Below are 57,671 nucleotides of genomic sequence, written 5' to 3' on the forward strand. Positions count from 1 at the left end.
AGAAGTTGGTAGGTCACGGATATGCCCCACGCTCGATTTAACGATGAATTCTTTGCCAAGATATTTATTAATAGTCTTAGCTTTGGCCGGTGATTCGACAATAACTAGCGATTTACCCATAGTTTGATTTGCGCCAAAAAATCTCAAGAAGGTGGAAATTGGCTCCATATATAGAGGGTTGCATTGAGAGTTTCAAGCTAATCCCTCTTTTATATGTACCAGCGAGTCACTTTTTAATCAAAGTTGAAAAAATGTAAAAAAATAATATTGCGTAATTAAAAACTAATATTTCATTATTTGCCAGCAAGCAAGAAATAGTTATGCATTTATCGCGAAAAAGTCGCTTTGAGCACAAAACCGTGCGCTTGTGCCCACAAAAACCTTCAGTATACTGGGTCGCCTCAGGGACCATTTGAATAAATAATAACCTTCCCTATCACAAGGATAAGCAATGAAGCACTTTGAAGCGAATTTCGACGGACTCGTTGGGCCAACCCACAATTATGCCGGTTTGTCTTTTGGCAATGTGGCCTCACTCAACAACGCCGCTTTAGTCTCAAATCCTAAAGCCGCCGCTAAACAAGGTTTGCAAAAAGCCAAAGCACTCGCTGATTTAGGGATGATCCAAGGCATGTTAGCGCCACAAGAGCGCCCAGATCTTAATACACTGCGCCGAATTGGTTTTTCTGGCAGTGATGCCCAAGTTTTACAACAAGCCGCTAAAACCGCGCCTGCGCTGCTTAATGCCTGTTGCAGTGCTTCGAGTATGTGGACGGCAAATGCTGCAACCGTGTCTCCCAGTGCCGACACCCGTGACGGTAAACTGCATTTTACCCCTGCCAACTTAGTAGATAAGTTACATCGCAGCATCGAGCCCATCACAACGGGGCGCATCTTAACAGCAACTTTCAACGATCCCCACTATTTTCATCATCATAACCATTTACCTGAGCATAATAGCTTCGGTGATGAGGGCGCGGCGAACCATACTCGCCTGTGCCAAGAATATGGTCATGCTGGGGTCGAGCTGTTTGTTTACGGCCAAGAAGCCACCAATCCTAATGCGCCAAGACCGCAAAAATATCCCGCGAGACAAACCCTCGAAGCGTCGATGGCGATAGCAAGATTGCATCAACTCGAGGAAGATAACTGTGTCTTTATTCAACAAAATCCCGATGTCATTGACCAAGGGGTATTTCACAATGATGTGATCGCCGTGGGTAACCAAAATGTGCTGTTTTACCATGAGCAGGCATTCTTAAATACACAGGCTAAATTGGATGAAATAAGACGAAAACTCGATACCGAATTATTCTTTATCGAGGTTCCAACGGCCAAAGTAGCGATTAACGATGCGGTAAAGAGCTATCTATTCAATACCCAGATAATCACCCTTCCCTCAGGCGAAATGGCCATCATTGCCCCAACGGACTGCCAAGAAAACCCGGCTGTTTATGCGTATTTAAATGAGCTACTCACGTTAAATACACCAATCAAACAAGTGCTGTATTTCGATGTAAAACAAAGTATGCAAAATGGTGGCGGCCCCGCTTGTTTACGTTTACGTGTAGCCATGAATGAGCGAGAAGTCGCCGCCGTGAATCAACACACTTTACTTAACGATGCTTTATTCGCGCGTTTAAACACTTGGGTGGATAAACACTATCGCGACCGTTTATCGACACAAGATTTAGCCGATCCGCAATTAGTGATTGAATCACGTACCGCATTAGATGAGCTGACCCAAATCATGAAATTGGGAAGTGTATATCCATTCCAACGCTAATGTGATTTGAGCCTAAAATGTGCAGGTAAAAAATAAGGTGCCATTGGCACCTTATTTTTTTAGTTGAAACCTACTTAACAACAATAGGAATATTCAACACTTCAGAGGTTGTCCCCTCGAGTCCGACATCACTTAATCCCGGAGTCGTGACCGTCACAATCAAGTTACCAGAATCCGCCTGATCGCCACCTTTTAAACTCACAACAAACTGTCTGCCACCGTTATAGTTGGTGCTTGGCCAAGTATAACTTGTAGAGCTCGTTACTGTTGCTCCTGAAGCTTTAAAGTTAACCACAGAACCTGCTGGCATTTGCTGGTTATTAATATCTGCAATAGTAAACATTACAGATGCAGTACCTTTAATACCAAGATCAATTTGGTTGTTACCAGCAACGTTATCATTAATCACAACGTTTCCAAGTGTCGTTGCATAGGCTTCGCTACTAGACATCACCAGTACCAGTGAACGTCGTACAGAGATTGATGCCTGCGGACTACATTTCACGCCAGAAACTGAAGCATCACAAAGTACACCACTATACTCGCCATCCGCTAAGTTGAACTCACCTTGTCCTGTTGGATTGACTGGATCAATAAAGTCTGTAAAGGTCTCACGTGCACCAGAGGTATCAGTGGTACTTGCCGTCATGTATTTCGGTGTATAAATACCATCTTCGTTATGATCGACGTAAGCTTCACTTAAATCATAACAGTCACCGCTATTGTCACGACCGCAGTTAGTTGCACTACCCACAAATAAGTTAAATTCACTAGCAGTATCGAGAATATTGTTGCTGTTCAGATCTGGGAAAGACTCTTCGCCAATCGCAGTCGCGGTAATCGTCACGCGTCCGCCATAGGGCTGACCGTAATAATTGCCATAATAACTTCCTCCAGCAAGATTCACTTCTTGCTTTAAGAAAGCGGTAGGCTCCTGCACTCGGTTACCATTACTATCGAAGAAGGGGCCATTTCCATCAATTCCCACTGGACGAGGTAACTGGCTGGTCCAAACAACAGAACAAACACCATCTTTAGTTTGGCATGAACTTTCAATTGAACCACCTTCGGCCGTAAATACCACTGCGGTGCCATCGGGTACAGGGTTGTTAAAGGCGTCGGCTAAACGAGCGGTGACCGTAACTTTAGCACCATCATAGTTCCAACCTTCAACGTTTAATACTGAAGCAGAGAGTGAAAAACTGTCTTGGTCAGGCTTACCCGTTGACACCACTAATACATTGGATTGACTTGAAATACTCGAACCGTCTGTGCCAAGCGTTGTTGCAGTCACTCGAACAGTCGTTGCCACAGTGCCAGAATTCACAACCGTTTGTACATAACCTTGATTGTTAGATGTCGCAGTTGCAGGCGTTAAACTCAATCCAGCTGAATCATTATTAAGCTTAAAATCAACAGACTTGTTAGCTACAGCATTGCCGTTAGTGTCTAGCACTCTAAAGCGCAAGGTTGAAGACTCGGCGGTTCCTGTACCTTTGATACCAATATTTTCAGGCGTTGCGTCAACAAAAACGATACTACCGACATTTGCCGATAACACTTTAATTGTGCCCGTTGCAGAAAGATTCTTGCCACCTACGTCGGCAGTAACAGTGATATTGTCATCTCCAACACAACCTTTCGCGAGATAGGTACTGGTTGCTTGTCCACCAACAGCGGTGACCGGGCTGCTAAGTACAGCTTCTGGGGATGCCTTATTAGAACAAGTCGACGCGAATTTAACATCGACTGGCTCAGTAAATGGATTGCCGTCACTGTCTTGCAGCAGAATAGAAACGGTTGCAGTGCCACCTGCAGATAAAGTCGTAGCACTCACATCAGCCTTACCTGATACAAAAGGTGAACCACTGCCCATTAGGACATTGGTTGCTCCCACAACAAACACTTGCTCACCAAATTCACCTGTGTTTAGTGATGCTTTGGCGGTACCTGCACCTGGAGTACTTCCTGCGTACAAATTGACGCTCGCTTTACCGTTAGCATCGGTAATTGCTGTTTTTACAGGAAGATCGCCAATAGTAGTATCAAAAGTCACAATAGCCGCTTTAGATAATCCAGTGACAGTGGCAGTTAAAATACCAGGCGTAGTCGACGTAATACTATCAATCGCATTACCAGCAGAGTCTGTTAGTTTTAGAGTAACTTGAGCTCCGCCACCGGCTTGACCGCCGTCACCCGCCATCACAAAACCTATTTTGCCGGATTCACCACTATCAATCTTTGCACTCACAGTGCCAGCACCTGCAATAGTGGCCGTATTTAAAATAATAGAGGCAACACCTTCACTATTTGTTAATGCAGTTGCTGCGGCAGGGAAAAAAGACCCCATGTTTGAATTACTCAAACTAAAGGTCACCAATTCACCCGCTAACGCGCCAACTTTCGAATCGACTACCTTAGCTGTAACAGTGGCAGGCGCATTCGCGGATATATTTGTATTAGAAATCCCCATTGTAATGGTAATTACACTTGGGGTTGGGGTGGTGCCAGTGCCATCGTCGGAGATATTGCCTCCGCCGCCACATGCGACCAAGAAAAGTGAACATATTCCTGCGAGAAAAACCTTATACGCTGACTTCATTGTCAGGCTCCCTGTTACTCTGATGATAATACTAAGATTGACGCTTTTAACTTATAGGCTAACATTACACAATTTTCACGTAACTTTTCCAATACTCTCTTATTTTATTTCTCATATTTTGCGCTTAGTTTAACATCGGAACTCATTTAAACTTCTGCATTTTCTTGCTAGGCTTGTCGTCGCCAATATTAGAATGTATAAAAAACACACAGGAATCCCCATGGCAACCTCATCACAAAAGAAATTCGGCCTTACAAGTAAAATTCTGTTCGGTATGGCAACAGGTATTGCTTTAGGTCTCATACTCCGCAATGCCTTTCCAGAAAGCGATATCGTAAAAGACTACATTACAGAAGGTTTCTTACATGTTATCGGCACTATCTTTATCTCAAGTTTGAAAATGCTAGTGGTTCCACTGGTATTTATTTCATTAGTTTGTGGCACTTGCTCACTGAGTGAACCTTCAAAATTAGGTCGTTTAGGCGGCAAAACATTAGCCTTTTATTTATTCACAACGGCGATGGCTTTAATTCTGGCCATTGTCAGCGCGGTATTAGTTCATCCAGGTAATGCTTCACTCGCTTCCGAAAAAATGGAATACACAGCCAAAGAAGCGCCTAGTCTTTCAAGTGTCCTAATCAATATAGTACCAACGAATCCGATGCAGGCCATGAGCGAAGGCAATATGCTGCAGATTATTATCTTTGCGGTGATTTTTGGCTTTGCGATTGCGCATATTGGCGAGCGTGGCAAACGTGTTGCCGCGTTATTTGAAGATTTAAATGAAGTGATCATGCGAGTCGTTACGTTGATCATGCAGCTTGCGCCTTACGGGGTGTTTGCACTGATGGCAAAACTGGCTTTAACGCTAGGTTTGGGAACATTCGAGAGTGTGGTCAAGTATTTCTTTGTCGTGTTGGTGGTGTTATTGATCCACGCCTTTATCGTCTACCCGACCCTGCTTAAGTTATTCTCAGGCTTAAATCCGCTGATCTTTATTCGTAAGATGCGCGATGTGCAGTTGTTTGCCTTTTCAACCGCAAGCTCTAACGCCACCTTACCGATTACGATTGAGGCGTCTGAGCACAGACTCGGTGTTGATAACAAAATTGCCTCTTTCACCCTGCCATTAGGTGCCACCATTAACATGGATGGCACGGCCATTATGCAAGGTGTCGCCACGGTATTTATCGCCCAAGTCTTTGGTATTGAATTAACCATTACCGATTATGCTGCCGTTGTTGTCACCGCGACCTTAGCTTCAATCGGTACTGCTGGGGTTCCAGGTGTAGGGTTAATCATGCTAGCTATGGTGCTTAACCAAGTCGGCCTGCCCGTAGAAGGGATTGCTCTTATTATTGGGGTTGACCGACTCCTAGATATGGTGCGAACTGCCGTGAACGTGACGGGCGATTGCGTCGCGACAGTGGTCATTGCCAAATCTGAAGGCGAATTTAACGAAACCGTATTCAACAATACTCAAGCCGGTAAAGTCGCCAGTAACTTCGATGAGCAAGTGCATAAGGTCGAGTAATACTGACGTTAAAATGCCTTTGTCTCCGCTAAAAAGCCCAACTTAGTTGGGCTTTTTTTATTGTCTTATCCTGATTTTGTGAACAAGCAAATAGAATAGTCCTTTAAATACCGTTACATTAGACCTCGTCAATATAGAACGAGGAGAAAGCTATGTGGTGGAGAGTGAGTTGGATTATTGCCGCCTTTTGGCTGTTAAGTGCGCATTTTCTACGCTATGACCAGCTTCTATTAACTGGCCTATTTGCATTCGCGCCTCTTGGTTTACTCATCAAACATCCAGTCGTCATTCGACTACTGCAAGCGATACTGTGCATCAGTGTGGTTATCGTTTGGGGTACAACCGCAATCGATGCGGTGCAAATGCGTCTTGCTCACGGCGCGCCTTGGATAAGACTCGCTGTAATAATGGGCGGTGTGATGCTTTTTAGCCTAGGAGCCGCATGGAGCGCTAATGACATTTGGCGCAAAACCACGCAATCAGGCCAAGATGCAATAAAATGATCTTCAACCTCAAGGCAGAGGGATAAATCAGACAATCTCTTTAAAGACAATTAATTAGTACTTATTTTCGCCACTCTATCGGCTCGGTCAGCCAAGGTTAAGTTGTTATTCGTTATGATAAGACAATATTTGGCTCCAACGTATATTTTGCGTACACTGAGCCCAGTCGACTTTAAGGCATGAGTATTATGAGAATTTTGGTTGTTGAAGATGATCTTATTTTATCCCACCATCTAAAAGTGCAATTAAGCGATTTGGGCAACCAAGTCCAAGTCGCTCTCACCGCCAAGGAAGGGTTCTTCCAAGCGACTAACTACCCCATCGATGTGGCCATTGTCGATTTAGGTTTACCCGATCAAGACGGCATTAGCCTTATCCAACAATTACGTGAAGAAGGCGTTAAAGCGCCTATCTTAATTCTAACGGCCCGAGTTAACTGGCAAGATAAAGTCGAGGGCCTCAACGCCGGTGCCGATGACTATTTAGTCAAACCCTTCCAAAAAGAAGAGTTAGTCGCAAGACTCGACGCCTTAGTTAGACGTAGCGCAGGCTTTGTTAAACCCGTCATCACCAGTGGTGAGCTAAAGCTGGATCTTGCCGCCAAGCAAGTGACCCTCGGCAACGAGATTATGGAAGTTACCGCCTTTGAATACCTCATTCTGGAATATCTAATGCGCCATTGTCATGAGGTCGTCGCCAAACAGCGACTCTTAGATGTGATTTATGGTGACAAGGAAGGCGATCCAAACACCATTGAAGTGATGGTGAGCCGTCTGCGCAAAAAACTCACCCGTGATGGCATAGACAACCCGATAGCGACCATTCGTGGCCAAGGTTACAAATTCAATCTGCCATGCAATTAAGACTAAAAATGAAGAAACGTCTGCTGACGCGGATGTTTCTCACCTCATTATCAATCATCACCTTAGTCGGATTTGGCCTCGCTTGGATGGTCAATATTCTGCATGCGCAAAATAGCTACAACGAGGAAACCGCGCAGCTTATCGCCGAAATCCCCCAAGTCGCCGCAGAGCTGAGGGAGCACGATTTAATTCCCGACACCAGCGCTTGGTTAGAGGAAAACAACAAGCAAGAACGCTATGTGATGGCGAGCTGCGATGAAAAATTTAAACAGGTATGGACATCCTCCCTCGCCGTTGACCGGGGCCTGTTTGATACCTGCGAGCGTTTCAATGAAATCCGTAATGATTCTCCGCCCTACTACCTGACCATGGCCGACGACAGAGGTTACTTCGTGTATTTGCTCGCGGTCGAAATCGCGGGAGTACACTATAATCTGCTGGTCATGAAGGATGCGGCGAAGCTTGAGCAGGAATACAGTAAATTTAGTAAACGCACTTATATCCGTTTAGCCATGGTGCTCGCCCTCGCACTGATTCTGCTGGTCAGTGCGGCATATTGGGGGATGCGTCCACTGGTGCGGATGCAAAACGAATTGCAATCAATTAACCAAGGTAAGACAAAATCACTATCAGAGGGTTATCCCGTTGAGCTTGAAGGCGTAACTCAAGCCCTTAACCAGCTATTGCAACAATCGAGCGCCCAACAGCAACGTTATCAAAACGCGATGAACGATCTGGCCCACAGCCTAAAAACCCGTCTTGCGGCCGTTCACGCCATTACCGATGACACGACGCTGACGAAGCAATCCGCCAATGAAAAAATCATGGAGCAGATTAGCCAAATGGATCAACTCGTTAAATATCAACTTAAGCGTGCCATGTTAGGCCGCCAAGGCTTAAAGCAGGAGCACACCGCCATCGCCCCGCTGGTCGATCAACTGGCGCAAATGTTATTTAAGATTTATCGCGATAAGCAGGTGCAATTTAAGGCCAACATCCCCACAAACCTGCAGTTCCCTGGCAATAAGGGCGACTTAATGGAGCTATGCGGCAACTTAATGGAAAATGCCTTCCGTTTGTGTATTAGCCAAGTTCAGGTCAGCGCCCGCTTTACGGATCAAGGTGATTTTGAATTAATTGTCGAAGACGATGGGCCCGGGGTTGAAGAAAAGCTGCGCCAAAAAATTATTCAACGGGGCGTGAGAGCCGACACCCAATCCCCAGGACAAGGCATTGGGCTGGCTGTGTGTGATGAGATTGTCAGCAGCTACGGCGGCTATTTGAGTATTGAGGAAAGCCATTTAGAAGGCGCCAAGTTTAGAATTACTATCCCAGCTTAACCGCCTTCTTCACGCGCCGTTAGCTATATACCGCGTATAACTGTTCGGCGCGGTTAAACATCACCCATGACGTGGCAATATATTTATCATTGCTGATAGGCATATTGCCGCGATGGGAATGGGTAAAACCTGCTGGCGCAATCACCATAGTGCCTTTCTTTGGTGAAATCTTACGCTGCTGATAATAAAACTCCGTTTCTCCGCCCTCTTCCACATCATTGAGATAGAACATATACAACACGACGCGATGCAGTGCCTCATTGTGGTTTAGCTGGGGAAACTGCTCCGAATGCCAGTGGGGATATCCACCTTTATTCTTTTGATATTTTTGAATATTAATACTGCCACTGCGGTACAAGTATTTAACTAATGCCTCGGCTCTTGGCTGACCTAAGCGCTCAAAATTATTCGGGGTTAAGGTTACCGCTTGACCTTGCTCGTCACTCACAGACACTGATACCGCGCCCATTAACGCCATGGAATATTGAGTAAAATAGTCGGCGGCGCCCTTTAGGGTATAGGATAACAGCTCATTTTTGAGGGGCTGTAAATCGGCAAAATTATCTAAGGTAAGATCGCGGCTGATCTTCTTTTCGAGGTCGACCCCATTACCCGTTTGCCCATCAACCACACCTGAATGTTGCTCAAATGCAAGAATGAGACGATCACATAGGTCATCGGGGATAGCATTAGGGTATACTTCGATAAAATCCATATTGGCTCAGTGTTTCGGCTATTTTGTACTCTTACTATGCTGACACGTTAGTTAAGTAATTGTAAAGCTGCATCATTGATATAAAATAACTCCATTGGCTTCACGATAACAAGAATATGAAAAAAAGCTGTAAAGTCTCAGTTCATCAATTACAGGTGGGTAATTTTGTGCGTTTACCCGTGGCCTGGAAAGATCATCCTTTTTTATTCAGTAGCTTTCATATCAAGCAAGCTGCGCAAATTGAGTTAATTAAAAACCTTGGTATTGAATACGTTATTGTCGATTTAGAGCGTAGCGAAACCACGCCTTTGGCCGCTGAGGCCGTCAATCCCATTAAAATTCCCCCTAGCGCAGATATCCATAGTTTAAAAAATGATATGGATATCTATAAAGCCGAGCAAATTGAAGTACAAAAAAAGCTGCGCCGCGATATTCACAAAACCGAGCAAAACTTTACCCGCTCGGTTGCTATGATGCGCAGCCTTATCGCCAAACTTCGTAATCGCCCGCTCAACGCCGTGGATGATGCCAAGGATTTAGTGCATACCATAGTCGAGCAACTACTGAACTCCGATAACCTCGTCCTGCACTTAATGAGCGATGCTAAGCAAGATGAGAGCATTTACTACCACTCGCTAAACGTGGCGATACTCTCAATGCTTATCGCCAAAGAAATGGAGTGGGACCGTAGTGAAATCGAATTGGTGGGCTTAAGTGCACTGTTTCACGATGTCGGTAAACTCAAAGTGCCACCGCAGATTTTGAAAAAGACCACACCTTGGTCCGCGCCAGAGCTAAATTTTATCAAACAACATCCGCTGCTGGGGATTGAACTGCTTAAGCTCGCCGAGAATTTCCCCGAGGCGGCGCTCGCTCCTATCACCAATCACCATGAGTATCTCGATGGCACAGGTTACCCCAAGGGATTAAAGGAAGCAGAACTGGATAAAATCTCCCAGCTGCTCGCTGTCGTGAACGAGTACGACTCGCTTTGTTATCCGAGTAATCAGGGCAAGGCGCGCATGCCCTACGCTGCCTTAGGCTATTTATATAAACAATATAAAACCAAATTAAATCAGGAATATATTGGCAAGATGATCAAAATGCTGGGCATTTATCCACCGGGAAGTGTGGTGGAGTTGTCGAGCGGTCAATATGCCATGGTGATGTCGGTCAATCTGCAAAAGCTACTGTGCCCGAAAATCCTTGTGTACGATGCGCTCGTGCCTAAAGATCAGGCGCCAATTGTCGATCTAGAAGTCGAAGGGATCAGTATTGTCCGTTGCCTGCCACCCGCAGCACTCCCCGAAAAAGTGCATGAATACCTCAATCCACGTGAACGCGTGAGTTACTACTTTGGTGGCGATAGCCGTAAATAAACCAACGGGATTCATTCGCCCAATAAAAAGCCGGAGTACTCCGGCTTTTTTGCATCCACGTTAATACTCGCGATTAAAGCCAGTGTTTGCGTTTAAAGAAGAAATAGGTCCCCGCAGCACTTGCGAGCATCATCAATATCGCCATCGGATACCCATATTGCCAACCTAACTCAGGCATTCCATGGAAGTTCATTCCGTAGCTGCTGGCAATCAGCGTGGGCGGTAGAAACACCACAGCCGCAACCGAGAAGATTTTAATGATCTTATTCTGCTGTAACCCACTGAACCCCATGGCGGCGTCGAGCAAAAAGTTTAACTTATCGAAGATAAACTGACTGTGTGGCATTAACGACTCGATATCCGAAAGCATTTCGCGTAAATCTTTTAAATGTTCATCGGACAATTGCCCGCGGTAGTACCGCTGCATATAACGAAGCGAGCGCTGGGTATCGAGCAAACTTAAACGAATTTTACCGTTCGAGTCTTCCTGCAAGGTGATGAGTTTGAACACATCATCCAGCTCATCATTATCAAACACTTGCTCACCCACATTTTCAAGAACCGTATACACGTCCTCAATCAAGTCGGAGAGATAATCCACTTTCAGATTAAAGAGTTCGAGGAACAATTCCTGCGGGGTTGAGACTTCTAACCGACCAAGGCGTAAGTAGTTACGCAACAAACGGATCAGGCCGACATCCTCTTCACGTATGGTCAACAGAAAATTCGTCCGCAGGTTAAAGGAAACGTTCACCCCACGTACGTCTTGCCCCACTCGCTGGGGGAATAACGAATTGATATGTAAGCCGTCGCTGTTTTGATAAAAACGCGCTGAGGCCTCAATCTCGTTGATATCTTCTTCGTCGGGCACTTCTTCAACGGAAAAACGACTTAACCATTCTCGCTCTGCATCATCAGGTTTATAGAGATCCAACCATATGGTCGACGCCGGAATACTGTCTTGTGTGTTAATCTCAGTGACCGTCAGTTGACGGTTTTCGTAGACATAGGCAGTAATCATGTGTCCTCCTGAAAAAAACTTAAGCAAAAAGTCCACTTAAGTGCAGGCTAAAAAATTGTCGCTAGTTTAACGCATAACTTAGTAATGAAAAGGCGGGAGCGAAAAATTCATAAAATAAATCTGTGTTAGTCTTCGAGAATTTCTAACCGCTCCGCATTAGAAAAGCGAATGTGTACGCCCTCAATCGTCACCATTTTGGCCTCCGAAATATCCCCTTTGCGCGCTTTGTACACGCCGGATAACACACCAGCTGAAGACACTATCGTTACAGTCACGACTTTATGTTGATCGTACCAGTACCACACACTGTAGCTTAAAAGGCTCAGCCCCAGCAGTAAAAATGCTGCCCGCATGCCATAACGACGCCACAGACTCGGCATCGGCAGAAGATTTACCGAAGTGGCAGACGCCTGCTTAGGCCGCCGATTGGCCAGCAGTAAAATCGCCATAATGATAACGGCTAAGGTGAGCAGCAGTTTTGTTAACAAGGGACACTCCAAAGGGCGGGACTTAACCGATTATAATCGACATTGAAATGCGAAACTGTCATTAAGATCAAGCTTATGCAACACAATATTGCGGCGATATAGCCGCATAATTCAATATCAGACTAACAGCAGAAGATGACAAGTTAACATCTAACCGAGAAAATCGAGTCGATTGAAAGCCTAGTCATTCAAAGTGGTGACACGCTAAACGCCAGCTACATGCGATACAGAGGCGCCTAGAATGCCTCAAACTGCGCTGCCATACGCCGTATTTGACTTAGCGGCACACCATGACGATTACGCTCGGCGCACAGTTGTTGATGCGCGCGCGCTGAAGGCTCCCCCACTAGTACGATACGCACTTGATAACCTAAGGCTTTCGCAGCTGCCTCATAGGCCATGTATTCCCAGCGGCAAAGATTAGTGTTATCACAAATTACGATAGACTGAGCGCTACTGAGCGCGTGAATAAACGCGGTTAAATTACGTTGATGGTATTCGGAGAGTTTTTTCGCATCGAATCGATACTCCTCTCCCTCGTAGAAAAAACTATCGGTCGAAAAAATGCCGCCTTGGCGAACGCGAATCGCCTCTTCTAACGGTAGATTAGCCACAAACTGCTCGACCCAATGGGATTTACCGCTGCCCGGTAATCCCCGCATAATAATCGCCAGTTTTTGCGTCATGGGCTCGTTGCTCATTCTTTTACATCAGACTCGGCTAAATCTGAGCCAATCACTTTGCCTGCGAGTATGATATCGACCAATTTAGGCACCAAATCCCCTGCCTTACCGGTTAAATGATATTGGAACTGACTGTGTCTATCAGGTGTGACTAAATTAACTTCCACCGTTTGCGCGCCATGATGATTGGCCGTATCGACAAACCCTGCCGCCGGATACACAGTGCCCGACGTACCAATGGCAATGAATAAATCGCAGTTATCGAGCGCATCGTGAATTCTATCCATCCCCAGCGGCATTTCGCCAAACCACACCACATGGGGGCGTAATCGTTGCGCAGGAATACAACAGGTACAACAGTTACTGGGCCCGAAGGGTTCCCTTAATAAGAAAGTTTGACGAGAGCGAGGGCAGCGACCTTTGGATAATTCGCCATGCATATGCAACAAGCGCCGAGAACCCGCACGTTCGTGTAGATCATCAATGTTTTGGGTCACAATCAATAATTGCCCGGCAAATTCCGCCTCTAGCTTAGCCAACGCCAGATGCGCCGCATTAGGCATCACAGTGCCACTGTGCAATTGCTCCCAACGGCTGTTATAAAATCGCTCAACCAGTTCGGTATCGCGGGCATAACCTTCGGGAGTAGCCACGTCTTCAATATGATGCTCTTCCCATAGACCATCTTGATCGCGAAAGGTACGTAATCCCGATTCGGCAGAAATGCCCGCGCCAGTTAACACCACAATATGCTGGTACATACCGCTTCCTTTTATTGTAATTATTCTGTCCATTGTCCCGACATTTGCGCGTCGTGAACATTATTCCTTGGTATAACCTTACAAAAACTATGCTTGAATTGCCGCAATTTATTGCAATTTCGCGCTAAGTGACACAATTTATCTGCATATAGACCCATAAAGCTAGAACAAAGGTTTAAGTTTTTAATTTGACCCCCTATAATGGCATTCACTATCCACGGATGAACCTATTGGTTCTGCAATCAAGAGATTAGCAATGACAGATGGAAATCAAGCGCTAAAAAAAGCCGGTTTGAAAATCACCCTGCCACGAGTCAAGATCCTAGAACTGATGCAAGGACCTGAAAACCAACATATCAGTGCAGAAGACTTATATAAGAAACTGCTCGATTTAGGTGAAGAAATTGGTCTAGCAACAGTTTACCGTGTATTAAACCAGTTTGATGATGCCGGTATCGTATCTCGCCACCACTTCGAAAGTGGCAAGGCGGTATTCGAGTTATCGACTCAACACCACCACGATCACTTAGTGTGCCTCTCCTGTGGCAAAGTGATTGAGTTTTCAGATGAAGTAATTGAACGTCGTCAAGACGAAATCGCCAGCAAGTACAACATTAAACTGACTAACCACAGCTTATATTTGTACGGTCATTGCACCAACGATAAGTGCGATCATAACGACGAGTAAGCAGATTTAGCTCAATCTGGATATTAACCATACACACCTAATAAAAAACCAGCCATCTAGGCTGGTTTTTTATTAGAACGCTCATGCACAGTTAGAGCACCTTCGCGTACACATTCACTTTATGTCCCATAAACTCACTTGGTTCACGCCAATGCATGCCTATGCGTTTAGCAACGTTCTCAGAGCCAATGTTACCCTCTAGGATCAATGCAATGATTTGCGTAATGCCAAACTGCGGAAACACGCTGATTGCAGCTTGAGCAGCCTCGGTACCAATCCCCTTGCCCCAATACTCGGGAAAATAACGATAGCCAATTTCGACTTCGTTATATTCGGGAATAAACTTAGGTCCACAAAAACCAATCACCTTCTTATCAGCCTTATGTTCGACGGCCCAGCGGCCGAATCCCCGTTGCTGATAATCCTGCAAAATCACGTTATGGAACAACTCCCGCGCCTGCTCTGGAGCAGTAAACGGCGCAACAGGGATGTATTTAAGCATCTCAGGAATGCTATTCATCAAGTAGAGGGCATCGATATCCTGCTCGGTAAATGGTCTGAGTATTAAACGCTCTGTCTGTATAATCATATTGGCTTCCTTCATATTGCCCTCTAGACACTCACATCAAGTGCTGTGATTAACGGTGGAAGTCACCGCTTCGCTCTGGCTGATACATAATTTCTTCGATACGAACATTGACCATAGTACCGCCGGGTCTTGGCCATTCGATTTCATCCCCTTGGGATAAACCCAATAAAGCACTGCCCACGGGCGCAAGAATGGAAATCGTACCCTCACCTGTCGCATCCTTGGGATAAACTAACCGTAAACAGAAGGTGTCGTCACTGGAGGACACACTAAATTTCACCTCAGAATTCATCGTCACCACATTACTAGGCATCTGCGCGGCGGGCACAATATCGGCTCGGTCAAGTTCCGCCTCCAATGCCGCGCGTCCTGGAAAGGCGTTGGCTGGTAATGACTCCAGTAGACGCTCGAGTCTTTCTAAATCGATTTCTGAAATAATGATCTTTGGTGTTTTCACAGTCTTTCCCTCGTGTAAATAGATGTCCCTTAGGGTTAAACATCTGCTGTGGGCTTATCCTCCCCCAATGGGATAAACCAATAAAAAAATACGCTCGCAGCTAAATGCCGCAATCGCGTGGTAATTAAGTACAAGATGTATTGCTGAACAGCCGTGGTGCCATAAGCGCAGGGCTTAGGGTTGTGGCTCTACTAATGCATTCACACGTCCATCAGGTGATGACGTTTGGTAGAGAAGCCCAATCTAACCCTTTGTAAATAAAAATGCTAGCCTGCGCGATGTTAGCTTTGTCCCATTCTCACACTTTACTGATCGGCACTGGCTAACAGACACGCAATAAAAAAGGCGCCTTAGGCGCCTTTTCGTGTGTTAACGGTTAGATTACCAACCCGTTTTAGCACGCAGCGCTTTGCCGATATCTGCTAACGAGCGGACAGTTGTCACGCCCGCGGCTTCTAATGCCGCAAATTTGTCAGCAGCAGTACCTTTACCGCCAGCAATGATTGCACCCGCGTGACCCATACGCTTACCCGCAGGCGCAGTAACACCCGCGATGTAAGACACAACAGGTTTAGTCACGTTAGCTTTGATGTAAGCAGCCGCTTCTTCTTCAGCAGTACCACCGATTTCACCGATCATCACGATGGCTTCAGTCTGTGGATCGTTTTGGAACATTTCCAATACGTCGATGAAGTTAGTACCTGGGATTGGGTCACCACCAATACCTACGCAAGTAGATTGGCCGAAACCTTCATCAGTCGTTTGCTTAACCGCTTCATAGGTCAGCGTACCAGAACGAGAAACGATACCGACTTTGCCTTTTAAGTGGATGTGACCTGGCATAATACCAATCTTACATTCACCTGGAGTGATAACACCCGGGCAGTTTGGACCGATCATGCGAACGCCAGTTTCTTCTAGCTTCACTTTCACTTCCAGCATATCCAGTGTTGGGATACCTTCAGTGATACAAACGATCAGCTCAATACCACCGTCGATTGCTTCAAGGATGGCATCTTTACAGAAAGGAGCAGGAACGTAGATTACAGAAGCAGTAGCGCCAGTCGCAGCCACAGCATCTTTCACAGTGTTGAACACTGGCAGACCTAAGTGCTCAGTACCGCCTTTACCTGGAGATACACCACCGACCATTTGCGTACCGTAATCGATCGCTTGTTGAGAGTGGAAAGTACCTTGACCACCGGTAAAGCCTTGGCAGATTACCTTGGTATCTTTGTTAATTAATACAGACATTATTTGCCCTCCGCAGCTTTAACTACTTGCTCAGCCGCATCAGTCAGACTGTTAGCTGCAATGATATCAAGACCTGATTTAGCTAATACTTCACGGCCTAATTCAGCGTTAGTACCTTCTAAACGCACTACAACTGGCACTTTAACGCCCACTTCTTTAACAGCGCCAATGATACCTTCTGCGATCATGTCACAACGTACGATACCACCGAAGATGTTAACCAGAACGGCTTTCACATTGCTGTCAGACAGAATGATCTTAAATGCTTCAGCAACACGTTCTTTGGTCGCGCCACCACCTACGTCGAGGAAGTTAGCTGGCTTGCCGCCGTGCAGGTTAACAATGTCCATAGTACCCATCGCCAGACCAGCACCGTTCACCATACAACCCACGTTTCCGTCCAGCGCAACATAGTTCAGTTCGAACATTGCAGCGTGAGCTTCACGGGCGTCATCCTGTGATGGATCGTGCATTGCTTTGATTTTTGGTTGACGGAACAGTGCGTTACCATCGATACCAATTTTACCGTCTAAGCAGTGCAGGTTACCTTCAGTGGTGATAACCAGTGGGTTGATTTCCAGCAGTGCGAAATCGTGATCAACGAACATAGTCGCCAGACCCATGAAGATCTTGGTGAATTGCTTCATTTGAGTTGGGTTTAAGCCCAGTTTGAAGCCAAGATCACGTGCTTGGTATGGTTGAGGACCTGTCAGTGGATCGATGATCGCTTTGTGAATGAGTTCTGGCGTTTCTTCGGCCACTTTCTCAATCTCAACACCACCTTCGGTAGAAGCCATGAACACCACGCGACGGGTAGCACGGTCAACTACTGCACCTAAGTACAGTTCGTTAGCGATGTCGGTGCAGCTTTCTACTAAAATTTTAGCAACCGGCTGACCTTTCTCATCTGTTTGATAAGTCACCAGATTTTTGCCTAACCAGTGTTCGGCAAAGGCTCTGATTTCTTCTTTATCGCCAGTGACTTTAACACCACCCGCTTTACCGCGGCCGCCTGCGTGTACTTGACACTTAACAACCCATAAATTTCCGCCAATACGGCCTGCCGCTTCTACAGCTTCTTGGGCTGTATCACATGCAAAACCTTCTGACACTGGTAAACCATATTCGGCAAATAGGGATTTTGCCTGATACTCATGCAAATTCATGATGATCTATCCGTATACTTCTAATCAAATCCAACTGGCCCCACGGGGCCAGTCACGAGGGTATGTCTGACTCTTGTCTTTAACTAACAGGTTAAACGTGATCGTTTAGCGCGTTAAATTATAGGTCAAGTAGCAGACGAGTTGGGTCTTCCAAGAAGTCTTTAATGGCGACTAAGAAGCCAACTGACTCACGGCCATCGACAATACGATGGTCATATGAGAGAGCTAGGTACATCATGGGCAGGATTTCAACCTGACCATTCACTGCCATTGGGCGGTCTTTAATAGCATGCATGCCTAAAATCGCGCTTTGTGGCAGGTTTAAAATTGGGGTAGACATTAACGAGCCGAATACACCACCGTTAGTCACAGTGAAGTTACCGCCAGTCATATCAGCCACAGTCAGCTTGCCATCACGGCCTTTGATCGCCAGATCGCGTACTGCTTTTTCGATATCAGCCAGGCTCATGGTATCGGTATCACGCAATACTGGGGTGACCAGACCACGTGGAGTCGATACAGCGATGCTGACGTCGAAGTAGTTGTGGTAAACGATATCGTCACCGTCGATTGACGCGTTCACTTCTGGGAAGCGTTTCAGCGCTTCAGTCACCGCTTTCACGTAGAAAGACATGAAACCTAAACGGATACCGTGGCGCTTTTCAAAGATATCTTGGTACTGCTTACGGATATCCATGATTGGCTTCATGTTCACTTCGTTAAACGTCGTGAGCATCGCGGTAGAGTTTTTCGCTTCTAATAAACGGTTAGCGATAGTCTTACGTAAACGAGTCATTGGAACACGCTTCTCGCTACGACCTGCCGCTAAAGGTTGTACCGCTGGAGCCGCAGGGGCAGCAGCCGCTTTAGGCGCAGACTTGATAAAGGCTTCAACGTCTTCTTTAGTGATACGGCCACCGACACCAGTGCCCTTCACTTTGCTCGCATCAACATTGTGCTCAGCCAGTAAACGACGTACTGATGGGCTTAATGCATCGTTAGACTCTTCAGTCGCAGCAGCGGCAACAGGTGCAGCAGCTTCAGCTTCGGCTTTAGTCACTTCTTGACCAGAAACCGCACCCGCGATGAACTTAGCAATCACTTGCTCGCCCAGAACGGTGTCACCTTCTTGGAACAGGAACTCACCGATGTGACCATCTTCTGGTGCAACCACTTCCAGTACGACTTTGTCAGTTTCAATATCAACCAGATTTTGATCACGAGAAACTTGCTCACCCACTTTTACGTGCCAAGTGGCGATAGTTGCGTCGGCAACAGATTCTGGCAGTACGGGTACCTTGATTTCGATACTCATGAAAAACGATCCTTTTTTATAAAATGTCTATTACTACAGTCTTAGCTATTACAGCTTTAGGGCACTGTTCACTAAAGATTCTTGTTGGTGAGCATGCAGCTCTGGGTAACCACAGGCTGGTGCAGCAGACGCTTCACGGCCAGCGTAGGTCAGTTTTGCACCCGCAGGGATAGCAGCCCAGAAGTGATGTTGGCTAGAGTACCAAGCACCCTGGTTTTGCGGCTCTTCCTGACACCATACAAAATCCTTCACATGTTGGTAATCAGCTAAAGCTGCAACCATTTCTTCATGTGGGAACGGATATAACTGTTCGACACGGATTATTGCGATGTTATTGATGTTTTCTTTACGGCGTTTTTCCAGCAGCTCGAAGTATACCTTACCGCTACAGAACACGACGCGATCGACCTTGCTCGCTTCTAACGTATCGATTTCACCGATCACGTTTTGGAAGCTGCCATTAGCCAATTCTTCCATGCTAGAAACCGCTAATGGGTGACGTAGCAATGACTTAGGTGACATCACCACCAGTGGACGACGCATTGGGCGCACCACTTGGCGACGCAGCATATGGTAAACCTGTGCTGGCGTTGATGGCACACAAACTTGCATGTTGTGGTTAGCACATAGCTGCAAGAAACGCTCTAAACGGGCGCTTGAGTGTTCTGGACCTTGACCTTCGTAACCGTGTGGTAACAGCATGGTCAGACCGCATAGACGACCCCACTTCTGCTCACCAGACGACAAGAACTGGTCGATAACTACTTGGGCACAGTTAGCGAAGTCGCCGAATTGGGCTTCCCAAATCGCCAGACCACCAGGTTCCGCAGTCGCATAGCCGTATTCGAAGGCTAATACTGATGCTTCAGACAATACTGAGTCAGTGATGTCGATTGGACCTTGGTCTTCAGACAAGTTACGCAGTGGTAAGTATGTTGTCGCATCGTTTTGGTTGTGCAGAACCGCGTGACGGTGGAAGAAAGTACCACGGCCAGAGTCTTGACCTGTAATGCGAACACGTTGCTTGTCTTCAAGAATCGTGGCGTAAGCTAAGGTTTCAGCAAAGCCCCAGTCGAGTAACTTCTCGCCCTTCGCCATAGCAACGCGATCGCCATAGATTTTAGCAACGCGTGAATGCAATGGGTGGCTCTCTGGAACGTAGCTTAGTTTTTCAGCTAGGTTCTGTAAGCGCGCCAGTGGCAGAGATGCTTGATACGCTTCGTCCCACTCACGGCCAATGTAAGGAGTCCAATCCACTGTGTGCAGTGTCATTGGGCGCCATTCTTTCACCACACAGTCACCTTGGTCTAAGGCGTCACGGTAGGTATTGATCATGCTGGTCACTTCATCAGCGCCGATGCTGTTTTCGGCGATCAGTTTGTCAGCGTAGATCTTACGTGGCGTTGGGTGTTTCTTGATCTTGGCATACATCAATGGCTGAGTTGCACTTGGCTCGTCAGCTTCGTTGTGGCCATGACGACGATAACACACTAAGTCAATCACCACGTCACGTTTAAACTCGTTACGATAATCAACAGCAAGCTGAGCAACAAAGGCAACGGCTTCTGGATCGTCAGAGTTCACGTGGAAAATCGGTGCCTGAACCATCTTAGCGATGTCAGTACAGTATTCAGTTGAACGCACATCAAAGTGGTTTGACGTTGTAAAACCAACTTGGTTGTTGACAACGATGCGGATACTACCACCCACTTTAAAGCCACGGGTTTGAGACATGTTGAATGTCTCTTGCACGATACCTTGACCAGCAATTGCAGAGTCACCGTGAATCGTGATTGGCATCACCTGTAAACCGTCTTTACAACCACGGCGGTCTTGACGAGCACGTACAGAGCCCATAACCACAGGGTTAACGATTTCAAGGTGTGATGGGTTAAAGGCCAGTGCTAAGTGCACGTTGCCGCCCGGCGTTTCGAAATCTGAAGAGAAACCTTGATGGTATTTTACGTCGCCTGAACCGTGGGTATCGGCGTGCTTACCGGCGAACTCGTCAAACAGTTCTGCTGGACGCTTACCTAAGACGTTCACCAGTACGTTTAAACGACCACGGTGAGCCATACCGACTACGATTTCTTTAGTGCCCGCTTCGCCTGCGCGATAAATGATTTCGCGCATCATAGGGACTAACGCATCGCCGCCTTCTAACGAGAAGCGTTTTGCGCCTGGGAATTTAGCGCCTAAATATTTTTCAATGCCTTCAGCAGCATTTAGGCCTTCGAGAATGCGGGTCTTAACGTTTTTATCGTAGTTGGCTTTACCTAAGGATGGTTCGAGACGTTGTTGGATCCAACGCTTTTCATCGGTGTCGGTAATATGCATGTATTCGGCGCCGATAGAACCACAGTAAGTGGCTTTTAGCGCTTTCACTAAATCAGCCAACTTCATGGTTTCGCCGCCATGGGCGAATGAGCCAGTGTTGAACTCACGCTCCATGTCTTCTTTGGTTAGACCGTGGAATGCGGGATCTAAATCTGCAACAGGTTCACGTTTCCACAAACCTAATGGATCAAGGTTAGCACCTTGGTGACCACGGAAACGGTGGGCGTTGATTAGCTGTAGCACTTTAACTTGCTTAGCATCCAACTCAGGATCGGTCACACGAGCTGCGCTCTTATGACGTCCTTCCATCGCTAAACTGCGAAAATAATCACGTACTTTTGAGTGGGCCGCTTCTGGCGCGTCTTTAGAGGCACCGTTCACCGGAGGGAGATTATCAAAAACCGCACGCCAATCGTCAGAAACTGACTGAGGGTCTTCTTGATAGGCTTCATACATCTCTTCTACGTAGGTCGAATTTGCACCACTTAAGTGAGATGATTCGAGCCAGGCTTTCATGATGCCTTGGTGCATTTCTATTCCTTTCAAACTTTATACACGTGCTTAGCCATAGTTTTTTTATGTGATCTCAGGTCAGGACCTTTGATACATAATTTCTGCCGCCCCTAGAATATCCAGATTTCACGGCGCGTTGTCTTCCATTACATACACAAAAGAGCCACCTTCTATGCCCAGAAAGTGACTCTTTGAGAGCTATATTATTATTGATTTCAGCTCAGGTTCTCGCATTACACCGCTCGCTTAAGCAGCATTGACTTAATATGACCGATTGCTTTGGTCGGATTAAGTCCTTTTGGACAAACGTCAACGCAGTTCATGATGCCGTGGCAACGGAATACGCTGTAGGCGTCGTCCAGCTCAGAAAGACGTTCTTCTGTTGCTGTATCGCGACTGTCGATCAAGAAACGGTAAGCATGCAGCAGACCGCTAGGACCGATAAACTTATCAGGATTCCACCAGAATGATGGACAAGCCGTTGAACAACAGGCACACATGATACATTCATAAAGACCATCTAAATGGGCACGTTGTTCAGGTGACTGTAAATGTTCACGAGCAGGCTGCTTATCATCGTTGATAAGGAAGGGTTTAATCTTCTCGTATTGCTTGTAGAACTGAGTTAAATCAACCACTAAATCACGTACAACTGGCATACCTGGCAGTGGACGGATTTCCAACTTCTTACCTTTAAAAGTAGAGATTGGGGTAATACAAGCCAGACCGTTTTTACCGTTCATGTTCAGGCCATCGCTGCCACAAACACCTTCGCGGCAAGAGCGACGGAACACTAAGGTTGGGTCTTGTTCTTTTAACTTGATCAGTGCATCGAGCACCATCATGTCAGTGCCAGCAGCCACTTCAAGGCTGTAATCCTGCATGTAAGGCTTTGTATCTACATCAGGATTGTAGCGATAAACTGCAAATTCCAATTTCATCTTTGCAACTCCTACTAGTAGGTACGTTTCTTCGGCGGGAAAGCTTCACGCAACTTAGGCGCCATATTCACAGCACGACGGTCCATGGTTTCAGTCACAGGGTCAAACAAACTGTGGCATAGCCAGTTTTCATCGTCACGCTCTAAATAGTCTTCACGTGAGTGAGCACCACGGCTCTCTGTACGGAAGTTAGCAGCATAAGCGGTAGCAATCGCCGTCGCCATCAAGTTGTCTAATTCTAAACACTCGATACGTTGGGTGTTAAACTCACGAGAGTTATCAGACAATTTAGCATTTTCTAAACGCTTACGGATGGCTTTTAACTGCTCTAAACCTTCAGCCATGGCATCGCCACGACGGAATACAGAGAAGTTTAATTGCATGCAAAGTTGTAAATCCTTACGGATTTGCACAGGATCTTCGCCATCTTTATTGTTTTCCCAGCGTTGTAAACGTGCCAGAGAAGCTTGAATATCAGCATCAGTCGCATCCTTAGGATCGGCAGTCTCATCGAGCGCTTTGCCTAAGTGTTGACCTGCTGCACGGCCAAAGACAACTAAATCTAGCAATGAGTTACCGCCTAAACGGTTCGCGCCATGTACAGACACACAGGCAATCTCACCCACAGCAAACAGACCCACTACGTCTTGCTCAGTGCCGTCAGCATTCTTACGAATAACCTGACCGCTCACCTTCGTTGGCAGACCACCCATCATATAATGACAAGTTGGCAGAACAGGGATCGGACCATCAGCCGGATCGATGTGAGCGAAGGTACGAGATAATTCACACACGCCAGGTAGACGGGCTTCTAAAGTCTCTTTACCTAAGTGATCGAGTTTCAGTAAGCAGTGTGGGCCTAATGGACCATCTAAACCACGGCCTTCACGGATTTCGGTCATCATAGAACGTGCAACTACGTCACGAGATGCCAAATCCTTCGCGTTTGGTGCATAACGCTCCATAAAACGCTCACCGTCTTTGTTTAGCAGGTAACCACCTTCACCACGACAACCTTCTGTCACAAGTACACCCGCACCAGCGATACCAGTTGGGTGGAATTGCCACATTTCCATATCTTGCATCTGAACGCCAGCACGCATTGCCATACCGACACCGTCACCAGTGTTAATGTGAGCGTTAGTGGTAGAAGCGTAGATACGACCAGCACCGCCTGTAGCTAATACAGTGGCTTTGGCTTTGAAGTAAACGATTTCACCGGTTTCGATTTCAATCGCAGTACAACCTACGATGGCACCGTCTTGGTTCTTCACTAAATCGAGGGCATACCATTCAGAGAACACTTGGGTTTTGTGTTTTACGTTCTGTTGGTATAAGCAGTGAAGCAGTGCGTGACCGGTACGGTCTGCCGCTGCTGCGGTACGAGCCGCTTGTTCACCACCGAAGTTTTTAGATTGACCACCAAAAGGACGTTGGTAAATCTTACCATTTTCGAAACGAGAGAATGGTAAGCCCATGTGCTCAAGTTCAATAATGGCTTCTGGGCCGGTTTGACACATAAATTCGATAGCGTCTTGGTCGCCGATAAAGTCGGAACCTTTAACAGTATCGTACATGTGTTGTTCCCAATGATCTTCATGGGCGTTACCCAGCGCAACGGTGATACCACCCTGCGCAGACACAGTATGAGAACGGGTTGGGAATACTTTAGATAAAAGCGCACAGCTCTTACCTTCTTTAGAAATCTGTAGTGCTGCACGCATACCTGCGCCACCGGCGCCGATCACAACAGCATCAAATTCGCGTACTGGAATACTCACTTAGACACCCCACACAATAACAATGCCGGCCGCTAAATAGCAGAAAACGGTAACGACAAAGGTGAACTGTAAAACACCGCGTAACGATGTGCACTTGACGTAATCCGTCAATACTTGCCATACACCAATCCAGGCGTGAACAAGCAGTGCAACTAACGCAAGCAGTGTAAACACTTTCATTGGCAGAGCACTAAATAGGCCGTGCCAAACGTCATAGGTGAGAGGGGAACTACATGCAATAAAGCCAACCATAAAAATGGTGTAACAGGCAAGGATTACTGCACTAGCGCGTAGTAGAATAAAGTCATGAACACCACTGCGTCCAAAACTTGCTGCATTGGTTACCATACCCATAACCCCGCTAAAATTGAAAAGGCAACCGTCAGTACAAACACAGCTTTCGCTGAGGCGGTGCCCGAAGCCAACTCTTCCCAACGACCCGTATCCATTACTAAGTGGCGTAGACCACCGAATAAATGATAGGCCAGTGCAGTCAAAATGCCCCACATGACGAACTTCACGACAAAGTTATCAAATAGAGATTGTACGCCTGCGAAACTTTCAGCGGAGGCTAAAGATGAATTTAGCAACCAAATAAGAATGCCAACAGCGAATAGCATGATGACACCGGATACACGGTGAAGAATTGACACAATCGCTGTTGCAGGAAAGCGAATGGTCTGCAGATCTAAATGGACAGGTCTTTGCTTTTTCACGTTCTGCTCACTCAGCTCCATTGAGCATTTTTTTTGTTATGTGAACCGCTTTTGTACAAACTTTAAACCAAGGGGTAATTCAAGGCAAAAGTAAACACAAAAGCAAAGTTTAAACAAACAGATAACTATTTGAACACTCACCTATTTAACATGTAAATAAAGGGTGTTTTAACATCATCGTTTGCAGCCATTATTAGGCGGAGGCAAGTATACTCGCGGGAAATGTCAAATACAAACATCACAGAATGCAAATTTTGTTTTTTTAAGGATATTTTCACCTAAGTGCCAGTTGCGGCAAGGAAAGTAAAGCGTTTTATACCATGGTCTAACAAATTTAAACGCTTATTTAAATTGAAATGTGATCTACAATGGCTGTAAAGTAATGGCGGTTTGACATGCCGCACTCACAGATAAGAACGAAGTAAGGAGAACGGGGTATGGCTGATTTAAAAGCCAAATTAGAATTACCAGGGAACGACTCGATAGAATTGCCAGTAAAGCAAGGATCCGCTGGTTTTGACGTAATCGATATCAGTAAACTTGGCAGCAAGGGTTACTTCACTTTTGATCCAGGTTTTCTCGCGACAGCCTCCTGTGAATCTGCAATTACCTATATTGATGGCGATCAAGGTATATTGTTACACCGCGGCTATCCAATCGAGCAACTCGCCGTTGACTCAGATTACTTAGACCTGTGTTACCTGCTACTTTACGGTGAACTGCCGACGAAAGAGCAATATGCTGAATTTGTACATACAGTAAAAACCCACACAATGGTTCATGAGCAACTCGCCTTCTTCTTTAGAGGTTTCCGTCGTGATGCTCATCCTATGGCGATGTTATGTGGTGTCACTGGTGCATTGTCTGCATTTTATCAAGACTCACTCGATGTCAACGATCCGCGTCACCGCGAAATCGCCGCTTATCGCCTAGTCTCCAAAATGCCAACGATTGCCGCTATGTGCTACAAGTACTCTTCTGGCCAGCCATTCGTTTACCCACGCAATGACTTAAGCTACGCAGGCAACTTCTTAAGCATGATGTTTGCCGTTCCTTGTGAAGAGTACAAAGTAAACCCAATCGTTGAACGTGCTATGGACCGTATTTTCATTTTACATGCGGATCACGAACAAAACGCGTCAACGTCAACCGTACGTTTAGCAGGTTCTTCAGGCGCGAATCCATTCGCGTGTATCGCTGCGGGTATTGCTTCTCTATGGGGCCCTGCACACGGCGGCGCCAACGAAGCTTGTCTACAAATGTTAGAAGAAATCGGTTCAGTGGACCGTATTCCTGAATTCATCGCCCGTGCGAAAGACAAGAACGACCCATTCCGCTTAATGGGCTTTGGTCACCGTGTTTACAAAAACTTTGACCCACGTGCCAAAGTGATGCGTGAAACCTGTCACGAAGTATTAAAAGAGTTGAAAGTACAAGATCCACTCTTAGATGTGGCCATGGAACTTGAGCGTATTGCGCTTGAAGATGAGTACTTCATTTCGAAGAAACTCTATCCGAACGTTGATTTCTACTCTGGCATCATCATGAAAGCCATTGGTATTCCAACTAGCATGTTCACCGTACTGTTTGCATTAGCACGTACTGTGGGTTGGATTGCTCACTGGAAAGAAATGTTGGATCAACCTGGTCACAAGATCAGCCGTCCACGTCAGCTTTATACTGGCGAAACTGCACGTGACTTCGTCGACCTAGACAAACGCTAAACGCTTCCGTTTACGATTTAAAGCGCCCCTCTGGGCGCTTTTTTATTGGCTATTATTATGTTGCTGTAAACAACACCTCTGTGGACTACTTTACTCATTTCTATTTGTAATCTCTGACGAAAGCATACTTAGCATTTTTCATCATTTTTTAAACTTTTGAGTTACATTTAGCGTATTTTACTAAGCGCAAAATCACCACCAATCAAACTTTATATTGAAAAACATTAGCTTAAATAATGGCATAATTTGTGCTTAAGCATCTATTATTGAAATTCAAACAATAGGTAACACTCTTATGGAAAAGTCTAAAATAGTTAAGTTTGCTCTGCCCGTTTTATTAGTATCAATGCTGGCGGCTTGTGGTGAAGAGGAAGTGGCTAAAAAAGAAGAACAATATGCCATTCCCGTTGAAACCACCACCGTCATTCAAGGAAATGTCTCCTCATTTTACAGCACCACCGCCACCCTTGAAGCCCCGCAGGAAGCGAATGTCGTCAGTCGCATTGCAGGGCTAATCGAAGTCATAAATGTGGAAGAAGGCGACCGAGTAAAAAAAGGTCAAATCCTTGCGGTTATCGATGCCAAACGTCAGCAATACGATCTTGATCGCTCCGAAGCCGAAGTCAAAATAATTGAGCAAGAGTTAAACCGCTTGAAGAAGATGACCAATAAAGAGTTTATCAGTGCCGACTCTATGGCAAAACTTGAATACAACTTGCAAGCCGCCATGGCAAGACGGGATCTTGCTGAATTACAAGTCAAAGAAAGCCATGTGGTTTCCCCCATCGACGGTATTGTCGCAAAACGTTATGTCAAAGCGGGCAACATGGCTAAGGAATTTGGCGACCTATTCTATATCGTCAATCAAGACGAGCTGCACGGGATTGTCCATTTACCCGAGCAACAATTAACCAGTCTACGATTAGGCCAAGAAGCCCACGTCTTTAGCAATCAACAAAGCAAAAATGGCATTCACGCGAAAGTATTGCGGATAAGCCCTGTGGTCGACCCACAGAGCGGTACCTTTAAAGTTACCTTGGCCGTGCCGAATCACAATGCACATTTAAAGGCAGGAATGTTCACTCGGGTCGAATTGAAGTATGACACCCATGAGAATGTGATCACTGTGCCCTACAGTGCCCTGATCAACCAAGACAACAAGCAAGCCCTATATGTCATTGATAGTACAAGTGATGATTATCGTGCCAACCGCCGCGAAGTGGAAATTGGTTACCGCGAAGGAGACTCGGTTGAAGTCGTCTCCGGCCTCAAACCCGGCGAGCAAGTCGTGACCCGTGGTCAGCAAAATTTGAAAGACCAATCCTTAGTTGAAGTCATTACCCCACTCGATTTGGCCTCAGCGAAGAACTGATAGGAGTCTTTCATGTCAATCATTAGCACATCAGTTAAGCGGCCAGTCACGGTATGGATGTTCATGCTGGCCATTATGTTATTCGGTATGGTGGGATTTTCACGCTTAGCGGTAAAACTCCTGCCCGATTTAAGCTACCCCACCTTAACCATTCGAACCATGTACGATGGTGCGGCGCCCGTTGAAGTAGAACAACTAGTCTCAAAACCGATTGAAGAAGCCGTTGGTGTAGTGAAAGGCTTACGTAAGATAAGCTCAATCTCTCGCTCTGGCATGTCGGATGTGGTGCTCGAGTTTGAATGGGGCACCACTATGGATATGGCGAGCCTCGATGTGCGTGAAAAACTCGACACTATCGCCCTGCCTCTGGATGTTAAAAAGCCATTATTGCTGCGCTTTAACCCTAACCTTGATCCTATCATGCGCCTAGCACTGTCGGTGCCGAATGCATCTGAGGCCGAACTAAAGCAGATGCGCACCTACGCAGAGGAAGAACTTAAACGCCGTTTAGAAGCTCTCTCAGGTGTGGCCGCAGTGCGTTTATCCGGTGGTTTACAGCAGGAAGTGCATATTCAGCTCAATCAGGAAAAGTTATCCCAACTCAATTTGAATGCCGACGATATTAAGCGCCGCATCAATGAGGAAAACATCAACTTATCTGCGGGTAAAGTAATCCAAGGTGACCGCGAATATCTAGTCCGTACCCTTAACCAATTCAATTCATTGGAAGAATTAGGACAAGTGATCGTCTATCGCGACGCGCAGACCTTAGTACGTCTATTTGAAGTCGCCACTATTACCGATGCCTTTAAAGAGCGCAGCGACATCACCCGAATCGGCAGTCAAGAGTCGATTGAACTGGCTATCTATAAGGAAGGTGATGCCAACACAGTCGCGGTGGCTAAAAAACTGCGCGATGAACTAGTCAAAATCAACCAAGATCCAAAACAAAACAAACTGGAAGTGATTTACGATCAATCCGAGTTTATTGAGAGTGCCGTTAGCGAAGTGACTTCGTCCGCGTTGATGGGCAGTATTTTGTCCATGCTGGTGATTTACCTGTTCCTGCGCAATATTATCCCGACGCTGATTATCTCTATCTCCATCCCCTTCTCGGTGATTGCCACCTTTAACATGATGTATTTTGCCGATATCAGTTTAAATATCATGTCATTAGGCGGTATTGCGCTCGCTATCGGTCTCTTAGTCGACAACGCCATTGTGGTGCTGGAGAACATAGACCGCTGCCGTAGCGAAGGCATGAGCAAATTAGATGCGGCTGTCACAGGGACTAAAGAAGTGGCGGGCGCAATTTTCGCCTCGACCATGACCACGCTTGCAGTGTTTGTCCCCTTGGTATTTGTCGATGGTATTGCGGGCGCCCTATTCTCTGATCAAGCCCTCACAGTGACCTTTGCCTTGCTCGCATCACTCTTGGTGGCACTAACCTCAATTCCAATGTTGGCCTCCCGCGAAGGCTTTACAGCACTGCCCGAACTCATCAAGAAGACCCCGAAGGAGAAACCCACTACTAAGCTCGGTAAGTTAAAACACTATAGTGCGACGGTATTTTCCTTCCCGATTGTGTTGATCTTTAGCTACTTACCGAGTGCATTGCTGACTTTAGCGTTAGTCATTGGCCGCTTCTTTTCTTGGCTGCTCGGGTTAGTAATGCGCCCGCTCAGCAGTGGTTTTAACTTTGTTTACCACGCTATCGAGTCGGTTTATCACAAACTGCTCGCGATGGCGCTACGTAAACAAGTCGCCACTTTGTTACTGACCATAGGGATCACTGGCGCCTGTATTAGCTTGCTGCCCCGCCTTGGCATGGAGCTCATCCCACCGATGAACCAAGGGGAGTTTTATGTGGAGATCCTGCTGCCTCCAGGCACTGCGGTCGGTGAAACCGATAAAGTACTGCAACAACTCGCGATGTCGATTAAAGACAGACCCGAAGTCAAACATGCTTACAGCCAAGCGGGCAGCGGCGGTCTAATGACCTCTGATACCGCCAGAGGCGGTGAAAACTGGGGGCGTTTACAGGTCGTACTGAGCGATCACACGGCTTACCATCAGGTGACACAAGTGCTGCGTGACACCGCGCGCCGCATCCCTGAGCTGGAAGCTAAAATCGAGCAACCTGAACTCTTTAGCTTTAAAACCCCATTGGAGATTGAGCTTTCGGGTTACGATTTACACTTACTTAAGCGCAGTGCCGATAATCTGGTTAAGGCACTTTCCGCCTCCGATCGCTTTGCCGATGTGAATACTAGCCTGCGTGATGGTCAGCCAGAACTCAGCATTCGCTTCGACCATGCTCGCTTAGCCGCCTTAGGCATGGATGCGCCCACAGTCGCCAATCGTATTGCCCAGCGCGTTGGCGGTACAGTTGCCAGCCAATACACAGTCCGCGACCGCAAAATTGATATTTTAGTGCGTAGCGAACTGGATGAGCGGGATCAAATCAGTGATATCGATGCGCTAATCATCAACCCGAACAGCCAGCAACCGATTGCCCTAAGCGCCGTGGCCGAAGTGTCATTGCAATTAGGCCCATCGGCGATTAACCGCATCAGCCAACAACGAGTGGCCTTAGTATCGGCCAACCTTGCCTATGGCGACTTAAGTGATGCGGTGGCCGAAGCGCAGCAAATTTTGTCTGCACAGGTGTTGCCCGCCTCGGTTCAAGCACGCTTTGGTGGACAAAATGAGGAAATGGAGCATTCATTCCAATCACTGAAGATTGCGCTGATCCTAGCGGTTTTCCTGGTGTACTTAGTGATGGCGAGTCAATTCGAATCACTGCTGCATCCGCTGCTAATTTTATTCGCCGTGCCGATGGCGCTGGCAGGTAGCGTGCTTGGTCTTTATATCACCCAAACCCATTTGAGTGTGGTGGTGTTTATCGGCCTTATCATGCTCGCGGGGATTGTGGTCAACAACGCCATCGTACTGGTGGATAGAATTAATCAGCTGCGCACCGAAGGCGTGGACAAGCTTGAGGCCATTAAGGTCGCGGCCAAATCCCGTCTGCGCCCGATTATGATGACCACCTTAACCACCACTTTAGGTTTGCTGCCGATGGCGTTAGGTTTAGGCGATGGCTCAGAAGTCCGCGCACCGATGGCGATTACTGTGATCTTTGGTCTGAGTCTCTCGACCCTTTTGACCCTGATTGTTATCCCTGTGCTCTATGCCCTGTTTGACCGTAAAAAGTTTGAACATACCGCCACAGCGCAAGACAACACGGCAGAAACCGCGGAGGCTCGCCTATGAACCTCACCCGTTTAGCGATAAAACGCCCAGTCACCACCAGCATGTTTTTCTTTGCAATCTTGCTGTTTGGTCTGGCTTCTAGCCGCCTACTGCCGCTCGAAATGTTCCCTGGCATCGATATTCCGCAGATCGTGGTGCAAGTGCCTTACAAAGGCTCAACCCCTGCGGAAGTCGAGCGCGATATCACTAAGGTGCTCGAAGAGTCCCTCGCCACTATGGGCGGTATCGATGAGCTCGAATCTGAGTCTTCCCAAGAAGGCGCTGAAATCGAAATCAATATGAAATGGGGCGAAAACGTTGCCACTAAGAGCTTAGAAGCGCGGGAAAAAATCGATGCGGTGCGACACTTATTGCCCAAGGATGTTGAGCGGGTGTTTATCCGCCAATTCTCCACCGCTGATATGCCTGTATTGACCATACGGATTTCGAGCGACCGCGAGCTTTCTGGCGCATTCGACTTGCTTGATAAGCAGCTTAAGCGCCCGCTGGAGCGGGTCGAGGGGGTGTCTAAGGTCAATCTCTATGGGGTTGAGCAAAAGCAGATTGAGGTCAGGATCAATGCCAACCGTCTCGCCGCCAGTGGCTATTCGGCAACCGAGTTACAGACACGTCTCGGCCGCGAAAACTTTGTGCTCAGCGCCGGTACCTTAAGGGAAAGTAATCTGGTTTATCAGGTGTCTCCTAAGGGCGAGTTTCGCAATCTGGAGGACATTAAAGCGCTAGTATTATTACCAGGGTTGACCTTAGGTGACGTTGCCGATGTGCAATTTGCGCTACCGGAACGGGTCGAAGGTCGTCACTTAGATAAGCATTACGCCGTCGGTCTGGATGTGTTTAAAGAATCCGGCGCCAACTTAGTGGAAGTGTCTGATCGGGTATTAAAGGTGATTGAGCTTGCCAAGCAAGATCAACAATTCCAAGGTATCCGCTTGTTTATTATGGAAGATCAAGCCTCTGGCGTAAAATCTTCCCTCTCGGATCTGCTGCTGTCGGGATTAATCGGCGCCTTGCTGTCTTTTATTGTGCTGTATTTATTCCTGAGAAACTTCAAGATGACCTTGATTGTGGTGTCATCAGTGCCGATTTCGATTGGTATGACGTTGGCCGCCATGTATCTACTGGGTTACAGCTTAAACATTCTGTCGATGATGGGACTATTATTGGCGGTCGGTATGCTTATCGATAACGCTGTAGTGGTCACCGAGAGTGTGCTGCAGGAGAAGCAAGGCAAAGATACTAAGAGCGCAGAGGACAATGAAAACGCAGTCATGACGGGGGTCGATAAGGTCAGTCTTGCCGTACTTGCGGGCACTATGACCACGGCTATCGTGTTTTTACCCAATATCTTCGGGGTAAAAGTCGAGCTTACCATCTTCCTTGAGCATGTGGCGATTGCGATTTGTATTTCGCTAGCGGCCTCACTGTTAGTGGCTAAGACATTAATTCCATTGATGTTGACTAAGTTTCACTTCGATATCGCACCAGAGAAAGCACCCGGTAAGTTGCAAAACTTCTACAACCGTAGCCTCAATTGGGTGCTGCTGCGTCCTTGGCGTTCTGGCCTAATTTCAGTGGCCATTTTGCTATCCACCGCCCTGCCGCTGTCGATGGTCAAACAGGATCAGGAGGACAGCCAAAGCAAGGAGCGGATTTACATCAACTACCAAGTAGAAGGTCGCCATAATCTTAATGTGACCGAGGCAATGGTGAGCCAAATGGAAGAGTATCTTTATAATAATAAAGAGGAATTCCATATCGACTCTGTGTATAGCTACTATGCGCCAGACGATGCTTCCTCAGTCATTTTGCTGAAAAAAGACCTACCTATGCCACTGGATGAATTAAAGAAGAAAATCCGCAGCGGTTTTCCTAAATTCTCCATCGCGAAACCTCAATTTGGCTGGGGTAATGATAACTCGGGCGTACGTGTCACGCTCACAGGTCGCTCCACCTCAGAGCTTATCCATTTGAGTGAGCAAGTATTACCCCTGCTCTCCAATATCAAAGGCTTAGTGGATGTGCGCTCCGAAGTGAATGGTGCGCAGCAGGAAGTGGTGATCCGCATTAATCGGCAGATGGCGGCACGACTGGATTTAAAACTCAACGAAGTGGCCTCTAGCATCTCAATGGCCCTGCGCGGCTCACCGCTGCGCTCATTTAGGCACGATCCCAATGGGGAACTGCGTATCGAAATGGCCTATGAGAAGGAATGGCAAAAATCCCTTGAGAAGCTCAAGCAACTGCCCATCGTGCGTATCGACCAACGCCTGTATACCCTTGATAACCTTGCTAGTATCGAGATTTTACCTAGGTTCGATACCATCAAGCACTACAATCGCCAAACCTCGCTTTCTATCGGCGCGAACTTAGACAAGCTCACCACAGAGGAGGCCCAAACGAAGATCAAACAGGTGATGGAAAACGTGCGCTTCCCGAATGGTTATAACTATTCGCTGCGCGGTGGGTTTGAGCGTCAGGATGAAGATCAGAGCGTCATGGCTATCAATATGCTGCTTGCTATTGCCATGATTTACATCGTAATGGCGGCGCTGTTTGAATCTTTATTATTACCGACGGCGATTATCACCTCGATTCTGTTCTCGATCACAGGCGTCTTTTGGGCATTGCTGCTCACAGGCACGCCTATGTCAGTCATGGCCATGATAGGGATCTTGATTCTCATGGGAATTGTGGTGAATAACGGCATCGTATTGGTCGACCAAATCAACCAAATGACGCCTGAACTCGATAAGCTGTCGGATACCATACGTGAAGTCTGTATTACCCGTCTGCGCCCTGTGCTAATGACGGTCGGAACAACAGTGCTGGGCCTCGTGCCATTGGCCATGGGCGAAACCCAAATCGGTGGCGGTGGTCCCCCCTACTCACCGATGGCCATCGCCATTATCGGCGGTTTGTCGTTCTCAACGGTGACGAGTCTGTATTTGGTTCCCTTGTGCTACCAACTGCTCTACAGAATGCGTTATCGCGCCGCGGTGCGCCTAGGTGAATCAAACCGCATCGCCCAAAAACTCTTACCTTGGACGGTATAGTTTTTTAAAAAGAAAGGCTGCAATTGCAGCCTTTCTTTTTAGATAAATCTACTGCCTTAAGGGAGCGACAATCACCTTCCCTTGCGCAGTTTGTGCTCCTCTGAAAAAATCAGTTCCATTGAGAGATAACAAAATACCTTTTGTATAATCATCCCCTAAACGATACCAACGACGCTCGCCTGCGGTATTCGAAAAAGAACGGAAAGCAATGGGAAACATTTTTCCCTTTGAAAAATCTGTTTGCTCTGCAACATCATAAGCAAACATATTAAATACTTCCTGAACCCCTTCCTCTAGATATTTACGCAATTGCAGACCATCGTCCGCGAGCCAAATCTTAGCCTGTTTTGCCGCTAGCGCTTGTTCGTCCAAAGGCTCATTTACTGCAGCCAAGGCTTTATCACGTTTTTTTATTTCCCTTAAACGTTCACGCGTACCATCGGGCAATTTGGCGTACTTAGCATTCACTTGAGCAAGATATTCCTGCTTTTCTTCCTCTGTGCGGAACCTATCAACATAGCGATTGGATTTTGACTGATATAGGAACCGATTTTGGTAAAGCAGCTGTGGCTTTGCCCCTTTCGCTGCACCTTGATACATTTGCACCTGTAACATGACATGCAACATAGTGTTATCAGGTGTTAAGCTATATTCTGGCGTGAGGATCAATGCAATATCCTCAGGACCTAATCCTAATCCTTTCACGCCCTTTGAAGGCCATTCATCGTAAACCTTCACAGGATTATCGGCGAGTTGAGGTAGGGTCGTTATTAGCATTTGATACTGTTTTTCATACGCTTTTTTTAAAGTATCTCCTGCCAGCAGCTCTCTAATTTTGACAATTGCCTCTTCAGCATCGGACTCTCGGGACTCGTTAATTGCCACCTCTGTCAAACCTACAATTAATCCACCAAGTGCACCTGCAGTGACACCCGCAGCGCTCAATGTACCACCGGACGCACCATAGAGATGATATTGTGCACCTAATTGTTTACTTGATAAATCAACCACTAACTTCGCATCGTCAAGTTTTTCTTGATGATTGGTATCAAGGTTTACCTTATAGGGGGCAATGCTACAAGCCGATAAGGTACTCACGGCTAACATCAACATTAAGGGCACCTTCAACGTTAAGACTTTCATTCCAACTCCTTGTAAATAATATTTTTATTTTTATCGAACAACACAAAAGCGAATTTGAAATAACTGCTCAAGACCGGGATAAATCTCTTGGATCACTCGGCGCAGCTCTGGCAGCGTCATATTCTCCTGCGCTGCATGTTGCTCTGTCAGCGCAGAAAACAACACAGGCACAACCTCAATGACCTTGATATCGCAAAACCAACGGTCAGCTTCAAAGGTTGATACTGGCAAAACTTGTCCAACAAACACATGGGACTCAGCTTCATCCCTTAGGGTAATGGTCTTAGCCCCCGATAAAATATCCTGCTCGAAACGCTCAAAAAAAGTGATTTTGGTTAACAATACGCCTCCGTAATATGCTCAACTAAACCAGTATTAAATCTGCATTTATTTTACTTAAATATATTTAAGGTCAATACCTTACAACACATCAATATAACGACTATCGCCAAGATTTAACAGTATGGCGAGCAAAATAAACCTATACTTTAGTGTGATATCACTCTGCCCCAATTGACCGTGATTATCTTTAGCAACAGCAAAACATGGAGAGATAGACAATATTCAGTTAGAATCCACCTTTAATTGAGCCACAGGACTCAGCCTGCATAGGCAAAAACCGAATTAGAGATGTTATGAATAAGAAGCAAAAGATCGTCAAGAAAATGGCTAAGCGCGAAAAAGCCAAACAAAACAAAATCGAGAAACCCAAAGTAGGTGCAAAGCCGCGTTATATTTCTAAAGCTGAGCGCGCGCGTCTCGAAGCAGCATCCCCAGAGGCCGCAGTTGCTGTTATAGAAGTTGCCAATGTTGATCTATCGACTACTGAAGATAAGACTGCTAATTAAGCTTATCTATTCAGTTTGGTATCGACAGAATTTTCGAAATAGTTTCAAACATAAAGGCCACATTTAATGTGGCCTTTATGTTTGAACTTACGATACCCCAAAAGATGAATCTTCCCCCTTAAGGTGTATTGGTTTTGGGTTTATCCATTTCCACCACGGTCGCGGCAGCCTCACATTCCTGCTCTTCGGTCAATTGGCCCATTTGCACATGGGAGGAGGAAAAAGGACTGGTGGATGAAGGCAAATTTTGGCCAACACAATTGGCAATTTCTTCCTCCTCACCCGCAAGTAGTTGCTTGCACTTATTCTGCGCCTCATCGCTATCACTTCCCATCGGCTGAGCTGCGTTTGCGCGACTAGCTAGGGCAACTTTGTCAACTAAGCGATAAGCTACCCACACGCCGATAAGCCCAAAGAGAATTGAGCCTAATACTTGGCCAATTAACACACCGTATACTCCGCCCCACTGCGCACCAAAATAGACAAATGGCACTGTGCCTAAGGTCGCTTTACCCACGTTAAACAGGGTAGAGTATTTCGCTTTGCCCAGATTGTTAAACGAAGCATTGGCCACAAATAAAATGCCAGAGAAGGTAAAAAACACCGCGATATAGCTACAGAAAAACTCGATAAGCGCCGCGCTATCGCCTTTCATATCGAACAGGCTCACCACCTGCGATTTGAGCAAAAACAGCAATAGCGACATCACCACCACATACAAGGTACAAAATTGAATCGCCTTGGTTAAACTCTCGCGCACCCGGTCGAATCGGCCCGCCCCAAAGTTTTGCCCAACAATCGGCCCAATGGCGCCGGATAACGCAAAAATCATCCCAAAGGTGACCGGGACTAACCTGCCAAGCACCGCCCAACCGGCCACATAGGCATCACCGAAATCGGCAATCGCGCGGGTCACAAAGGCGTTACCAATGGGCGTAGCGATATTCGTCAGCATGGCAGGCCCAGCGATGGCGAAAATCGGTTTGAGATCGGCAACAAAATAGTTGAAGTTAAATTTACCCAGCAGTTGATGTTTTACCACTACACCACGCCCGGCAATGATAAAAACCGCAATACGGGCAAGCACCGACGCTAGTGCCGCGCCTTCAATCCCCATGGCAAACAGAAAAATAAAAATCGGATCCAGTACCGCATTAACGCCGCCACCCGCTAAGGTCGACATCATCGACAGCTTAGCATCCCCAACAGCACGCAGCGCACCGCCAAGGGCCATCGCAAGGCAAATAAAAGGTAAAGAAGGCACCAAAATGTACAGATAACTCTCAGCCAGTTCCGCGGTATGCCCGCTCGCCCCTACCAAAGTCACTAATTCAGGGATAAAGCAGGTCACCAACACACTCACGAAGAGGCTGATTAAGGTGGTCACCGCCGCACTATTGAGCAATAGGCGTTTGGCCAGTTCCACATCCTTTGCACCAATCGAGCGCGAAACTAACGCGCCGAGCGCAATCGAGAGGCCGATACCAATAGAAGTGGTAAAAAACGAAATGCTGCCCGCATAACCCACCGCTGCGGCCAGTTCATGTTCGCCAAGCAAACTCAAGAAGAAAATATCGAGCAAATCGACCACAAATAAGGCAGAAATCCCCACGGCGGCGGTAGAACTCATCACGAGAATATGGCGAAGAATCGAACCTTCAACGAATTTAGCTTGGGTCATGGGGTTGTTTTACCTTAGTCATTGCAAAAGCAAAGGCCAACAGAGAATTGTTGGCCTTTGCTTTTATAGTCATCTATGGGTATTTAGGTCAAGCACTAATAGCAGCTTATACCGTAATTGGGCTCATCTTCGTTTGGTGATAACGCAAACGCGTAATTGACAATGCGATTAACGCAAGCAGTGTTAACGACCCCATCACTACCCCCTGCCACTCGGCTTTATGCCAAAACAGCATCAGGTAAGGCCCACCCAACGCCGCGCCCAAGTAATAGCAACACAGATACAGCGAAGTCGCCTTAGCGCGGTCGCGGCTTGCGCGCATCGCCACAAAGGAGTTGCAGCAACTGTGGGTTAAGAAGAAGCCACAAGCTGTCATCAAAAAGCCCATGCAAATGGTCAATGTGGTATCAAACAGAGTCAATAAACTGCCCAGTAACATTAAGCACCAAGACCATTGATATAACTTGTGCTGACCAAATTTTGCCAGCCACTTGGCAGTAAAATAAGAGGCCACGGTACCACTTGAATAACACAGGAGATCAAGGTAGCTTGGAAACGACTCCACTCGTAGGGCGCGGCCATCAAATGCAATTGAATAAAGCTAAATTGATTCACCATCATCATAAAAGTGATCCCACCTATGGCATAGGCTAAACGCATTTGCGGATCGGTTAGGTGATGGCTAAAACCATAAACATCCTGTAATAAACGTGCCCGTTTTGAGAGTGTTGGCGAGGTAGTTTGTCCGCCCGAGACCGCCTGGGCATCGGCGCCAGAAGGCAATAAATAACTGGTTAAGGCAACGCCCGCAAGCGTGACTAAAAACAGCAGCCACATGGACTCTTGCCAAGATAAAAACTGTGACATCACCCCGCCCAGTAACCGGCCGACAATCCCACCGATACTGTTGGCCATGATGTAAATGCCCGCGGCTTTGAGAATAGTGCTTGGCGAGAGTTGCTCCTTAAAATAGGCCATGGCAATAGCGGGCACCGCCGCTAACAGCACGCCCTGTAAAAAACGTACGTAGACAAGTGCATTAAAATCCCCTGCCCAAATCAACAGCAGATTCGACAGAACCAGTAGCCAGAGACTCACCACAATCGGCGTATGGCGGCCAATTCTGTCGGACACGACCGCATAAATTAATAGGGAAAACGCCAGCGAAAAGCTGGTGACCGAGAGGATAAGCGTTGCCTGTGATCCCGATACCGCAAAATGCTCGGCGATAAGCGGTAACATGCCCTGCATCAAATACAGATTGATATACACCACCACGGAAGCCACACACAGGGCCCACATCAGTCGGGTATCACGTTGTTTACTGTCGATAATAGTGTCTAACACGGCTTGCACTTTTGGCCTCGATAACGCATCACTCTCAGGATAGACAAAGATTAGCACTGGGCATAACATAACAATAATAGATAATTTATATTGAAATTATTGATTTTTGTTATAGCCAACAGTTGCGATACACCCTGTTATCGGCCAAGCCATGCGATATACGACAGTACTGGGTTGTAGCGCATTGTTAACCCTTAAAGCACTGTGTAATCGTGTATAAGTGCCCTCGAGCATAAGTACAATCCAGCATAAAAGACGAATCATCATGGATATACGCCAACTTAAACATTTAGATGCACTGGCCAATACCGGCAGTTTTACCGCCGCGGCCAAGAAGCTCAATATGGCGCAACCAGCCCTAAGCCAAAGCATTAAACGGCTCGAGCTGTCGCTTGGGGTGACACTGATTAATCGCACTAGCAATAAGAATGACAAGCACCTCGCGCTCACCGCCGAAGGATTAGTGCTGCATCAACATGCCACTTTAATCCTAAAACAAATCAAACAGGCCGAAGCGCAAATCCGCGCTATGGCGAATCTCACCTCAGGGGAAGTGCGGATAGCGGTGCCAGGCATGCTGGGCTCCTTCTATCTGCCCTCTCGACTTATGGCCTTTCGCCATCAATATCCCGAGCTAAAGCTGTCACTGTTTGAAGGCGGTACCCGTGACGCGCTTCGGATGTTACAGCAGGAAGAAGTGGATATCGCCATCATTACCGCCCAAGATTTACAGAGTGACTTCGATAGCCAATTGTTGATCCGTGAGCAGATGGTGATCGCCATGGGCGCCGAGCACCCGCTCGCCGATCATCCTGCCGTCAGCCTCAACGACTTCTTTGACCATGAATTAGTGATGTTTAAAACTGGCTATTTCCACCGGGAATGGATCCTCTCCCAGGCCAAAGAATTGGGTAAAAAGCCCAATATTGCCTTTGAGACTAACCTGATTAACTTAATTAAACAGATTGTCTCCCAGGGATTTGGGATCACTAGCGTGCTCGAAATGGCCATCAGCCCAAAAGACGACATTCTCGCCAAACCCTTTGACCCACCGGTGTTTTTAAATCTGCATATCGCGTGGAAAAAACAGCGCCCCGTCAGCCAAGCCGACCGCGCCTTTGTGGAATTTTTAATGAAAAACCGTTAACACAAAGCAATAAAAAGGGCCGACTGCTCGGCCCTTTTAATGCGTCACCTAACGCTTAGGTGAAAGCATTCAACTCATAGCAAATTAGCGCTGTTTACGGCGACCAAAGGCAAATGGCAGCAGTAATAAACTTAACCAGCCTAAAGCACCACCGTCATCCTTCTTCGGCGGAGTATCGGTAATCGATACCGACACTAAGCTCGAATCGCTGTTGCCGTGGTTATCGGATACCGTCAGTTGGAATGACACGGTTTGTGCCGCACCATTCACACTTGGCGCCACTAAGTTTAATTTGGCCGCTGCGGGGTCAAAATTAAAACTGGTGCCACCTAACTGAGTCCACTTGTAGGTCAGCGGATCGTTGTTCGCATCCGATGATTTGCTCGCATCGATAAACAGCGGCTTACCTTCTTGGACTGTGGTTGGCGCTTCAACCTTAGCAACTGGCGCCACTTCAGACACATCAAACTGGTAACTTTGAGTCAGGGTTTCTGACGAGGCATTGTTGACCTTGTTTGTCAGGCTTAGCTGATTATCGACACTCGCCTTACGTGGAACCAGCTCAAAGCTGATGTCTTTCGCGTCAGCGCCCGATGGCATCTCGACCGTCCAAGTGATCTTATTACCATCTTGCTTACCGTCATGGCTGATGTTAGCCACTTCATGGCCTTCAGGCAGCATAGCTTCTAAGTTATATACACGCGTTTCTTGGGTTCTGTTGGCTTCGATGCGGGTTTTCATCACCTTAGCCACGCCCGGTGTCAACTGACCACTTAGCGCATTGCCCAGAGGCGATAGCACATCATCACCAACACGTTCAAAGATAACGGGTAACTTCACTGGGGCCACTTTGTCATCACCCGTGGTGAGGGTCAGCATGGCTAACCCATCGTCACCCACTTTGAGCGCGTCCTTCCACGCCAGCTTGACGTCGAAGTCCTTAGTATCGCCAGAAAGTGTCGCCGTTAGGTTATCTGCTGCGGTTTCATTGTTGTAGAAGGTCAATTGTTTCAAACCAAACACGTCATCGGCCGTCGCGGATGAGGCGCTGTAGTTTTGCACAATCACATAGTAACTGCCCTTCACCGGATTATTGAGTAAGACACTTTCCTCTGAACCGTCTTTAGCCGATGAACCCACTCGCACAAGTTTGCTGCCATCGTTTTTATCGAGCAGTACATACATATCGAGATCTGGCGATGTGGTGTAGCTAATGGAGGTACGGAAGAACAGTGCATTCTCATTCACGTCAAACTTAAACACTTTGACGCCATCGGCGAGATCATCAGTGTATGAGGCATTGTTCGAGTCTTGCTTCACACTTGACTCAATGGTTTGGCTCAGCTTTAGGCCCGTCACTTCGGCGCCCACGCTGGCAAAATCCACCGCCTTTAAGCCTTCAAGATTGATTTCATCCGCATTACGGGTCGCTTCAATGTTCACTAAATTGGGCAGGTTACGCTTACCAATCTTAGCCGCAATCGGCATAGTCGCCGTTGGGAAGCTTGCAGACTCGAGCACTAAGTTGCCAAAGCCCCAATCTGCGCCCACTTGTGTCACATCGGCGGTCACGGTAATGGTTTGGCTCGCGCCTTTTTTCAGGGTAAAGCTTTCAGGTGACACGGTTAATGCTAACTTATCGGTCGCCGCTTGGCCCTTCGCCGTCCAACTACCATCTTGAGTTGCCGTTACGGTACGGGTCCAAGTACAGGTATTCACGCAGCGAGAATCGGCCATGCTGGGCACGTTTAACTTACGTGGGTCACCGTTCACGACTGGGTTGGCTATTTCATAGTTCAGGGCACTTTCGTCCATCACTAAACCCGTTTTAGCCGCTAAATCCACACGTATACGGCCAGCACCCACGTCGAACGGATCGGCAACGGTTTTAGCATCGGCTTTTTTCATCGCCTGCGCAGTCGTAGCGGTCAGCATTAATGCGGAGCGGATATTGTCCGGTGTCCAATCCTTGTGCAGTGACTTTAACAGCGCGCCAGCACCCGCAACATGGGGGCTTGCCATTGAAGTGCCCGACATCAAGGTAAAGTCGGCAGGATTTGTGCCCGATTTATCATGGCCAAATTGTTGATCTGCATAAGCAGCGTAAATGTCCGTACCCGGAGCGGCCACCGAAGGCACAATCACATCATTGGTCGCATTTGGGCCAATCAGTGAACTGGCAGATAACACATCGGCCTCACGGCTAATCGCTTGCGGTGTCGGGGTTAAGGTTAACTCAACGGCTGGATTGGCGGCCATGGCCTCGAGTAAGGCTACGCCATCGGTATTTCCAATAAATACCGCAGGGACATTTAACTTCTCCAATGCCGACATGGTTAAACGCGCATTGCCTTCACCATCACGGTTGTACACGATAACCGCTTTAGCGCCCGCCGTTAATGCACTCGATACTTTAGTGGCGAAATCACATGAACCGCGTTTGATAACGGCAATTTTGTCTTTAAAGGCATCGGCAGGGAATACTTTACAGCCTTCCACATTGGTCGCATCAACTGCGCCTGCAAATACGGGCAGTCCTTTCACAACGTCGGTTTGCACAGGGCCAGAGCCTGGGGTGAATTCAAAGGTCTTGCCATTAAATTCCAGCTCACGTACCACTTCACGATTGTGAGTCGAGTTAGCTACCGAGGTATACCAAGGTGCGTTTTTAGACGATGAATAAGGTACCTGCGCGATATTTGCCCGGGTGTTACCTGCCGCAACCGCAGCAAAAATACCCGCATTACGCGCCGCTAAGAAGCCCTGCTCTGTCGCGCTGTTCCATGGATTGCCGCCGCCACTGATGGAGAAGTTGATCACGTCTACGCCATCTTTAATCGCATCATCAATCGCTTTTAAAATCGGTGCCGTTGAACAGCCATTGTAAGTATCTTCTTGATCGCCAGGCTTACAGACTTGATAGGCAATAATGTTTGCGTGGGGAGCCACGCCGGACATTTGCGCAAACGTTAAGCCAGTCGGGATCCCCGAACCTTCGAGTTTACCTACTTCTCCCTCAACATAAGGTACATTGAGCAGAATGTTGCCTGCCGCGGTGCTGGCAACGTGGGAGCCATGACCACCGTAATCTTCGCCGTTTTTAGCGGGCGGCGTCGCGCCGAAAACCTTTTCATCATCATAGACATCGGTGATTTCAGGGTAGCTACGCACACCAATCAGCTTGTCGTTACACATGCTGGCAAAATCGGTTTTACAGTCGCCAACATAAATCCCTTGGCCTAAGGGGTTGGTATGATCGTAACCATCTTCACCCACATCGGCGAAAGAAGCGTGATCAGAGTTAATCCCTGAGTCGATAATCGCCACAATCACGCCTTCACCCATAGCTTTAGTGCCGGTTGCACTACCGTCCCACACCTTTGGGGAGCCGATCAATGCCTGACTCACATCGGTTTCAAGCTGTTCGACTTTCTCGCGCTCGATATAAACCACTTCAGGTAATTCGGCCAGTTTGATGGCTTGCGCCTGAGTCATACGAACGGCAACACCGTTGATGGCGTATTGGTAAGTGGTCAGCGGCTCAAGACGGCTACCAATGGCCGCGCTGGCACTTGTTAAAAAGCGCTCTTGCTTGACCTTGAGGAAACTGACGTAATTTTTGACTTCAGGTGCGGCGGCATTAAGTTTGACATTACCTGTCTTACCTGTGCTTTTTGCCTGCGAGGTCGACTGTACATGTTGTGGGCTGGTGGCCTTAAAGCCTGGAATATCACCTTGATAATTCGCGACCGCGCTGTCACGTAATCTCACGATATAGGTATATTCTCCCTCGGCTAAATCTGGCTCAGGAATAAATTTTACATCTTGGTTGTTAACCGCAGTTAATTGACCTCGGGTCGAATCATTTGATAATTCCGCTGGAATATCTAACTGTAACGTTTCACCAGTTGGCGATAATACGGTTTGCGCATTTGCCGCAGCCGACAGCAATGCCATAGACACCGCTAGTGCAATTTTTGTTTTCATGTTCGCTTCCTTCGCTATATTAAAATTACTGCCGAAAGTTCCATTTTTAATATTTATTCAGTACAGCAACATCATTAAATGACTGTAACTGATAGAACTTTACCGCAGCGTTTTAACACGCAACGATACATATTGAAACACCTTATTAACCGAATAATTACCCATAAAATCAATTAATAAGAATGACGTACTCAATAAGCATTCATCGTTTGCAGGTTAACGGAATACCAGATGGTTTATACTGCGAAAGGGAATGTTAGCAAGCGCTTAAAAACCAAATAAAAATTCATTATCACTCATTAATAAATCCTGTTCTTAATTGGCAATTAACAGTATGGCAAACTGATAAATAAAGATGAAAACGGATTAGATTTAAATGAAATAATTTCAAGCAGACATAATTTCTCACAATTAAGGCTGTGATGAGTTAGATAATTTATTGGACAAATAACCGGCATATTATTTAACGAATGTCGTACTTATTTATCTAAGTCACAGTCATACGAAACGCAATGTACGTAATACTCTGTACGAAATACGCAGTATGGCCACCCAATAATTGTAAGACCGCCGGATAACAGAACTGAAAAAATAGCTGGGTGAAAAACAAGCAATAAAAAAGGGGATTAACTCCCCTTTTCGATAAAATGCAATCACGTATCCTGCCAATAGGCTTTAAAACATTCAGCCTACTGCTCTGTGCGAACCGCTTTCATCAATACTTCCGTGGTGTATTTATCGTTGTTAATCACAGGGAAGCGGTCATAGGTTTGAAAAATCACCTTATCCTGATACTTGATCATGGCCACCACGCCGTAATTAATGCGTTTATCGATAGATTTCGCCGGTAATAAGAACTTAAACGGCACAGGCGCCCTAGCGATATTAAAGCTCTTTTGGGCAATGATGACGCCGGGTGTGTTTAAATCGATAATCGCAATGGTAATTTCACTGCCTTGGGGCAGGAGAATTTTTTCCAAATAGCCCGCCGCCCCATTAACCACCACCGGAGGATCGGGTTGAACCGTCACGCAGCCACTTAAGGCAAATGTCACCAGTAAAAATGACATAAACAACTTTATTTTCATCAACATATTAACTTCCTTTTACCATACGGATCAGCCCCTCTTGAGTCGTCGAGGCGACAAGCTCACCCTGCTGATTAAAAAATTGGCCTCGTACATAACCTCGTCCACCGCTGGCGGTTGGACTGTCGATACTGTAGAGCAACCATTCTCCCATATTAATTGGGCGATGGAACCACATCGCATGATCGATTGTTGCCATGCGGATCCCCGGCGTTAAAAACGACACGCCATGGGGCTGAGCCGCCGTGACTAAAAAGTTAAAGTCAGAGGCGTAGGCCAGCAAATACTCGTGAATATGGGCATCCGTTGGCATTGGCCCATTCGCCCTTAGCCACACATAGCGATAGGGTTCGGTTTCTTTAGGCGCGAAGGGATGCAAAGGATTGACTAATCGCATCTCAATCGGCGCGTCTTCCATAAACTTTTCGAGAATACGCGCGGGCACTTTATCCCTTAAGGTCATCGCCAGCTCGTTTTGATTCAATAACCCTTCGGGGCCCGGCACCTCGGGCATTTGAGCCTGATGGTCAAAGCCCGCCTCGGGTTCTTGGAAGGAGCAGGTCATATGAAAAATCGGCCGACCCTTTTGTATTGCACTCACGCGCCTGGCACTGAAACTGCCGCCATCGCGCATATTTTCCACTTCATAGACTATCGGGAGCTTCTCATCCCCTGCGCGTAAAAAATAAGAGTGTAGCGAATGCACTTTACGCTCGGCTGGCACAGTTTGCTTAGCGGCGCTCAGGGCCTGCCCCATCACTTGACCACCAAATACATGCCCAAATCCTAAGTCTTGGCTTTGACCACGAAACAGCCCGATTTCAATTTGCTCGAGGGATAATAATGATAAGAGATCGTCTAATACCTGACTCATGGGATCCTACTGAAAATTAGCAACTAATGCCCAAGGGTAACTCAGTTAGACTAGGGCTGACCAGTAGAGAGTCGTTAGCTTATTGCATCTTGTGGCTTCTGCACGCCCAAAGCACTATTCAATCTTAATATGATGCTCAAGGGCACTCTGTTTTGACCAAGCCAACACTTTATCTTCGCCGCAGGTATGCAAATTAATCGGAAAGGCATAATGCAACTCGGGCCAGTATTTGATCAGTTTATCGGGTGTACACAGCCCCTCACTGAAATAGATGGACTGAAATTCGGCAAACATCCCATGACTCACACTGCCCGCCCCCGCGAGCAGATGCTGGCCATTCGGTGCGGCACGACTGACTAAAAATGCCATAGTCGCCGTGACCGTATCAAAGGAAAATAGCGGTTGGATCGCTGGGGCTAAGTGTTTATCGGTCATGGCCGTGAGCGCCTGCGGGCACAGACTATTGATATGGATGTTATATTGCTCGCCCTCTAAGGACAGGCTATTCACCATACCGACGAGGGCCATCTTGGCGGCGCTGAACGGAACCTGATGTAAGTCGCCAAACAACGCCGACACCCCAGTGGTCATCAAAATTCGGCCATAACCATGGGTCTTCATCAGCGGCCACAGGGCTTGGGTAAGATAAAAACTGCCGTTCACATCCACATCAAACTGTCGCTGCCAGTCGGCTTGTTGGATATGCTCGAAGGAGCACGCGCCGTAAACCCCGGCGTTATTGATCAAAATATCCACGCGTTGCCAATCTTGCTGTAGGCGATTCACCATCGACTTGACGTCATCCTGCTGGCTAACATCCACTTCAAAATACAGGCATTCTGCCCCGAGCTTTAAAATGGCCTGATGGGTTTGCTGCAGCTCTGCGTTAGTTGCATGAGTTAAGTTAGAAGAGCTAGTTGCCCTCAATGCCTCGCCTTGGGATGGACTTCCCTTAGGTTGGTCAACTAATACCAGTTTGGCGCCCCGCTCAGCCAACATAATGGCATAGGCTCTCCCTAGCCCGGAGCCTGCTCCCGTTACCAACGCCACTTGATTATCGAAACGCATCCTGTCGTATCCTTATCATTGACATTAACGCTAAACGCCACACTAAACCGTTCACCTCACAGCTCTGGTTATTGCAAAAATAGGGGTGAAGTTCATCGGCTTAACCGATGTTTGGCAGTGGATCACAGGGGATATAAAAACACAGGCATAGTGGATTTTCTTTGAACTTGGCGACAAATCTTTCCCCTGAAGGCGAAACATCTGTGCGCCAATTCAAACTCTATTACATGCGTGTATTAGATAGTACTCACTTTAACGCAAATTCTTGTTATGCTATGACGCTGTTCACTACCCAATTCTTTTCTTAGATAACGACTGGACATCATGAATCCTTGGATTTTAGCCATCAGGCCCCGCACCTTACCCGCGGCAATCGGTCCCCTATTAATCGGTAATATTCTGGCACTGCACCTTGAGCGTTTTAGCTGGTTAATTGCCGCCACCTCGATGTTGTGCGCCATCCTATTGCAGATCGCCGTCAACCTCGCCAATGACTACTTTGACTTTAAAAACGGCATCGATACCGCCGAACGACTCGGCCCGGTTCGCGTCACCCAGAGTGGCATGATCCCCCCCCATAAAGTCCGTAATGCGATGATCCTATGCTTAGTGCTGGCATTAACCGTGGGCTCGTATTTGATTTGGCACGGAGGCTGGCCGATTGCGATTTTAGCGGCGGCGGCCATTTTAGGCGCCCTCGGCTACAGCGGCGGCCCGTATCCTCTGGCATCACACGGGCTAGGTGAAGTCGCCGCCTTCGTGTTTTTTGGTTTAGTGGCTGTGGTCGGCAGTTATTATCTGCAGGCAGGTGATACCAATATGAATGCCTGGCTACTTGGCTGTGCCATTGGCTTATTTAACGCCGCCATTATGTTGGTCAACAACACCCGCGATATTCGTACCGACACCCAAGCGGGCAAACATACGCTCGCGGTGAGGATTGGCGAGGCGCAGGCCAAAGTCTTGTATCAAGCCTTAATTTACTTGCCTTTTGGTTTAGTGATCGCAGGATTCTTACTGGGCATTGCCGGGCTTACCGGTACTGCTGGCGGGCTTATCCCTGCTTATCGCCCGTAAACTCAGCAGCGATTTCTATGCCGTATCGGGTGAAGCGCTCAATCCACTATTGGGACGCACGGCAAAACTCACCATGATATTCAGTACCCTATTCAGTGTGGGACTGGTGTTTACCGCATAAACGGGAATATCAAGGTCTCGGGATTACCCAGAGTTGAGTGAAAAACCAGCCCACAAGGCGGCTAGGTTAAAATAGACAAGGCTTTAAATACAAAAAGGTTCGTCACGATGCGTTTAATACGCAACATGACGAACCTTTTGCTTTTAGAGGCTGATTAGGACCAGAGGTAACCCGATATTGCTGTGTTAAATAACAGGCCACTAAATTGATGTGTGGCTTTTGGGGTCTGCAAATGCGCCGCGCCAAAACACACATGTAAAGGGATTAAGTGCTCTTCCCTTGGGTGGCTAAAACGAGCCTCCGGCGCCGATTGCCAATCGATTAATAGTGCCTTGGCCTGGCTATCGCCTGATGTCACGACATTGGTTAACCAAGTATCAAACCCTTGGCTGCGAGGCAACACCTTAGGATCGCTGGAGAAAAACGCCCGCATATTGTGAAACGACATGCCAGACCCCACAATCAACACCCCTTGCGCGCGCAATGTCGCAAGAGCCTCGCCGATAGCAATATGGGCACTCGGGTCGAGGTGCTGCACTAAGGACATTTGCACCACAGGAATATTCGCCTCAGGATACATCAACTTAAGTGGCACAAAGGTGCCGTGATCGAATGCGCGCTGATTGTCGAGCCGCACCTCAATTCCACTTGCCTTGAGCAAACCAGCAATGGTTTCGGCAAGCAGTGGCTCACCGGGCGCAGGATACGAAAGCGTATAGGCCTCAGGTGGAAAACCATAGTAATCGAACAACATGCCTGGATGAGGATGGCTCGACAGTGTCACCTGTGCCTCTTCCCAGTGGGCCGTCACCAATACAATGGCCTTGGGTGTCGGGATAGTATCCGAAACCTTAGATAAAAATGCCCTTAACTCCAGATGATTTGCATCATTGAGTAGCGGTAATGGCCCGCCACCATGTGGAACAAATAACACTGGCATTAAAGCGGAATTCGCGTGCGTCATAATAAACTTCTCTTGATGAAACCGTTAGTTGTCACTTGTGAATCAGACCTTGCCAGCCTTGTGGCTAAGATTAAAAAGCTGCTTTCATGTCCACCAGCTGACGTTGAAAACGCACCAATCTATCAACGGTTTCATCGAGCTTGATGATTAAAAACAACAGCGCAGATAAAGACAGTGCAGGTAACGCGCTCAGGGTGGTTTCGTAATTAAAGTGGTAGTAAATCGCCCCCATCATCACCGACAGTAATGCCGTCGCCGACAGGACTCGGTATTCACGCCAGCCAATGCCAATGGCGCCCAGCACTTCAATCACACCGATAAAATAGCCAAAACCCGTGGGCAAACTCATCACGCTAAAGGGCACATGGAAAAACGGTACGCTAAGTAACTTGCCCATGCCCGAGAATAAAAACACTATGCTCATCGCAAGTGTCACCACCACCGCCGCACGATTTAAGGTATTGGCACAGATAAAGAGTTTTTGAGGGTCAGTCTCGGCCACGGTTTTATCTGCATTGCCTTTGGCTAAACATAATTGATTTATCGACATAAATACCTCATTACTCATCTCTTTTAGACTCAGTTCAGCGTAACTCTCGCTAAACGGCACCCTAAACGCAAAGTAGTGGACTCGCATTGAGCCCACTACTGTCATATGGCGGAATTATGCGCCCACAAGAAATAAATAAATATGGAATAATATCTAACATCTCCTAAAATAATTCTTTATTTGTTTAAGAGTCTTGTCATGACCTTAGAACAACTGCTGATGTTCAATACCGTCGCCCTCGCTGGCTCGCTAAAAGCCGCCAGTGACAAACTCCATAAGACCCAACCGGCGATCAGTCAGAGCATTAAACAGCTGGAATCCCAGTTAGATTTAGTGCTGTTCGACCGCCAAGGGTATCGCTTGACGCTCACCCAAGAGGGGCGAAAGCTGCTGCAATACGCCCAACGCGTACTGAATGAAGCGCAAGAGATGCGCCAAGTCGCTAAGCATTTGGCTAAAGGTAACGAGGCCAGTATCACCTTGGCCTTCGAAGCCTCCTTTAACCTTACCCGCATCTTGCCGATGCTGGAGCGAACACAAAATGAATTTCCGCACACTCAAATCATTCTTAAACAAGAATATTTAACCGGCGCACTCGAAGCCTTAAATCAAGGCGAAGCCGATATTGCGATTTCAGCGGGCGGCATTGATCCTGTCCGTTCCAGCCATTTTGAGCTGGCCTACTTATTTTCAGGCAGTCTGTTAGATGTGGCCTCGCCGCGTTTACTGAGTCGGCACCCCACCCTGAGCCATGTGCGCGAATTGGTGAACGAGTACCAAATTGTGATCCAAGATACTGGCACCGGCACCGCCAATATCGAATTTGGAGTGCAAGCAGGGCAACGCCGTTGGTACGTTAATGATTTTTATACAAAGAGAATGCTCATTCAGAGCGGCATGGGCTGGGGAAAATTGCCACATTATTTGGTGGAACAAGCCCTTGCGGATGGAAGTTTACTGCCACTGGAGCTACGGGAAAGGCAAAATCTTATCCAACTCGATTACTATGTAATGCGCCCGCCCCACTCGCCCTTAGGCCCTGTGGCGCAGGCACTGTGGGAAAACCTAGTCCAATTAGCCGCAAAGCAAAGCGTCTAAGCAATCTATCTAGGTAACACATGCTCAAGATATGTCGACAGAATAAGCATTTATGGAGCAGCCGCGCAATTGTTGAGTTAATGACGGAGCAAATTCAACCATTCTTGGGAATTGGCCAAAATAAATTGATACACGCTGCCATCATCCAAGGTGATTTTTATCGCATCAGAAGTCACTGGTAAAATGCCGCCGCCCTTACCCCAACAGGATTCAACCTTGGCGATAGCCTTTCTTTGCAGTTGATATGGCCCAAGTCCTAAGGTTTTATTGTAGGGGGAAAAACAAACCATCTGATCGGTGACAGTTAACTGGCCATCGGCTCGTGCCACACCATCTTGCGCCGTCGCGATAGCAGATCTGATTAGGTTTTCTTGCATAGCTTCACTCCATTGAATAGTGCTAACAGCATAATTTCCAATCTACCAAACACTGCGGCTATGTCAAGTTTAACGACAAACCTGTCATCTGCGGCCACTGTGACCTAACTTGTCCGACAGACCGCTTAATCATTCTTATCCCGCGAATAAATTCACTCAGCGTTGATAATAAACAATTGACCAAAAATCAAACTGTTCACCTTTGGCGGCGCACCAATCCGGAAACGGCTCATCCCCAGCAAGCGTGGAATACTCCTCCCAGCAATTAACCATAGACAGGTAATAATCATGCCTGTTTTGCAGCCTTGATTTACGCTCAATCGTCGGTAATCGCGTGATTAATGCTTGTGCTGACGCTAGCGAGTCTTTTGCCCGTGATATATCACCCAGCAACACAGATTCCGATAGATGGTGGGTCTGAAAATCGACACGGTTTAAGTGAGACAACGCGACTTGAGTGAGGCAAATTTCATCGGTAGGCTCGAGCGCTAACGCTCTTTCATAGGAATCGGTATCCCCAGCAATATAGCCTAACCATTTGTAGGGGATGGGATTGTTAGGCTCATCTAACGTCCATTGGGTCAGCACGCCTTTTAGTAAAACTATGAGGGGATAAGCGAGTAACTGGTGTGTTTCACTGTGCCCAAAACCTAAGGAGGATAGCTCCTCTGCGATGTGCCTCTGCTCAGCCAAGGACAGGCTCTTACAGTGCGACACGAATTGCTTTACCGTCGCAATCGCTTGCTTCTTTAGCCCTTGCTCTTTTTGCAGGCAATATTGACCAAAAAGTTCATACCCCTTCAAGGCCGAATACTGAGTCCCTATCGCCTTTAATCCTTCAAAGTTATCGCTATTCCAGTAGTTCATATAGGTGTTTAAGTTAAGCGCTTGAGTTAATAGTTTAAGTTAGGTGTTTGAGCTGCGTTGTCTTCAGCCGCAAGGTATTGGCTGCCGTCAGTAAAAACATAAGCCTTAAGAGCAGATTGTAATCACCAAGCCCGCCTAGAACCACATGATTTACCATTAAGCAGTTAACTATCCAAGGTTTTATCTCAACTTGCTCAACTTTATCACTTCTATTGAGCAGGGCATCAGAATAATAAAGGGCCTTGCGGCCCTTTATTCGATGTTAACCTAACAAGATGATTATTGGATTTCTTGCTTGGCGAGTGCGCGGTCAAGTTTGGCACGCTCAACCTCAGGAGAGGCTTTAACCGCTTGGATTAAACCGAGCAGATCTGTGCCCTCTTCGGCAGCAAGCAACAATAAGTTGTTGTTATTTTGCCAATCTACTTTTAGACCATGGGCCTTAGCAAAATCAGCAGCCGACACACCAGGTTTTAACTTAACCACTAATTTACCGGTCATTTCGGCAAAGGCCTTACCCGATTGGGTCACCACTTTTTGCCCTTTGACCAACTGCTTAGCCTGCTTAACCCCTGACTCAGTTTTTACAAAGTAAGGAGTATCCAAACCTAAAAACTCGGCACGGCTAACCTGAACACCTTTAGACTCGGTTTGAGGCTCAGTAAATTCGACTTTGTCATGCGCCATCGCCTGCACCGACAGTGAAAGGGCCACAGCCATTAACGATAAATTTAACGCTTTCATTGATTACTCCTTAAGATGCAGACTTGGCAGCATGGCCATGGAAACGAATTGACCAACCTTTCAGCTTGCCATCGGCTTCGTTAGGGATAGAGATATAGCCTTGATCGTATTTAACAAATCGGTAGCTACCGCTATTCACATCAATCAGCTTGATTGTCCATTCACCCTTTGATGATTCGCCATAGAAGGCATTCGATAACATAGGTGTTGCATCATAGCCAGTAACAAGATCTTCAGGGTTATTTTTGTCCATCACACCTTGGTAAACTAAACCGTTATAAGGTGTCATCAACACACTCTTAGTGCCCGAAGGTGAAATCAGCTCGACCGCTAAATCAGGTAGACGCAGATGGTCGGCCGTCAGCTCAATTTGCACGGCTTCAATGACTAAATCGTCTGCAACCACTTGGGTATCAGTCACACCGTTAACATCCGCATCAGGAATCGCCTTAGTGAGCTCGGGGCTTGCTTGCCACTCAGTGACCACATAGTCACCTAAATCTTCGGCATAGGATTTAGCCAGTTTAACGGCTTCGGTAAGATCCACACGACCAAAACCATAGAGGTTATGGAAAGAGAACCCGGCCGCGTTTTGCAACCAGCCAGGGATAGCCGTATACACTGGAGCGGCTTCGCCCTCACCTATGGTCACCGTTTTCGGCGCAATATCCGCATCCACTTTGGTAGCTGTCTTGGCGAGAATATAGCGAACATCACGCCAAGAGAGATCTGGATTCGCACTCATGATCACCGCCACTGCACCCGAGGTATTTGGCGCCGCAGACGAGGTGCCGTTCATGGTCGATGTGTAATCACAGTTAGGATTTAATGGGTTCAACCCACCGTGGAATGGCGTGCTTGGTCTATCTTCTGCAATCGCGGAACCATTCTCACAGCCCATACGGTCGGTGGTCACAATCGCTGGATCGTCATCACCATATTCACCACCCGGTGCGGTGACGAAAATGTTCGACCCCACGGATGAGTAGCTAGAAAGCTCACCCTTAGCGTTAATTGCGCTGACCACTAAGTTATAAACGTTAGCATTGTCAGAGGACATGTTGGAGTTATGGAAAGGCAAGCCATGGTTAGCAGGGTTTTCCGCCGTTGCAGTGAAGTAATCCCCTGGCAACCAGAAGGTGCGGTAACGGTAGTAGTTATAACCGTTGCCAGCAGATTTCACGAAAATACTGCCTTTACCATCGAAACTTTGCGTTGCAATATCTTGATAAACTTCGGTTTCATCCTCATCAAAACCATGGGGGAATGGCACACTGTAGCCATAGCTTTGGTTAAAGACTCGCGCGCTATCACTATAGGCACTGGCGCCATGTGATTTAGCAAAGTTTTCAAATGTTTGAACGTTCTCGACTTTACCCGTTGGGTCTTGATCTAAAAAGTTAAAGCCGATCAATTTAGCCTTAGGTGCAACACCCCGACCGCCGATACCATTCCAGCCCTCGGCCGCGATAATCCCACCAACGGCAGTACCGTGACCCGATTCACCCGAGAAAGGCGTTGGATCCACTGTGCCAGTAATCAAATTGTAAGAACCGCCATTGACCGTGTTGTTCATCAAATCTGGGTGCGCAATCTCTAAGCCATCGTCCACCACAGCAACGGTAATGCCCTGTCCCATGGCTTGAGCAGACATAGCCCCGCTTACATTCATATCTTCACCGGCAACACCGCGATGAGCCGCAAAGGCATTCTGTCCGGTGTTTTTTAAATGCCATTGGTAGGTAAAGAGTGGATCGCCATGCTTGATATTGATTGTCAGATTGGCTTCAGCCTGTAATTGGCCGTCGGATACTTTAAACCGAACCACTTCGGTGCCTTCACTGGCATCGGATGCATAGGTAAATTCGCCAGTGTTTTTATTCACTAGCGTAAAGGTGCCCAATTTAAGATCGGCCGGGTCAACCAATGAATAAGTCAAACCACCTTCGGCATCACTCGCTTCCAGTTTTCCAGTAAACAGAATTGACTGTGACACATCAACAGTCATATCCGCCGTGGTCGGGGCTGTATTCACTTTAGGCACAGGTGCCGGAGCCTTCTTATCATCGCTCCCACAGCCAGCCAATAAGGCCGCCGTGATGCTCAATGCAACAATGGACATACGCATAGTAGACATTCCTTCTTGTCATTACTTATCGCAACTTAATTTGGCGTGATAATTGTGATTAATCTTATTCCGTATTAAGTTCTGTTATTTTAGTTATTCCCTATGATTCCCGATAAAACACAAGCACCAAATAGGAAGCAAAGATTTAACACAGAAGAAATAATTGTGAAAAGAAATATAAATAGTATGGCAGACTGTTTATATATTGGCGGTTATTTTATCGACAAGAAATAAAAGAAATCAGGATAAACAAAATCTAAACGAAGCAACATAAAGATTAAACAAAACAACAAATTGTATGAGATTTAATTATCTACTTTTTACAGTACGGCAAATCATTAAATACACATACTTTTTTACATTTTTAAATTTTCAAACTCTTTTCTGATGTTACATTTAAAAAATTAACCATTCTATAAATGCAGTAAATATTATAAATTAGCAGCACAAGAATTAACATTAATACAACATTGTTATTTGTAAAAATAATTCTAGACAATAAAAAAGCCCCTATTTAGGGGCCTTTGTACGATTTATTTAGAGTTTGATTAATACCCGATTTGGGGCACTCCAATCTAAATGATATTTCTCGCCAGCGGGCTTATCTAAGCGCTCAAAGGTGTGGGCACCGAAAAAGTCCCTTTGACCTTGAAGCAAGTTTGCTGGCAGGGTTTCGCTGCGGTAACTGTCGTAATAGGCCAATGCCGAACTAATACAAGGCACGGGGATCCCTTGCATCACTGCCGCCGCCACAGCACTGCGCCACTCGGTTTGTTTTTCCGACAAGGTAGTTGCAAAGGTGTCGGCCATCAATAAACAGCTTAAGTCCGCATTCGCTTGATAAGCTTGAGTGATAGATTGCAAGAAGGTGGCACGAATAATACAACCCGCACGCCAAATCTTCGCGATTTCAGCAAAATCGAGCTGCCATTTTTGCTCCTGCGCCGTCATCGCCATCAATTGGAAGCCCTGGGCGTAGCAACATACTTTAGCGCAATAGAGCGCACTCTCTAAGGCATCGATTAAGACGGCTTTTTGAGCATCATCCATCGCCACAGAGGCAGGACCTGCAAGCTTTTTACTAAGCTCAACACGGAGGGATTTTTGGGTGCTCACTGCGCGCGCATAAACCGCTTCGGCAATGGTGGGAGCCGGACAACCAATTTGCAAACTGCTCACCGCAGTCCAAAGGCCTGTGCCCTTTTGCCCTGCTTTATCGAGGATCATCTCAACTAATGGCTGACCCGTTAGCGGATCCGCCTGTTTAAGCACCTCGGCGCTGATCCCCATCAAATAGCTGTTTAAACTGCCCTTATTCCAGCGTTCAAACACCTCACCCACTTGTGCTGCACTCATGCCTAAGCCGTCGTGCATTAACTGATAGGCTTCGCAAATCAGCTGCATATCGGCGTATTCAATCCCGTTATGCACCATTTTCACATAATGTCCGGCGCCAGCAGGACCAATATAGGTCGTGCAAGGCTCACCTTCGGTCACGGGATTACCCGGCTCAAAACGCTCAATCGGCAGCCCAGTTTGAGGATCAACCTTAGCGGCAATGGCCTTCCAAATCGGCGCCACATGCTGCCAAGCCACAAGATCGCCACTTGGCATTAATGAAGGGCCAAAACGAGCACCCACTTCTCCGCCCGAAACCGCCGAGCTAAAGAAGATAAATTTCCCTTGGTAACGCTTTTCGCGCTCA

At 47.1% G+C, this 57,671-nt stretch carries 45 protein-coding genes and 2 pseudogenes (2 of these 47 cut by a window edge); 15 read left to right on the forward strand and 32 right to left on the reverse strand.

The features are described from left to right. Nucleotides 1–120, reverse strand: partial view of a type I DNA topoisomerase gene (topA, locus tag ACUZ8J_RS12080; RefSeq protein ID WP_446693945.1) — the start only. It extends 2,517 nt beyond the left edge of the window; the window shows 120 of its 2,637 coding nt (coding positions 1–120); it begins with the start codon at nucleotides 118–120; its stop codon lies off the left edge, out of view. A gap of 331 nt (nucleotides 121–451) precedes the next feature. Here topA and astB point away from each other — a divergent pair, with 331 nt between their 5' ends. Next, nucleotides 452–1,786 (forward strand): N-succinylarginine dihydrolase, encoded by a 1,335-nt coding sequence (astB, locus tag ACUZ8J_RS12085; RefSeq protein WP_109287775.1) that lies wholly within the window; start codon nucleotides 452–454, stop codon nucleotides 1,784–1,786. A gap of 70 nt (nucleotides 1,787–1,856) precedes the next feature. On the opposite strand, the gene ACUZ8J_RS12090 is transcribed toward astB, so the two are convergent. Next, nucleotides 1,857–4,388 carry a hypothetical protein gene (locus ACUZ8J_RS12090; protein ID WP_446693946.1) on the reverse strand — a complete coding sequence of 844 codons (2,532 nt, stop codon included), beginning with the start codon at nucleotides 4,386–4,388 and terminating at the stop codon, nucleotides 1,857–1,859. Between the two features lie 220 nt (nucleotides 4,389–4,608). Here ACUZ8J_RS12090 and ACUZ8J_RS12095 point away from each other — a divergent pair, with 220 nt between their 5' ends. The 4 genes from ACUZ8J_RS12095 (at nucleotide 4,609) to ACUZ8J_RS12110 (ending at nucleotide 8,628) form a co-directional block, all read left to right on the forward strand. Further along, nucleotides 4,609–5,922: a dicarboxylate/amino acid:cation symporter gene (locus ACUZ8J_RS12095; protein ID WP_446693947.1), complete on the forward strand. Its 1,314-nt coding sequence runs from the start codon at nucleotides 4,609–4,611 to the stop codon at nucleotides 5,920–5,922. A gap of 152 nt (nucleotides 5,923–6,074) precedes the next feature. Next, nucleotides 6,075–6,425: a hypothetical protein gene (locus ACUZ8J_RS12100; RefSeq protein WP_446693948.1), complete on the forward strand. Its 351-nt coding sequence runs from the start codon at nucleotides 6,075–6,077 to the stop codon at nucleotides 6,423–6,425. A gap of 188 nt (nucleotides 6,426–6,613) precedes the next feature. Further along, a complete protein-coding gene (locus tag ACUZ8J_RS12105; RefSeq protein ID WP_041408752.1) occupies nucleotides 6,614–7,288 on the forward strand; it encodes a response regulator in 675 nt (224 codons plus the stop codon). Next, nucleotides 7,279–8,628, forward strand: coding sequence for an ATP-binding protein (locus ACUZ8J_RS12110; RefSeq protein WP_446693949.1), 1,350 nt, complete (start codon nucleotides 7,279–7,281; stop codon nucleotides 8,626–8,628). The genes ACUZ8J_RS12105 and ACUZ8J_RS12110 overlap by 10 nt, the downstream gene beginning before the upstream one ends. A 19-nt stretch (nucleotides 8,629–8,647) precedes the next feature. On the opposite strand, the gene ACUZ8J_RS12115 is transcribed toward ACUZ8J_RS12110, so the two are convergent. Further along, complete coding sequence (locus tag ACUZ8J_RS12115; RefSeq protein ID WP_109287778.1) at nucleotides 8,648–9,343, reverse strand: 2OG-Fe(II) oxygenase; 696 nt, start codon at nucleotides 9,341–9,343, stop codon at nucleotides 8,648–8,650. Nucleotides 9,344–9,459: 116 nt separating this feature from the next. On the opposite strand from ACUZ8J_RS12115, the gene ACUZ8J_RS12120 reads away from it, so the two are divergent. Then, the gene (locus tag ACUZ8J_RS12120; RefSeq protein ID WP_446693950.1) at nucleotides 9,460–10,722 is read left to right on the forward strand and encodes an HD-GYP domain-containing protein; all 1,263 of its coding nucleotides are present in this window, start codon (nucleotides 9,460–9,462) and stop codon (nucleotides 10,720–10,722) included. Nucleotides 10,723–10,795: 73 nt separating this feature from the next. On the opposite strand, the gene corA is transcribed toward ACUZ8J_RS12120, so the two are convergent. From corA to cobB, 4 genes are all read right to left on the reverse strand, one after another. After that, on the reverse strand, nucleotides 10,796–11,743 hold the full coding sequence (gene corA / locus ACUZ8J_RS12125) for a magnesium/cobalt transporter CorA (RefSeq protein WP_086904051.1): 948 nt from the start codon (nucleotides 11,741–11,743) through the stop codon (nucleotides 10,796–10,798). Between the two features lie 125 nt (nucleotides 11,744–11,868). Then, complete coding sequence (locus ACUZ8J_RS12130; protein WP_446693951.1) at nucleotides 11,869–12,231, reverse strand: hypothetical protein; 363 nt, start codon at nucleotides 12,229–12,231, stop codon at nucleotides 11,869–11,871. Between the two features lie 236 nt (nucleotides 12,232–12,467). Beyond that, entirely contained in the window at nucleotides 12,468–12,917 is a 450-nt protein-coding gene (locus tag ACUZ8J_RS12135) for an ATP-binding protein (RefSeq protein WP_446694935.1), read from the reverse strand. An 11-nt stretch (nucleotides 12,918–12,928) separates the two neighbouring features. Continuing rightward, on the reverse strand, nucleotides 12,929–13,675 hold the full coding sequence (gene cobB / locus ACUZ8J_RS12140; protein ID WP_446693952.1) for a Sir2 family NAD+-dependent deacetylase: 747 nt from the start codon (nucleotides 13,673–13,675) through the stop codon (nucleotides 12,929–12,931). 256 nt (nucleotides 13,676–13,931) lie between these two features. On the opposite strand from cobB, the gene fur reads away from it, so the two are divergent. Then, the gene (gene fur, locus ACUZ8J_RS12145; protein ID WP_011716738.1) at nucleotides 13,932–14,363 is read left to right on the forward strand and encodes a ferric iron uptake transcriptional regulator; all 432 of its coding nucleotides are present in this window, start codon (nucleotides 13,932–13,934) and stop codon (nucleotides 14,361–14,363) included. A gap of 91 nt (nucleotides 14,364–14,454) precedes the next feature. Here the strand turns inward: fur and ACUZ8J_RS12150 are convergent, their stop codons facing one another. The 10 genes from ACUZ8J_RS12150 to sdhC form a co-directional block, all read right to left on the reverse strand. Further along, nucleotides 14,455–14,952, reverse strand: coding sequence for a GNAT family N-acetyltransferase (locus tag ACUZ8J_RS12150; RefSeq protein ID WP_446693953.1), 498 nt, complete (start codon nucleotides 14,950–14,952; stop codon nucleotides 14,455–14,457). A gap of 49 nt (nucleotides 14,953–15,001) precedes the next feature. Continuing rightward, complete coding sequence (gene rnk, locus ACUZ8J_RS12155) at nucleotides 15,002–15,409, reverse strand: nucleoside diphosphate kinase regulator (protein WP_446693954.1); 408 nt, start codon at nucleotides 15,407–15,409, stop codon at nucleotides 15,002–15,004. 381 nt (nucleotides 15,410–15,790) lie between these two features. After that, nucleotides 15,791–16,663: a succinate--CoA ligase subunit alpha gene (gene sucD / locus ACUZ8J_RS12160; RefSeq protein ID WP_011622417.1), complete on the reverse strand. Its 873-nt coding sequence runs from the start codon at nucleotides 16,661–16,663 to the stop codon at nucleotides 15,791–15,793. Further along, a complete protein-coding gene (gene sucC, locus ACUZ8J_RS12165; protein WP_011622416.1) occupies nucleotides 16,663–17,829 on the reverse strand; it encodes an ADP-forming succinate--CoA ligase subunit beta in 1,167 nt (388 codons plus the stop codon). Before sucC ends, sucD begins: the two co-directional genes overlap by 1 nt. A 118-nt stretch (nucleotides 17,830–17,947) precedes the next feature. Continuing rightward, complete coding sequence (gene odhB, locus ACUZ8J_RS12170; RefSeq protein ID WP_011622415.1) at nucleotides 17,948–19,144, reverse strand: 2-oxoglutarate dehydrogenase complex dihydrolipoyllysine-residue succinyltransferase; 1,197 nt, start codon at nucleotides 19,142–19,144, stop codon at nucleotides 17,948–17,950. A gap of 48 nt (nucleotides 19,145–19,192) precedes the next feature. After that, nucleotides 19,193–22,012, reverse strand: coding sequence for a 2-oxoglutarate dehydrogenase E1 component (sucA, locus tag ACUZ8J_RS12175; RefSeq protein WP_446693955.1), 2,820 nt, complete (start codon nucleotides 22,010–22,012; stop codon nucleotides 19,193–19,195). Between the two features lie 215 nt (nucleotides 22,013–22,227). After that, nucleotides 22,228–22,935, reverse strand: coding sequence for a succinate dehydrogenase iron-sulfur subunit (locus ACUZ8J_RS12180; protein WP_037417461.1), 708 nt, complete (start codon nucleotides 22,933–22,935; stop codon nucleotides 22,228–22,230). 14 nt (nucleotides 22,936–22,949) lie between these two features. Then, nucleotides 22,950–24,716, reverse strand: coding sequence for a succinate dehydrogenase flavoprotein subunit (gene sdhA / locus ACUZ8J_RS12185; RefSeq protein ID WP_047536607.1), 1,767 nt, complete (start codon nucleotides 24,714–24,716; stop codon nucleotides 22,950–22,952). Then, the gene (gene sdhD, locus ACUZ8J_RS12190) at nucleotides 24,717–25,064 is read right to left on the reverse strand and encodes a succinate dehydrogenase, hydrophobic membrane anchor protein (protein ID WP_011622411.1); all 348 of its coding nucleotides are present in this window, start codon (nucleotides 25,062–25,064) and stop codon (nucleotides 24,717–24,719) included. Next, the gene (gene sdhC, locus ACUZ8J_RS12195; RefSeq protein ID WP_446693956.1) at nucleotides 25,058–25,453 is read right to left on the reverse strand and encodes a succinate dehydrogenase cytochrome b556 subunit; all 396 of its coding nucleotides are present in this window, start codon (nucleotides 25,451–25,453) and stop codon (nucleotides 25,058–25,060) included. Before sdhC ends, sdhD begins: the two co-directional genes overlap by 7 nt. Before the next feature lie 416 nt (nucleotides 25,454–25,869). Between sdhC and ACUZ8J_RS12200 the strand changes: the two genes are divergently transcribed. The 4 genes from ACUZ8J_RS12200 (at nucleotide 25,870) to ACUZ8J_RS12215 (ending at nucleotide 34,857) form a co-directional block, all read left to right on the forward strand. After that, nucleotides 25,870–27,156, forward strand: a complete 1,287-nt coding sequence (locus ACUZ8J_RS12200; protein ID WP_218738393.1) for a citrate synthase — start codon at nucleotides 25,870–25,872, stop codon at nucleotides 27,154–27,156. Nucleotides 27,157–27,451: 295 nt separating this feature from the next. Next, nucleotides 27,452–28,528, forward strand: coding sequence for an efflux RND transporter periplasmic adaptor subunit (locus ACUZ8J_RS12205; RefSeq protein WP_446693957.1), 1,077 nt, complete (start codon nucleotides 27,452–27,454; stop codon nucleotides 28,526–28,528). Nucleotides 28,529–28,540: 12 nt separating this feature from the next. Next, nucleotides 28,541–31,804: an efflux RND transporter permease subunit gene (locus ACUZ8J_RS12210; protein WP_446693958.1), complete on the forward strand. Its 3,264-nt coding sequence runs from the start codon at nucleotides 28,541–28,543 to the stop codon at nucleotides 31,802–31,804. Beyond that, nucleotides 31,801–34,857 (forward strand): efflux RND transporter permease subunit, encoded by a 3,057-nt coding sequence (locus ACUZ8J_RS12215; protein WP_446693959.1) that lies wholly within the window; start codon nucleotides 31,801–31,803, stop codon nucleotides 34,855–34,857. Before ACUZ8J_RS12210 ends, ACUZ8J_RS12215 begins: the two co-directional genes overlap by 4 nt. A gap of 48 nt (nucleotides 34,858–34,905) precedes the next feature. On the opposite strand, the gene ACUZ8J_RS12220 is transcribed toward ACUZ8J_RS12215, so the two are convergent. After that, complete coding sequence (locus ACUZ8J_RS12220; protein ID WP_086904040.1) at nucleotides 34,906–36,000, reverse strand: hypothetical protein; 1,095 nt, start codon at nucleotides 35,998–36,000, stop codon at nucleotides 34,906–34,908. A 30-nt stretch (nucleotides 36,001–36,030) separates the two neighbouring features. Then, nucleotides 36,031–36,342 (reverse strand): N(4)-acetylcytidine aminohydrolase, encoded by a 312-nt coding sequence (yqfB, locus tag ACUZ8J_RS12225; protein WP_446693960.1) that lies wholly within the window; start codon nucleotides 36,340–36,342, stop codon nucleotides 36,031–36,033. Between the two features lie 293 nt (nucleotides 36,343–36,635). On the opposite strand from yqfB, the gene ACUZ8J_RS12230 reads away from it, so the two are divergent. Next, entirely contained in the window at nucleotides 36,636–36,848 is a 213-nt protein-coding gene (locus ACUZ8J_RS12230) for a DUF2986 domain-containing protein (protein WP_446693961.1), read from the forward strand. A gap of 118 nt (nucleotides 36,849–36,966) precedes the next feature. Here the strand turns inward: ACUZ8J_RS12230 and ACUZ8J_RS12235 are convergent, their stop codons facing one another. Together ACUZ8J_RS12235 and ACUZ8J_RS12240 are read right to left on the reverse strand one after the other, a co-directional pair. Then, the gene (locus ACUZ8J_RS12235) at nucleotides 36,967–38,529 is read right to left on the reverse strand and encodes an MATE family efflux transporter (RefSeq protein WP_446693962.1); all 1,563 of its coding nucleotides are present in this window, start codon (nucleotides 38,527–38,529) and stop codon (nucleotides 36,967–36,969) included. Between the two features lie 106 nt (nucleotides 38,530–38,635). Then, nucleotides 38,636–39,885: pseudogene (locus tag ACUZ8J_RS12240) on the reverse strand (MFS transporter). 256 nt (nucleotides 39,886–40,141) lie between these two features. Here ACUZ8J_RS12240 and ACUZ8J_RS12245 point away from each other — a divergent pair. Next, nucleotides 40,142–41,023 carry a LysR family transcriptional regulator gene (locus tag ACUZ8J_RS12245; RefSeq protein ID WP_446693963.1) on the forward strand — a complete coding sequence of 294 codons (882 nt, stop codon included), beginning with the start codon at nucleotides 40,142–40,144 and terminating at the stop codon, nucleotides 41,021–41,023. Nucleotides 41,024–41,107: 84 nt separating this feature from the next. Here the strand turns inward: ACUZ8J_RS12245 and ACUZ8J_RS12250 are convergent, their stop codons facing one another. The 4 genes from ACUZ8J_RS12250 to ACUZ8J_RS12265 form a co-directional block, all read right to left on the reverse strand. Then, nucleotides 41,108–45,010 carry a S8 family serine peptidase gene (locus tag ACUZ8J_RS12250; protein WP_446693964.1) on the reverse strand — a complete coding sequence of 1,301 codons (3,903 nt, stop codon included), beginning with the start codon at nucleotides 45,008–45,010 and terminating at the stop codon, nucleotides 41,108–41,110. A 689-nt stretch (nucleotides 45,011–45,699) separates the two neighbouring features. Then, nucleotides 45,700–46,104: a YbaY family lipoprotein gene (locus ACUZ8J_RS12255; RefSeq protein WP_011716717.1), complete on the reverse strand. Its 405-nt coding sequence runs from the start codon at nucleotides 46,102–46,104 to the stop codon at nucleotides 45,700–45,702. 1 nt (nucleotide 46,105) lies between these two features. After that, entirely contained in the window at nucleotides 46,106–46,972 is an 867-nt protein-coding gene (gene tesB, locus ACUZ8J_RS12260) for an acyl-CoA thioesterase II (protein WP_011622398.1), read from the reverse strand. 114 nt (nucleotides 46,973–47,086) lie between these two features. Further along, complete coding sequence (locus tag ACUZ8J_RS12265; RefSeq protein ID WP_446693965.1) at nucleotides 47,087–48,040, reverse strand: SDR family NAD(P)-dependent oxidoreductase; 954 nt, start codon at nucleotides 48,038–48,040, stop codon at nucleotides 47,087–47,089. A gap of 324 nt (nucleotides 48,041–48,364) precedes the next feature. On the opposite strand from ACUZ8J_RS12265, the pseudogene ACUZ8J_RS12270 reads away from it, so the two are divergent. Further along, a pseudogene (locus ACUZ8J_RS12270) lies at nucleotides 48,365–49,238 on the forward strand (1,4-dihydroxy-2-naphthoate polyprenyltransferase). A 154-nt stretch (nucleotides 49,239–49,392) separates the two neighbouring features. Here ACUZ8J_RS12270 and ACUZ8J_RS12275 read toward each other — a convergent pair. Further along, a complete protein-coding gene (locus tag ACUZ8J_RS12275; protein WP_446693966.1) occupies nucleotides 49,393–50,202 on the reverse strand; it encodes a DODA-type extradiol aromatic ring-opening family dioxygenase in 810 nt (269 codons plus the stop codon). A gap of 70 nt (nucleotides 50,203–50,272) precedes the next feature. After that, complete coding sequence (locus tag ACUZ8J_RS12280) at nucleotides 50,273–50,752, reverse strand: DoxX family protein (protein WP_446693967.1); 480 nt, start codon at nucleotides 50,750–50,752, stop codon at nucleotides 50,273–50,275. A 198-nt stretch (nucleotides 50,753–50,950) separates the two neighbouring features. Here ACUZ8J_RS12280 and ACUZ8J_RS12285 point away from each other — a divergent pair, with 198 nt between their 5' ends. After that, nucleotides 50,951–51,850, forward strand: coding sequence for a LysR family transcriptional regulator (locus ACUZ8J_RS12285; RefSeq protein ID WP_089068015.1), 900 nt, complete (start codon nucleotides 50,951–50,953; stop codon nucleotides 51,848–51,850). Between the two features lie 77 nt (nucleotides 51,851–51,927). Here the strand turns inward: ACUZ8J_RS12285 and ACUZ8J_RS12290 are convergent, their stop codons facing one another. From ACUZ8J_RS12290 to gndA, 5 genes are all read right to left on the reverse strand, one after another. Continuing rightward, the gene (locus ACUZ8J_RS12290) at nucleotides 51,928–52,227 is read right to left on the reverse strand and encodes a hypothetical protein (protein WP_167373632.1); all 300 of its coding nucleotides are present in this window, start codon (nucleotides 52,225–52,227) and stop codon (nucleotides 51,928–51,930) included. A gap of 156 nt (nucleotides 52,228–52,383) precedes the next feature. Beyond that, nucleotides 52,384–53,094, reverse strand: coding sequence for a hypothetical protein (locus ACUZ8J_RS12295; protein ID WP_446693968.1), 711 nt, complete (start codon nucleotides 53,092–53,094; stop codon nucleotides 52,384–52,386). A gap of 279 nt (nucleotides 53,095–53,373) precedes the next feature. Further along, a complete protein-coding gene (locus ACUZ8J_RS12300) occupies nucleotides 53,374–53,838 on the reverse strand; it encodes a hypothetical protein (protein WP_446693969.1) in 465 nt (154 codons plus the stop codon). A gap of 10 nt (nucleotides 53,839–53,848) precedes the next feature. Next, nucleotides 53,849–55,966, reverse strand: coding sequence for a S8 family serine peptidase (locus ACUZ8J_RS12305; RefSeq protein WP_446693970.1), 2,118 nt, complete (start codon nucleotides 55,964–55,966; stop codon nucleotides 53,849–53,851). A 537-nt stretch (nucleotides 55,967–56,503) separates the two neighbouring features. Then, nucleotides 56,504–57,671, reverse strand: the 3' portion of a protein-coding gene (gene gndA, locus ACUZ8J_RS12310) for an NADP-dependent phosphogluconate dehydrogenase (RefSeq protein WP_446693971.1). The gene runs 359 nt beyond the window's last position; the window shows 1,168 of its 1,527 coding nt (coding positions 360–1,527); its start codon lies off the right edge, out of view — the gene reads right to left on this strand; its stop codon occupies nucleotides 56,504–56,506.

It is taken from the genome of Shewanella sp. Koi 1 (assembly GCF_052907445.1).

Bases quoted from the DNA above. Each gene is read 5' to 3' on its own strand.
- astB (WP_109287775.1), top strand. From the start codon at position 452: ATGAAGCACTTTGAAGCGAATTTCGACGGACTCGTTGGGCCAACCCAC.
- ACUZ8J_RS12090 (WP_446693946.1), bottom strand. From the start codon at position 4,388: ATGAAGTCAGCGTATAAGGTTTTTCTCGCAGGAATATGTTCACTTTTC.
- ACUZ8J_RS12095 (WP_446693947.1), top strand. From the start codon at position 4,609: ATGGCAACCTCATCACAAAAGAAATTCGGCCTTACAAGTAAAATTCTG.
- ACUZ8J_RS12100 (WP_446693948.1), top strand. From the start codon at position 6,075: ATGTGGTGGAGAGTGAGTTGGATTATTGCCGCCTTTTGGCTGTTAAGT.
- ACUZ8J_RS12105 (WP_041408752.1), top strand. From the start codon at position 6,614: ATGAGAATTTTGGTTGTTGAAGATGATCTTATTTTATCCCACCATCTA.
- ACUZ8J_RS12110 (WP_446693949.1), top strand. From the start codon at position 7,279: ATGCAATTAAGACTAAAAATGAAGAAACGTCTGCTGACGCGGATGTTT.
- ACUZ8J_RS12115 (WP_109287778.1), bottom strand. From the start codon at position 9,343: ATGGATTTTATCGAAGTATACCCTAATGCTATCCCCGATGACCTATGT.
- ACUZ8J_RS12120 (WP_446693950.1), top strand. From the start codon at position 9,460: ATGAAAAAAAGCTGTAAAGTCTCAGTTCATCAATTACAGGTGGGTAAT.
- corA (WP_086904051.1), bottom strand. From the start codon at position 11,743: ATGATTACTGCCTATGTCTACGAAAACCGTCAACTGACGGTCACTGAG.
- ACUZ8J_RS12135 (WP_446694935.1), bottom strand. From the start codon at position 12,917: ATGACGCAAAAACTGGCGATTATTATGCGGGGATTACCGGGCAGCGGT.
- cobB (WP_446693952.1), bottom strand. From the start codon at position 13,675: ATGTACCAGCATATTGTGGTGTTAACTGGCGCGGGCATTTCTGCCGAA.
- fur (WP_011716738.1), top strand. From the start codon at position 13,932: ATGACAGATGGAAATCAAGCGCTAAAAAAAGCCGGTTTGAAAATCACC.
- ACUZ8J_RS12150 (WP_446693953.1), bottom strand. From the start codon at position 14,952: ATGATTATACAGACAGAGCGTTTAATACTCAGACCATTTACCGAGCAG.
- sucD (WP_011622417.1), bottom strand. From the start codon at position 16,663: ATGTCTGTATTAATTAACAAAGATACCAAGGTAATCTGCCAAGGCTTT.
- sucC (WP_011622416.1), bottom strand. From the start codon at position 17,829: ATGAATTTGCATGAGTATCAGGCAAAATCCCTATTTGCCGAATATGGT.
- odhB (WP_011622415.1), bottom strand. From the start codon at position 19,144: ATGAGTATCGAAATCAAGGTACCCGTACTGCCAGAATCTGTTGCCGAC.
- sucA (WP_446693955.1), bottom strand. From the start codon at position 22,012: ATGCACCAAGGCATCATGAAAGCCTGGCTCGAATCATCTCACTTAAGT.
- ACUZ8J_RS12180 (WP_037417461.1), bottom strand. From the start codon at position 22,935: ATGAAATTGGAATTTGCAGTTTATCGCTACAATCCTGATGTAGATACA.
- sdhD (WP_011622411.1), bottom strand. From the start codon at position 25,064: ATGGTAACCAATGCAGCAAGTTTTGGACGCAGTGGTGTTCATGACTTT.
- sdhC (WP_446693956.1), bottom strand. From the start codon at position 25,453: ATGGAGCTGAGTGAGCAGAACGTGAAAAAGCAAAGACCTGTCCATTTA.
- ACUZ8J_RS12200 (WP_218738393.1), top strand. From the start codon at position 25,870: ATGGCTGATTTAAAAGCCAAATTAGAATTACCAGGGAACGACTCGATA.
- ACUZ8J_RS12205 (WP_446693957.1), top strand. From the start codon at position 27,452: ATGGAAAAGTCTAAAATAGTTAAGTTTGCTCTGCCCGTTTTATTAGTA.
- ACUZ8J_RS12210 (WP_446693958.1), top strand. From the start codon at position 28,541: ATGTCAATCATTAGCACATCAGTTAAGCGGCCAGTCACGGTATGGATG.
- ACUZ8J_RS12215 (WP_446693959.1), top strand. From the start codon at position 31,801: ATGAACCTCACCCGTTTAGCGATAAAACGCCCAGTCACCACCAGCATG.
- ACUZ8J_RS12220 (WP_086904040.1), bottom strand. From the start codon at position 36,000: ATGAAAGTCTTAACGTTGAAGGTGCCCTTAATGTTGATGTTAGCCGTG.
- ACUZ8J_RS12230 (WP_446693961.1), top strand. From the start codon at position 36,636: ATGAATAAGAAGCAAAAGATCGTCAAGAAAATGGCTAAGCGCGAAAAA.
- ACUZ8J_RS12235 (WP_446693962.1), bottom strand. From the start codon at position 38,529: ATGACCCAAGCTAAATTCGTTGAAGGTTCGATTCTTCGCCATATTCTC.
- ACUZ8J_RS12245 (WP_446693963.1), top strand. From the start codon at position 40,142: ATGGATATACGCCAACTTAAACATTTAGATGCACTGGCCAATACCGGC.
- ACUZ8J_RS12250 (WP_446693964.1), bottom strand. From the start codon at position 45,010: ATGAAAACAAAAATTGCACTAGCGGTGTCTATGGCATTGCTGTCGGCT.
- ACUZ8J_RS12255 (WP_011716717.1), bottom strand. From the start codon at position 46,104: ATGTTGATGAAAATAAAGTTGTTTATGTCATTTTTACTGGTGACATTT.
- tesB (WP_011622398.1), bottom strand. From the start codon at position 46,972: ATGAGTCAGGTATTAGACGATCTCTTATCATTATTATCCCTCGAGCAA.
- ACUZ8J_RS12265 (WP_446693965.1), bottom strand. From the start codon at position 48,040: ATGCGTTTCGATAATCAAGTGGCGTTGGTAACGGGAGCAGGCTCCGGG.
- ACUZ8J_RS12275 (WP_446693966.1), bottom strand. From the start codon at position 50,202: ATGACGCACGCGAATTCCGCTTTAATGCCAGTGTTATTTGTTCCACAT.
- ACUZ8J_RS12280 (WP_446693967.1), bottom strand. From the start codon at position 50,752: ATGTCGATAAATCAATTATGTTTAGCCAAAGGCAATGCAGATAAAACC.
- ACUZ8J_RS12285 (WP_089068015.1), top strand. From the start codon at position 50,951: ATGACCTTAGAACAACTGCTGATGTTCAATACCGTCGCCCTCGCTGGC.
- ACUZ8J_RS12290 (WP_167373632.1), bottom strand. From the start codon at position 52,227: ATGCAAGAAAACCTAATCAGATCTGCTATCGCGACGGCGCAAGATGGT.
- ACUZ8J_RS12295 (WP_446693968.1), bottom strand. From the start codon at position 53,094: ATGAACTACTGGAATAGCGATAACTTTGAAGGATTAAAGGCGATAGGG.
- ACUZ8J_RS12300 (WP_446693969.1), bottom strand. From the start codon at position 53,838: ATGAAAGCGTTAAATTTATCGTTAATGGCTGTGGCCCTTTCACTGTCG.
- ACUZ8J_RS12305 (WP_446693970.1), bottom strand. From the start codon at position 55,966: ATGCGTATGTCCATTGTTGCATTGAGCATCACGGCGGCCTTATTGGCT.